Below are 41,507 nucleotides of genomic sequence, written 5' to 3'. Positions count from 1 at the left end.
ATTTAAAACAAAACACAAAAAAAAAGGGCAGTGATAAAATCACTGCCCTTTTTAAATATAAAATTCTTTATACTAGCTTAAAACCGCTTTAACCTTATCTGCTGCTTCTTGAAATTGAACCGCAGACTGAACCGCTAAACCAGAATTATCAATAATTTCTTTTGCTAATTCGGCATTAGTCCCTTGCAAACGAACAATAATAGGAACTTTAATAGCATCTCCCATATTGGTATAGGCAGCTACAATACCCTCTGCCACTCTATCACAACGAACAATACCTCCAAAGATATTAATCAATATACATTTAACTTCTGGGTCTTTTAATATGATTCTAAAAGCCTCTTCTACTCTTTTAGCATCTGCAGTACCACCAACATCTAAGAAATTAGCAGGTTCTCCACCAGCCATTTTAATTAAATCCATAGTAGCCATTGCCAAACCAGCACCATTTACCATACAACCAACGTTACCATCTAAATCTACATAATTAAGACCTAGAGCACTTGCCTCTACTTCAATAGCATTCTCTTCACGCAAATCGCGCATTTCAGCATATTGTTTTCTTCTATACAAAGCATTATCATCTATAGATACTTTAGCATCTACAGCCATAATCTTATCATCCGACGTTTTTAATACTGGGTTAATCTCAAACATACTAGAATCACTTTCTACATATGCCTTATATAAAGAAGCAACAAACTTTGTCATCTCTTTAAACGCTAAACCAGATAAGCCTAGATTAAAAGCAATCTTTCTAGCTTGGAAAGGCAATAAACCAGTTCCTGGATCAATTTCTTCTGTATAAATTAAATGCGGCGTGCTTTCTGCAACCTCTTCTATGTCCATACCACCTTCAGTAGAATACATAATCATGTTTCTTCCCGTACCACGGTTTAAAAGAACAGATATGTAAAATTCACTTGTTTCACTATCTCCAGGATAATAAACATCCTCACAAATTAAAACTTGATGTACTTTTTTCCCTTCTGCTGAAGTTTGCGGAGTAATAAGATTCATTCCTATTATATTCCCTGCAATTTCTTCTACTTCTTTTAAATTTTTCGCTAGCTTAACTCCGCCACCTTTACCACGACCACCTGCATGTACCTGAGCCTTAATTACATGCCATCCAGTACCAGTTTCCGCAGTTAGTTGTTTTGCAGCATCAACAGCTTCTTTTGCGTTATGAGCGACAACACCTCTTTGAATGCGTACGCCAAAACTTGCTAATATCTCTTTTCCTTGATATTCGTGAAGATTCATATATCTAGTTTCTTAATGTTTGGATGCAAAAATAGGAAACGAAAAGGATTTACCCTAATGAAAAAACAAAGCAACTTTCTTTTAAAAATTAAATCTCACCAAAATCTAATGGATCAAAATTCTTAAAGTGCCCATTTAATTCAATCGTTTTCTTTGTTCTTTCTACCTGCTTTAGAACTTCAATGGTACCCAATAAATGCTCTTTAATAAAAGCTAAACGCTCCTCCTCTTTAGGCATTTGCAAAAGTTGATACTCTTGCTTAAAAGAAAGACCAATTTTATGCGCAAGAATATAACTATTAAATTTATCCGTTTTTAATGGTTTAAAAGCTACATTCATAAAATTATAAAGCTCCTCAATCTTCTGTATCACTTCCTGCTTTAAATCTAAATTAGATACATAATCCAAATTTACAAGAGAAACGTTTCCACTAGGATACAACTTTCCCTCTGCTATAGATTGAAAATTATTCATAACAAAAACTTGCCTTGCAACACAAACAACATCCATCTCTCCTCCTTCATAACTATTCACTATTTCAACTAACTGTACCTCTACTCCGTAATTTACAACTCCATCTAAATAAACCGGTATACCAAAGGTAATTGCCTCTCTTCTACAATCTTCAATAAGTTGAATATACCTTTTTTCAAACACATGTAATGGAACGGTCTCTCCTGGGAAGAAAATAGATTGCAACGGAAACATTGGTAATATCATAGTGCTATTTTTAATTAAATATACCACCTAATCCATACCCCAACAAACCTATTTCCTTAAATAATTGTTATAAATAACACAATTTGTTGTATTTATTAATATTTCGTTAAGTTTTTTGTGCATCTTAAAATAGAACTCTAGATTTGTTTAAAATTATGACTAATTATGAAGCATTCGGACCTACTTAAAATCGTTAAGAAATTTGGCGACCCTGTTTATGTCTACGATTCTGAAAAAATTATTTTTCAATTTCAGAGACTAACAAAAGCATTTAGCGGAGTTAATAAACTAAAATTAAATTACGCTTGTAAAGCGCTATCTAATATTACCATATTAAAACTAATGAATAGTTTAGGAAGTGGCTTAGACACCGTTTCTATCCAGGAAGTAGAACTTGGCCTATTAGCTGGTTTTAAACCAGAATCTATTATCTATACACCAAATGGCGTTTCTTTAGAGGAGATTGAACAAGCTGCAAAGCTTGGCGTACGTATTAATATAGACAACTTATCTATACTAGAACAATTTGGCAGTAAGCATCCAAATATTCCTGTTTGTATCCGTATTAACCCACACGTAATGGCTGGAGGGAACTCTAATATTTCGGTAGGGCATATTGATTCTAAATTCGGAATAAGCATTCATCAAATTCCGCACTTATTGCGTATTGTAGAACTTACTAAAATGAATATTAATGGTATTCACATGCATACGGGTAGCGATATTTTAGATATCGATGTTTTCCTTTATGCTTCGGAAATACTTTTTGATACTGCTAAGAATTTTAAAAATTTAGATTTCATCGATTTCGGTAGTGGATTTAAAGTTCCATACAAAGATGGTGACATAGAAACCAACATAGAAGAACTAGGAAAAAAATTAAGTACTCGCTTTAATGAATTCTGTAAAGAGTATGGCAAAGAATTAACTTTAGCTTTTGAGCCTGGTAAATATTTAGTAAGTGAAGCTGGTTCTTTTTTAGCAAAAGTAAATGTGGTAAAACAAACCACTTCTACCGTATTTGCTAGCATTGACTCTGGATTTAACCATTTGATAAGACCAATGCTTTATGGGGCTTACCACCAAATAGAAAATGTTTCTAATCCTGAAGGAAGAGAAAGGTACTATTCCGTTGTTGGCTATATCTGTGAAACAGACACTTTCGCTAGCAATAGAAGAATAAGCGAAATATCTGAAGGGGATATTCTTTGTTTTAAAAATGCCGGAGCCTATTGTTTTACGATGGCTAGTAATTATAATTCTAGATTTAGACCGCCAGAAGTATTATGGCATAATGGAAAAGCAATACTTATAAGAGAAAGAGAAACTTTTGAGGATTTAATTAAAAACCAAGTGGATGTAAAAAATATATTTTCGCAGCCAACAGAAAAGAAAAAATTAACCCCTCAAGAGTAACTAAATAACAGAACAAGGTCTAAACACATAAACACATGTTTAGACCTTGTTCTGTTACAACCTGCCTTAAAATTACATCTAAGCTCAGAAGCAACTCTTAACTAATTCTCACTTTTATAGAAGTACCTTTTCCTTTTTCCTAAATGAATACGGATATAAAACGAAATATTTAATTAATAAATTCGTTAGTTTTGTAATAGATATTGGACTAATAGCAAAAAACAGCTCATGAATTTAAAAGTTACAAATAAATATATTTACTTAGTATTACTAAGTTTCATTACACTCACCTCTTCTGCCCAGGAAGTAAACTGGTTAACTTGGGACCAAGCTACCAAACTTATAGAAACAGAAAAGAATCCAAAAAAGATATTTGTAGACATATACACAGATTGGTGTGGATGGTGTAAAAAAATGGATAAAGATACTTTCCAAAACGCTGAAGTAGCTGCTTACATGGCTGAAAATTATTATATGATTAAATTAGATGGCGAAGGAAAAGAAGCAATCGAATTTAAAGGAAAAACTTTTAATTTTGTCCCAAGTGGACGTAACGGCTACCATGAACTTGCTGCTGCTTTAATGCAAGGAAAAATGAGCTACCCAACCACTGTATTCTTAGATGAAAAAATGAATATGCTTTCCCCTGTTCCTGGATATCAAAAACCAAAGCCTTTCTTAAAAATAGCAAAGTATTTTGGAGAAAATATTCATAAAGATAAAGATTGGAAAGCATACGAAGGCGAAGAAGGAAAATAAAAAAAACTAGAATAAGTCATAAAAAAAAGAAGCTGTCTAAAAAGGCAGCTTCTTTTTTTTATGACTTTAAACACATCCTTATCTACTATAATTAGGAGATTCTTTGGTTATGGTAACATCATGCGGATGACTTTCATTAATACCACTAGCTGTTATTTTTACAAATCGACCTGTGTTTTGTAATGTTTCCACATCCTTGGAACCACAATACCCCATACCTGCACGCAACCCACCTACAAATTGATGGATACTTTCAAACAACTCTCCTTTGTAAGGCACACGTCCTACAATACCTTCTGGCACTAATTTTTTAATATCATCTTCAACATCCTGAAAATAGCGGTCTTTACTACCTTGCTTCATAGCCTCTACAGAACCCATACCACGGTACGACTTAAATTTTCTTCCTTCGTATATAATAGTTTCTCCTGGAGATTCTTTTGTTCCTGCTAATAAGGACCCTAGCATTACCGTATCTGCCCCAGCTGCAATTGCTTTAGGAATATCTCCTGTATAACGAATACCTCCATCGGCAATAACAGGAACCCCACTTCCTTTTATAGCTGCAGCAACCTCTAACACTGCTGAAAATTGAGGAAAACCTACTCCTGCAACTACACGTGTCGTACAAATAGAACCTGGGCCTATACCTACTTTAACTGCATCTGCACCGGCTTCTACTAAATATTTAGCTGCCTCTCCTGTAGCTATATTACCAACGATTACCTCTAATTTTGGGAATTTCTTTTTTACATTTTTCAAAGCTGTAACTACTCCTTGCGTGTGGCCATGAGCTGTATCTATAACAACTGCGTCTACCCCAGCTGCTACTAAGGCTTCCGCCCTTTCTACAACATCACCAGTAACACCTAAAGCAGCAGCAACGCGCAACCTACCATATTGATCCTTATTTGCTGTTGGCTTCTGTGTTAATTTCGTAATATCTCTAAAGGTTATTAAACCAATTAATTTATTATTTTTATCTACTACAGGTAGTTTTTCGATCTTGCTGGCTTGCAAAATATCTTCTGCTTGCTCTAAAGACGTACCTACCGCAGCAGTAACCAAATTCTCCGTAGTCATTACTTCTGAAATTGGTCTGTCATTATTTTTTTCGAAACGTAAATCTCTGTTCGTTACGATACCTATTAATATTCCTGCATCATCCACAATAGGAATTCCTCCAATACTATATTCTTTCATGTTAGCCTTAGCGTCTCTTACTAAAGCTTCTTTAGGTAAAGTAACAGGATCCATTATCATACCACTTTCTGCTCTCTTAACCTTACGAACTTTTAGCGCTTGTTGCTCTATAGTCATATTTTTATGTAGCACGCCAATACCTCCTTCTCTAGCCATGGCAATAGCCATACGAGATTCTGTAACGGTATCCATAGCTGCGGACACAATAGGAACATTAATAGTAATATTACGGGTAAATCTTGCTTTTATAGATACTTCTCGTGGAAGAACTTCGGAATAAGCAGGAACTAAGAGTACGTCATCATAAGTAAGACCTTCTCCAACAATTTTATCAAGATGTGCTTGCATGGCAATTAAGGATTAATTGCGTGCAAATATAGGTGTTTTTTTTGGTAAAGTATTTACGCTTGGCCTCTGGACTTATAAAACAATTGAAAAAATACCATAAGCGAAGAAAACACAAAAGTAAGTGTCATTAGTAGGCCAGAAAATATTACTACAAATTTCATCCAGTGAATTCCTGCCCAAAGGAAATAAATTCCTCCAAAAGTTAATACAACAGATAGAAAAGGCTCTACCGTTAAAAATAATTTTAACTTTTTGGGTGCCTTTGTTATCCAAACTAAACCTCCTAATAAGAAGAAAATAAAGGACATAGATAAAATATGCGTGTGTACTATAGTCAACATCTGCCGTTCACTTTTTTTAAATTTCATCACTTCTGCATTTTCATCTTCTTCATTACCTTGGTAATTTTCTTGTATTCCAGCTGGTGTTCCTTCGCTTGTTTCGTTAACAAACAACAAGCCTGTGTAAAAACCTACGGAAAGAATGATAACAAATGCACCTATAAAGACTTTTATTTCTTTAGGCAATAACAACAAAAGACCATTATAATTCATTACAGCATCTTATTTTTTTTAAGAACCTTTATTGTTTGCAGCAAATCATCTATTGCATTGGTCATGGAGCGTACGGAAATAGTTGCTCCAGAAATTCCATCAATATTAGTCTCGTAATTCACCCTATCTTCTCCTGTTTTTCCTAAAAATTGTTTTAACCATCTTTTACTACCAATTTCTCCTCCATATTCCTCTCTATAAATGAGAACCTTAGAATGAATAATTTCTAGATTGGCATTAAAAACAATAAGATAATCAAACATTGCCGTTTTACTTGCTGCTTTATCTACAAAAACATACCCTAAAATACCAGAATTAGATTTTACTTTAAAAAAATTATCTGTAGTTATTTTCGACGGAAGTTTAACCATTAAGGTTTCGGGCACTTGCACAGGCTCTTTAGTAAATTCTTCTACACTAAAAATATGTTTCACTTCTTTTTGAACCTTCTTCTCTACGTTTTTAGGTAACCCAAAACTCGAGAACAAAAAAACAAATCCTAAAAGTAGAATACTAACTTTTTTAACTAACATAAGTGCAAATGTATTTAATTAGTTTAGGTCTTAAAAACCAATATAATAATTAACCGACAAAAACTCTTCCGTTTTTTAATCGGAAGAGTTTTTAAAATTTCACTCTCACTAGCACATTTAATACCTCGTGAGCTTACTTAATAACATTAAAACCAAACTCCGATACCAAAATTAAGTCTATTCTTAACACCATCGTTACCTCCAGATTCATTAGATCTAAATTGATAATCGCCTTTTACCACAACACCAGGCGCTATATGATAAGATAATCCCGTGGTAACATCTGTTCTATCGTATGCTTCATTTTTTGCTAAACTCCCAGCTGTATCTGCATGTGTATCATACATTTCATAGCGAGCAAAAGCAAATAATTTTTGTTCTTTATCTCTAGGTAATAAATTATAGCCACCTTCAATATACCATCCTTGCAATGCACTACCTAAATCTTTTCCTGTTAGATTATTATATGCTTCTGTGTCTGAAAGTGAAGCATGAATAAATTGCCCTCTTGCTGTAAATCTTTGATACGCATAACGAGCATCAAAACCCAACATAGCTATACCGATATTTGCTCCATCAATTTCTTCTACATCATCCGCTGCCTGTGTTTTTCCAAAATAAGTAGAAAAGCCTAATCGTAATCCAGGAATACCATAATAGTCAATTTTTGTTGCAAATGTTGGTGAATCAACAGTTGACTTAATACTTTTTTGACGACCACTTCTTAGTCCATTAGAACCTTTTAAAAACCCAGAAACACCACCTTCACCATCTGCCGTTGTAGATTTAAAACCGTTAAAAACATAGGCTTGGTATCCTAAAGAAAGGCTGTTTAAACGACCACTTACTCCAACACCCATTTCTCTCCAAGTAGTAGGGACTATTACGTTGTCTACTGCTGGTCTTTCTGTTCCATTATACGTAGTAGGCTCATGATATTCATTAATAATACCCATTGGCACTAACATTAAACCACCTCTTAAATTAACATTGTCTGCTACATTATAATTTACAAATGCTTGTTCTACAAAAACTTCTTCCACATGTTCTAATTCTATTTCTGTAAAAAATTGGGTTTTGTCGTTAAACCTATACCCTAATAATAAAACCAAACGCTGTACATCTAACTCACCATTATCGCCTTCTGGTTGGTTATAAAGCATTTCCCCATAAGCTCCGATAGTAACCTGAGAGCCATGTACACCCGATAATAATCTTTGTGCGGAATTCAATTGTTTTTGAGGATCCATTGTAATGGAATCTATAGCTGTTTGCCCAAATGTTACTTGGGAAATAACTATTACTAATAAAAGAAAAATACGTTTCATTTTAAATCTATATTTATTTAGACTGGTTACAAATAATATTATTATTGAAATGCAAAAATAATCCCAAAAATGGAATACACAACATTTATTTGTAATAAATCTAAATAAACTTAAGGCAAGTAAATATAATACAACTCAAAAAAAACTAAAAATCAATCTATTATATTTAATGATAGGCTTTAAAAAGTTCGCTTGCTTTATTATAAGCAGCTTCAAATACCATCCAGTTAACACCAGTATCTACTTTTTCTGCAGTAAAGTAAGATAACATATGCTCCGTTGGCATATTCCCTGTAAGCTCATCTTTAGCCATAGGACAACCACCAAATCCCTGTACAGCACCATCAAACCGCCTACACCCTGCTTTATATGCCGCATTCACCTTTTCGTGCCATTTTGTTGGCGTTGTATGTAAATGCGCTCCAAATTCTATCTGCGGGTATTTAGGTATTAGATTAGAAAAAAGATAATCGATTGTTTCTGCATCCGAAGAACCTACAGTATCAGACAGCGATAAAATTTTAACTCCCATATTGGACAATTTCTCCGTCCATTCCCCAACAATATCCACATTCCAAGGGTCTCCATACGGGTTACCAAATCCCATGCTAATATAGGTTACCACCTCTTTATTGGCTTTGTCTGCAATATGTAGTATTTCTTGTAACGTCTCTACGGATTGGGCAATAGTCTTGTGGGTATTTCGCATTTGAAAATTCTCCGAAATAGAAAAAGGATAACCTAAGTATTGTATTTCTTTGTGCTTAGATGCTTCCAAAGCACCCCTTACATTTGCTACAATAGAAAGCAACTTACTAGAGGTTGTAGACAAATCTAGCTCACCTAAAACCTCTGCTGTATCTACCATTTGCGGAATCGCCTTAGGGGAAACAAAACTTCCAAAATCAATAGTATCAAAACCGCAATTCAATAAAGACTGAATATATTTCACCTTTTTTTCCGTTGGAATAAAAGTTTTAATGCCTTGCATAGCATCTCTAGGACATTCGACTATTTTTACAGACTTAGACATTTATAAATTTAAGGTGTATAAAATTACCACTATTTATCTGAAAACAATAAATAGATTGCTATGGCTATAAAAACTACTATTTGTAACCATTTTAAAACCACTCCAACAGATTCTTTTTTAGTAACATAACCAGAAATAGTTCCTGAAAGAAAAGCTAAAACACTAAATATTACCCCTGACACCAACATAAAAAGCCCTCCCAGAACATAGAATTGCACCACGGTACTCCAAGTAGAACTGAATAAAAACCCAGGAAAAAAGGCTAGAAAAAAGATAGTCACCTTCGGGTTTAACACATTCATTATAAATCCTTGCTTAAAAAGTTGAAATACCGTTTTTTTAGGCACTCCATTTGCAGACAAGCTAATTTTTGAATCATTTATATATACTTGATATGCTAAATACAAGAGATACAAAGCACCAAAAAGCTTGATAACAAAAAATAAGCTATCATTATCTTTTATAATAGCAGAAACCCCAAAAGCAAGTAATGTAGTATGCACCAAACACCCCGAAATAAGACCAGCTACTGTTGCTAACCCATATTTTTTTCCATTTGTAATACTCTGCATTAATACATAAATATTATCCGGTCCAGGCGATATAGCCAAGACAGAAGTTGCAGCAACAAAACCTAACAAAATATCTATATTCAATTCTTAAAACTTTACGCTGAAAATACGAATTCAATTAAACTTAATCCCCTTTTTTATAACTTACATAAAAAATAAATAGAAACTTTTCCAAACAGCCACTACTCTTATTATCCTTAGCACATTTATCCTAAGTTAGTTTATTATCCTTCAGAGAAAACTCATTGACCAGTATATAAACCAATACACAAACCCAGACAGAGACTATTTATAAGACATGTTGTTCTTTTTAAATTTAAGGAAGATACAGATTGAAGAAATTAAAAATGCTTTTAATGCCTTACCAAGGAAAATTAAAGAAACAGACTCTTACGAATAGGGAATTAACAATAGCTCAGAAGTTTTAAACAAAAGGCTTTCCATTATTTTTTCGTAACATTTAGTAAAGTACCTCAGGGCAATCCCAAGAGACATTCGCAGAAAAACAACCTTAAAATTTCGAGGCAAGCCTCGGAGCATTTAAATCTCGATTATCGAGTAAAGAAGATAGAGAAATCTACCTACCACATGCAGATAAAGAGTTTTTCGAACTCTTTTAGCTCCTTTATTTGGAGGATGTCTTAGTTTTAGCTTATTGAAATAATAAACACTAAACTACAAACCTTTCTCTAGTATAGCTTTATTAATTTGCTTTACTAACGCAGGACCTTCATATATAAAACCTGTCCATAGCTGAATTAAATCGGCTCCCGCTTCTATTTTTTCAATAGCATCTTCAGCGGAATGTATACCTCCTACTCCTATAATAGGGAATGCCTTATTACTTTTCTCTGCTAAGAAACGTATTACCTCTGTACTTCTTTTAGTTAAAGGCTTACCACTTAGTCCTCCTTTTTCTTCGGTATCTACTAAATCAGATTTTAAATTCTCTCTTTCTATAGTGGTATTAGTTGCTATTATCCCATCAATCTTTGTTATCGCAACAATATCAATGATATCTAATAATTGCGCGTCTGTAAGATCCGGAGCTATTTTTAAAAGGATAGGCTTATTTACCCCATTTCTTTTCTTAGTATATTTTTCGTTCTGAGTTTTTAACTCCTTTAACAATGCCGTAAGGGGTTCTCTATCTTGTAATTCTCTTAATCCTGGTGTATTGGGAGAACTAACATTAACTACAAAGTAATCTACATAATCAAAAAGAGCATCAAAACAAAGTAAATAATCCTTTATAGCATCTTCATTTGGCGTTACTTTATTTTTACCTATATTTCCGCCAATAAGTACTTTATGTTCTTTTTTTAATTGTTCAACTGCTTCAAAAACACCCTTATTATTAAACCCCATTCGGTTAATAATTGCTTTATCGGCTTTTAACCTAAACAATCTTTTTTTAGGATTCCCATCTTGCGGTTTTGGTGTTAGTGTTCCTATTTCTACAAAACCAAAACCAAAATTTGCAAGTTCATTATATAAAGCTGCATTTTTATCAAAACCAGCAGCAAGACCAACTGGATTATCAAATTTTAATCCAAAAACTTCTCTTTCTAATCGTTTATCTTTTATTAAAAACAAAGATCTATATATACCTCCTAACCCAATTTTAGCAGTAAATTTTATCAATTTAAAACTTATATGGTGTACACGTTCTGGGTCTAATAAAAAAAATAGGGGACGAATTAGAATTTTATACATGGAATTGGAGAAATTTTACACAAAAATACAAACTCAATCTGAGTAATTTCGCTATATAAACCTCTTTTTTACACTAAGTTTTACATTTCTATTTTGGTGAAATACTATCGTTATATATTATTGGCTGTATAACTATTGGTTTTCTAATAGCTTCCTTACACAACTGTAAATATCTGTTATATTGTTTTTCGTTAAAAATCTCCAAAAACTCTTTATCTGTAGCCTTAGAAAGACCCACTAAATTTTGCTCTAACACCGTGTACTTCTTCCCCAGGCTTGTTAATTCATCAGGTGTACTTTGCGGATGCTTCTCTAAGACTTTCTCCATTTCATCTTGCAGAGTTTTAGCCTTAATAATATATTCCCCTTGTAAAGCCTGTAACTTTGCTACCTGGTTAGCATTTAACTGAAATACGGAAGTCATAACCTCCGCATTTCCCCCTCCGATATTTAAAGTACAATCCTGAGACTTTGCACAAAAAGAAGTTAAAAACAAAACAACAACAGCACTATATTTTATAATTTTCATCCCATTTATTTTATATAAAAATGTATTTAGCCTACAATATACATTTGTTCCGACAGGCTTATCTTACGCCAGCCTTTGAAAAAACATCTTTGAATGTTCTTTTAAGCTAATACAAAATTATAATTTATACACTATAAACCCTATTTTTGAATAAAAAATTATAAGAATGCAGCAGCTTATCGACCGCTTTTTAGGTTATGTTAAAATTGACACCCAAAGTAACCCAGAATCTAACACCACTCCAAGTACTGAAAAACAATGGAATTTGGCTTTAGAATTGGTTTCTGAATTAAAAAGCATAGGCCTAGAAGATGTTACTATAGATAACCATGCCTATATTATGGCTACTTTACCTAGTAATATAGATAAACCCGTGCCAACCATAGGTTTTATTGCACATTTTGATACTACACCCGATTTCTCCGGATTCAATGTTAATCCGCAAATTATAAAAAATTACGACGGAAAGGATATTGTATTAAACGCAGAAAGAAATATAATTCTTTCTCCTGATTATTTTGAAGACTTATTACTTTACAAAGGTCAAACTTTAATTACTACAGACGGCACAACTCTTTTAGGTGCTGATGATAAAGCCGGAATTGCAGAAATTATTACAGCAATGGAATACCTTATTAAGCATCCAGAAATTAAACATGGAAAAATAAGAATTGCATTTACTCCGGATGAAGAAATCGGCAGAGGTGCTCATAAATTTGATGTAGAAAAATTTGGTGCGCAATGGGCTTACACCATGGACGGAAGCCAAATTGGAGAATTAGAATATGAAAATTTTAATGCAGCAGGAGCCAAAGTAATTATAAAAGGTAAAAGTGTGCATCCTGGATATGCTAAAGGCAAAATGGTAAACGCTATTAATATTGCCAATGAATTTATGTCCATTTTACCGATGGAGGAAACACCAGAACACACTACAGGAAGGGAAGGTTTTTTTCACGTACACCATATGCAAGGTGAAATTGAACATGCACAATTTGAATTGATTATCCGCGATCATGACCGAGAAAAATTTGAAGAAAGAAAAGTATTAGTTACCAAAATAACCGAAAAATTAAATTCTATTCACGGGGATTGTATTTCTATTGAAATTAAAGATCAATATTATAACATGCGGGAAAAAGTAGAACCCGTTATGTATATCGTAGAAATTGCAAAAAGAGCAATGGAATCTATTGGTATAAAACCTATAATTAAACCAATTCGCGGAGGAACGGATGGTTCTCAACTTAGTTATATGGGGTTACCATGCCCTAATATTTTTGCTGGCGGGCATAATTTTCATGGAAAATACGAATATATTCCTGCTCAAAGCATGGTACAAGCAGTTGGTGTTATCGTAAAAATTTGCGAAATTACTGCTGATAAAGCTTAAAATTATGGAGATTTTCGAAAAATCAGAAACCTATTTTTCCGAAGAACATCCATTTAAAACAAAAAATCAGGAATTACGTAATATATTTTTAACAACTAGTTTAGAAAAAACTTTTAAATGGAGTCTACCTACCTATACCTTAAACCATAAAAATGTTTTAGCTCTTGGTAAGTTTAAAAATCATTATGAAATCTGGTTCTTTAATGGCGTATTTTTAAGTGACCCAAATAAGGTTCTTCTCAATGCACAAGAAGAAAAAACAAAAGCAATGCAACAATGGAGATTTACTGTAAAAGACACTATAAATCTAGATATCCTATTAGCATATAGTGAAGAAGCTATAGCTAACAAAAAAAAGGTTAAAACTTGCCTATATAAAAAAGCCCTCCTTTACTTTAAAAACTCCCGCATTACTAACAGATGCGTTAAAAAAAACAAAACGCAACAAGTTCTCCACACCTTACCACCTTACAAACAAAAAGAGTACATGGAGTATATTGCTAGCACAAAACAAGAAAAAACTAAAACATCTAGACTAGAAAAAATAATCCCTTTAATAAAAAAAAGGCATAGGATTAAACGATAAATACCGTAATTGCTAATCCTAAAATTAAGCAAGAACAACTACATGAACATAAAATACTTCTATTTAATCCTTTTTACCCTATTCATTTTTTCCTGCAAAGAAAAGAATAGTACCAGCACTACAAATAATAACTACTGCCAAAACATAAAAAGAGATAGTTCTATGTCTCTTTCTTCTGCTTTAGAAGAGATACAACCTCTAATGAAAAAAAAGACAGGAGTTTATGTTTTAGAAGACGGAGGCACAGCAATGGTAACCAGAGCCTGGTTGTGCGAATATGCTGAAAAAAGTATAGACATTCAATACTTTATTTTTTCCACAGATAATATTGGCTTAATTGCCTGTGATTATTTGGTACGCGCAGCAGACCGCGGAGTAAAAGTTCGTCTACTCATAGATGATATTATGGTAGATGCAGGTTTTAATGACATCCTCACTTTAGATTCTCATAAAAATATTGAAATTAAAATCTATAATCCTGGTGTTAATTTGGGCAAGAATCTTTTTCAGAAAATAGGAAAGTTTGCCAGTGATTTTCGTTCTGCTAACCAAAGAATGCATAACAAAACATTTATAGTAGATAACCAAGTAGTTATTTCTGGAGGCAGAAATATTGCCGATGAATATTTTGATTATGATCATACCTATAATTTTAGAGACCGTGATGTCCTTTTACTTGGCAAAGAAACCAAAAAAGTAAATGCTTCTTTTAAGACCTTTTGGGAAAGCACCCTAAGTATCTCTGCAACAAAATTGGTAACAGAATTACCTAACAACCTAACCGATAAAAATCGTTTTTCTAAACTACATGAATATGCTTGTAATCCAGAAAATTTTTGGCCGCAAGTACGTTCTAAAATTGAAAATCTACCGCAAACGTTTGCTGACTTAAAAAATTCGGGGAATTTAGTATGGACAGATTCCGTTTCTTTTGTTTCTGATTTTCCTGGAAAAAATGATGGTGAGAGTGGTCTTGGAGGTGGTGGAATTACGACAAGTAAACTTATAAAACTGGTAAAAAATGCCAAGCACACGATAAACATCCAGACTCCATATTTAATAACATCTGATCTTAGTAAAAATCTTTTTAGAGAAGCTATTAAACGTGGTGTAAAAGTAAGAGTCCTTACTAATAGCCTGGCTTCTACAGATAATGTAGAAGCGTTTAGCAGTTACCAAACCGACCGTAAAAAATTATTACAAACAGGAATCCGTATTTTTGAATTTAGACCAGATGCCAAGGAACGGTTAAAAATAATGACTGGCGATTTACAAAAAGAGCTAGATTACAAGCCTATTTTTGGTTTACATGCCAAGTCTATGGTTGTAGATGGCAAAACTACCGTAATTGGCACCTTTAATTTAGACCCAAGAAGCGCAAATTTAAACACAGAGTGCATTTCTATTATCCACTCTAAAAAGATAGCCGACAATGTTTTAAAAGGTATGGAAGAAGAGTTTAAACCAGAAAATTCTTGGGAGATCACGATGAATTTTAACCCTGACTCCAAAGTAAGTGCATATAAGAGGGTTAAGACATGGACTAGAAAAGTTCTTCCTAAAGATATTTTATAAATTATTCTAAACAAAAAAGCACCGACATGTGTCAGTGCTTTTTTTGTTTTACTCTTATAGACTTCTATTTCTTTTCTATAGCCGGAGTATTTAATTTTTTACTCATTTCTAAAGAAATTGCAGAACGATCGAATTTTAATTTCCCTGCCATAGTTTCTATAACAACCGAAGAATCTTTATCGTTTAAGTCAACTACCTTACCGTGTAATCCACTTCTTGTAACGATACGATCTCCTTTTTTTAATTCTGCTGCAAATTTACGCTCATCTTTCTGCTTTTTCATTTGCGGTCGTATCATAAAAAAATATGCTACAACAAAAATTAAAATCATTGGAAGAAACTGTCCTATATCACCCATGGGTATGTATTTAAATATTAATTATTCTTAATGCGCGGTTGGACCAATTGGTGCACCGTCTTTAGGGTTTACAAATGCCTTAATACGTAAAATTTCTGATTTTTTCTCCGTATTTGCTGTAACTGTAATTGTTTTAGTTATTTGGTTTTGACCAGCTCCATTGAACTTCACAACCATTTTACCAGATTCTCCTGGAGCAATTGGAGTATTCTTTGGATATTCTGGTATTGTACACCCACAGCTACTTTTTGCATCTGTTAATATTAACGGACCAGTACCTGTATTTGTAAAAGTAAAAACTGTTTCTTGTGGTGCACCCTGTATAATGGACCCAAAATCGTGCTCCGATTTATCGAAAGACATAATTGGCAAAGCTTTTGCTGCCTCGTCTCTTTCAGCTGCAATTGCTACATTTTCAGATTTAATTTTACTAGATGCTTTCTCTTTACATGAAATAAATGCAACTACAGAAAACAAAGCTACCATTAGAACTACTTTTTTCATTGTTTTTGTTTTTTTTATTTGAGTCAAAATTAGAAAATTATTTTATAACAGACCTCTACCCATTTTATTAAGTTTCCCTGTTTCTTTATACTCCTTTGTAAGTTTATCTAAAATACCATTAATAAAAATGCTACTTTTTGGTGTAGAATATTCTTTTGCGATTTCTAGATATTCATTAATTGTAACTTTCTCTGGAATGGAAGGAAAGTTTAATAATTCGCAAATAGCCATTTTAAGCAAAATAGAATCTATCCCAGCAATACGGTCTTTATCCCAATTTGGTGTTTTACCTTCTATCTCTTTTTCTAAAACATCATTGGTCAACAAAGTTTTTGTTAATAATTTTTGAGCATACTGCATATCCTCATCATCTTTAACCAAATTAGGCAAGAAAAAAGATTCGTTAGAATTCTCTTTAACTTTCTTAAAATGTTTTAATAAATAGGTGTTTACAATAGGGATATCATCTACCCAAGTAAGCTTATCATCTTCAAAATAATCGTAAATTTTATCATTTGGAGCAATAATCTCTTTAAATAAACCTAGTATTAATTCTTTATCTTTTTCATAAGAATTTTCACTTGTGTGCATGTACTTTAAATACATATCACTCTCCAAAATATCTTTGTAAATTAATTTTACGTATTCCTCATTTAAATACCAATTATTTAATTTACGAAGCTCTAATTCCTCTTTTAGCTGGGAATTATTAACCAATTGTTGTAGCACTTTGTTCGCTACAAATCTCTCTTTAAACGGTAAATTATCGCTGGCATTAGCTAAATATTTCTTGGAAGAAAGATTTAATTGATTTTCAGCCATCTGATGAATTTCTATCCAAAGGCTTAAAAGTAATAGGTACAAACTGTACATATCCTCTATACTTACGTCTAGAAATTTTTTCTGTTTTTCTAAAGAGTCGTCTTTAGATTGAATCAAGGCATAAATGCATTGCATTACTTTTACCCTAATATGTCTTCGTGTAAGCATGTTAAAAGAACTTAATAATAAATAGGTTAAACTTTGAGCGTGTAAAAGTAAGCATCTATTTTAAATTGCAGACATAACATTTCTAATTATCTTATGTATTTTATAACATTTGTTTAGAATGCAAAAAGTTATCTTTGGCTGATTGTAAACCAAAACCTAGATATCTCGGTTCCTTTTGCCAATGAAAGAATTAAAACATTTAAATAAATATTTTAAGAAATACTCAAAAAAACTCTTGGTAGGTATTGTCATTACTATCGCTGCAAGAGTTTTTCAACTAGTTTTACCAAGTTATGTAAATAAATCTATATCTGCTTATGATGATTTTACAGCTAATTTAATTAATGCCGAAAAAGCAGAATCCCTTTTATTAGAGTACATTTTTATTATTATTGGGGCGGCATTACTTTCTGGTTTTTTTACTTTTTTAATGAGACAAACTATTATTAATATATCTAGGTACATTGAGTTTGATCTTAAAAATGAAATTTTTGATCACTATCAATTATTAAGTCTAAATTTTTACAAACAAAACAGAACGGGCGATTTAATGAACCGTATTAGTGAAGATGTAAACCAAGTACGCATGTATAGTGGACCAGCTATAATGTACGGAATACAAACCCTAACTCTCTTTACTTGCCTTATACCTTTAATGTTCATTAAAGCTCCTACATTGGCAATGTATACTTTAATTCCGCTACCTATATTATCTGTTTTAATATATCAGATTAGTAAGGTTATTCATAAGCGTAGTACTATTGTACAAACCTATCTATCTACCTTATCGACTTTTACACAAGAAATATTCTCAGGTGTTTCTGTAATTAAAGCGTATTCTCTGGAGCTACAAACCAATGCAGATTTGGAAGTTCTTGCAGGCGAAGGAAAAGAAAAAAGCATGAATCTTGCCAAGGTTAATGCTTGGTTTTTTCCTCTTATGATCCTTCTTATAGGTATAAGTAATCTATTCGTTATATATATAGGCGGCAAGCAATATATTAATGGGGAAATTAGTTTAGGATTAATAGCTGAATTTATTTTATATGTAAACATGCTTACCTGGCCAGTTGCCATTGTTGGTTGGCTAACTTCTATTATTCAACGTGCAGAGGCATCGCAAAAAAGAATAAATGAGTTTCTAGAAGAAAAACCTTCTATTAAAAACTCTGTAGAAACCCAAACCCCTATACTTGGTAAAATCGAGTTTAAAAACGTAAGTTTTACATATGAGGACACCAATATTACGGCTTTAAAAAACATCTCTTTCACTATAGAAAATGGCGAAACTGTTGCTATTATAGGAAAAACGGGCTCAGGGAAATCTACAATTTTAGATTTAATAGCAAGACTATATGATGTTTCTTCTGGAGAAATATTAGTAGACAACAAACCTATTAAAAAATTAAACCTAAATAGCTTACGTAAAGATATTGGAGCAGTTCCGCAGGATGCCTTTCTTTTTTCAGACACCATTAAAAACAACATTAAATTTGGGGAAGACCAAGCCACAGATGAAGACGTAATTACTGTTGCTAAAAATGCCGTTGTACACAAAAATATTATTGACTTTACCAATGGCTATGAAACAATATTAGGCGAAAGAGGAATTACATTAAGTGGTGGACAAAAACAAAGAGTTTCTATAGCTAGAGCGTTACTTAAAAAACCAAGTATCTATCTATTTGATGATTGCTTATCTGCTGTAGACACAGAGACGGAAGAAGAAATATTGAACAATCTTAAAAAAGCATCGCAAAACAAAACCACTCTTATAGTAAGTCATAGAGTATCCTCTGCAAAAAATGCTTCTAAAATCTTAGTTTTAGAAGACGGACAACTTATTCAAGAAGGTACTCATGAAAAGCTAAATAGCACCGAAGGTTACTATAAAGAACTATACAGCAATCAACTTTCAGAGAAAAAAAGTTAAAAAATAAGTTGTTAGCTTCGCTTTTTTTTTTCATTTTTATAGAATAATTATCTTATTAAAATAATTTAGACACTAGACCAAATGGCGGATAGAGATTTAATGGATCAGGAAGAAATACACTCCAAAGTATTAAGAGCTGGACGAAGAACTTATTTTTTTGATGTTAGAAGCACCAAAGCAGGAGATTACTATTTAACTATTACCGAGAGTAAAAAATTTACTCATGATGATGGAACTTTTCATTACAAAAAGCACAAAATCTACTTATACAAAGAAGATTTTACTGCTTTTAAAGAAAATGTAGAAGAAATGATGGACTTCATTATAAACGAAAAAGGATTGGAAGTTATCTCTGAAAGACACCAGAAAGACTTTAAAAAAGAAGAGGAAGTAAGTAGCATTCAAGAGCCTACTTCTCCTGAAAATTTTACAGACGTAAGTTTTGATGATATTTAAACAAAAAATATCTCGACAATAAATGAAACGGCTCTTTGATATCAAAGAGCCGTTTTTTATTTTTATAGATGACTAATTGAAAAAACACAAATGAAAAAAATCAACATTTTAGTATTCTTACTAGTAACTTTTGCAAGTTACGCACAAGATTCCCTAGACCTAAGTTATTATCTCCCACAAGAAATAAGCTATAACAAAAACATTCCCACCCCAAAAGAGGTTATTGGACATGAAGTTGGAGAATGGCACGTTACCCATGATAAGCTTGTATTTTACATGCAAACCTTGGCAAAAGCGAGTAACCGTATCAGTATAGAAAATAGAGGCTCTACTTTTGAAGGGCGACCAATTCTTCTATTAACCATTACTTCTCCCAAAAATCATCAGAGTTTAGAAAAAATACAACAAGAGCATATTGCTTTAACAGAAGCAGGTTCCGACAAGACATCTACCGAAAATATGCCCTTAGTGGTTTACCAAGGTTTTTCTATTCATGGTAATGAACCTAGTGGTTCCAATGCAGGTTTGGCTTATGCCTATTATTTAGCAGCAGCAGAAGGTCCAGAAATTGATGAATTATTAAACAATTTGGTAATTCTAATGGATCCTTCTTATAATCCTGATGGCTTACAACGTTTTGCTTATTGGGCAAACACAAATAAAAGTCGAAATGTAATAACAGATAATAACGACCGAGAGTTTCGAGAAGTATGGCCTGGGGGCCGAACCAATCATTATTGGTTCGACATGAACAGAGACTGGCTTCCGGTACAACTACCAGAGAGCAGAGCACGTATAGAGAGTTTTCACCAATGGTTACCAAATATTCTTACGGATCACCACGAAATGGGTACCAACTCTACTTTCTTTTTTCAGCCAGGAGAACCTACAAGAGTTCACCCATTAACACCAAAATTAAATCAAGAATTAACTGCCGAAATTGGTACCTATCACGCCAAAGCACTAGACAAAATAGGTTCTCTATATTATTCCGAGGAAAATTACGATGATTATTACTATGGCAAAGGTTCTACCTTCCCAGATGCAAATGGCGGAATAGGCATTTTGTTTGAACAAGGTAGCTCTAGAGGGCACGCCCAGAGTAGCGAAAATGGCATACTAACCTTCCCTTTTACAATTCGCAACCAATTTACAACTGCATGCTCCACTATTGAAGCTGCTAAAAATATGCGCGTTAAAATCCTAAATTACCAAAAGACTTTCTACAAAAACACTCGTACTGATGCTTTAAAGAGTAAAACAAAAGCTATTGTTTTTGGAGACTCTAAGGATGCTGCAAAAACTTGGCATTTAGCAGAAATACTGCAACGCCAAAAAATTAAATTTCACCAACTAAAAAAGGACGTTACTATTAACGGTAAATCTTACAAGCAAGGGAATAGCTACGTGGTACCGATGAATCAAAAAAACAATAAGCTTATTAAAGCCATGTTTGAGAAGCGAACCACATTTAGCGATAGCTTGTTCTACGATATTTCTGCTTGGACTTTTCCTTTAGCTTTTAATGTAGACTATGCCGAAATAAATACACTATCTAATGCAGGAACAGAAGTAACCAAACTAAATCCTTTAAACGGTACTGTTAGCAACAAAAGTAACTATGCCTATTTATTTGAATGGAATGAATATTATACTCCCAAAGCATTACATCAAATAACAGAAAAAGGAATAAGAGCTAAAGTTGCTAAATCCCCTTTTACCGTAGAAGGAAAAACATATGACTACGGAACAATAATGGTTCCTGTACAGAACCAAACTCTAAATCCTAACGCCTTACATGCTTTTTTACAAAAAGTAGCAGCAAATAGCTATGTAACAATTACGGGTGTTAAAACTGGACTTACCAAAGGAATTGACCTTGGCAGCAATGATTTTGACCCTATTAAAAAACAAAAAGTGGCAATCCTTGTAGGGAACGGTATCCGTTCTTATGATGCTGGTGAAATTTGGCATTTGTTCGACACTCGTTATAATATACCTATTACCAAAATAGATACCGAATATTTTTCTTCGGTAGACCTTAGTGGTTATACGGATATTATTTTACCTAGCATGAGCTCTTGGGGAATAAACCCAATAAATAAAAAATATGCAGACAAGCTAAAAGAATGGGTCAAAGATGGAGGTACATTAATTGGCTACAGAGATGTTGCAAAATGGTTAAATAAAAATGAAATCATTAAACTTAACTTTAAAAGTGATACTCTAGTTGCTAAAAATATTACTTTTAATCAAAAAGGCGATTTTTTTGGAGCTCAAGTAACCGGTGGAGCCATTTTCCAAACCAATTTAGACCGCTCTCATCCCATAAATTTTGGCTATAAAAACAAGCAACTAGCCATGTTTAGAAACACAAATACCTTTATTAAACCAGATAAGGAAAGTTACAATAACCCAATACTATATACCAACACCCCTTTATTAAGCGGTTATATTTCTAAAGAAAAATTAGAATTAGTTAAAGACTCCGCTCCTTTCCAAGTAAAAAGATTAGGAAAAGGACGTGTTATTGTTTTTACAGACAATACCAATTTTAGAGCCTTTTGGTATGGTACCAATAAGTTATTAATGAATGCTATTTTCTTTGGTCAAATAATGTAGCCATTTTCTAAATAAAAAAATCCCTCTTTAAGATTATCGATAATCTTAAAGAGGGATTTTTTTATTTTGTACTATCCCAGTTTTACATATATATAGTTATACATAAAAATAATACCCACTAAGGCTAAGGCACTGTACCAATCCCCAAAAAAACCTATAAAAAAGAGCAACAAACCATAATACAGTGGGTAAATAAGCAACCCAAAAACAAACCTAAACGTTCCTATAAATTCCGCTTCAGGCACTTTAGGTTTTATTAACTTTTTCCACAATATAATTACAGGTAGATTTAATAAATTAAACAACCCTCTCAGTAGATTTAAAGAATTTTTTTTATACTTTTTTTCTACATCCAAACTTTTCTCTTGTAGTAATGCACCCACCCTTTGATTTGCCTCATCGGGATTTAAAAAATTTATTTTTTCTGTTTCTAATTTAGAAATGATGTGCTCATAATCTTCCTCTTCATCTATATGTATTGTTAACAATTTAAGACGTACAGAAACCGTATTTTTTATTTTAGAAATTGAACTCGGTAAGTCCTCCTTATTATACCAGTCTTTTAACTGGATAGGTTTTCCATAATAAATAGCTGCTTTATCTGGAAAATGAATTGCCTCTTTATAATTGACTCCAACGGGCACAATATATATATCTAGCTTTGGTTTTTTTTCTAATGCCGCAAACAAAACTCTTGTAAAGCCCTTACTTAGAGGTCTTACTCTACGCACAAGGCTATGGTTTGCCTCTGGGAACATAAGTACAGCTTCATTGGTACACAACAAATTTGCACACGTATTAAAAACAGCTTCATTATTCTTTAGAGAATCCCTACCATCTCGCATTCGATACACAGGAATCATTTTAAAAGAATAAAATAATCTTTTTAAAATAGGATTTACAAACACATCTGAACGAGTTAAAAAATAGGGTTTTCTAGTACAATTTGTTCCAATCAACAAGGCATCTACAAGTGCGTTTTGATGGTTAGGCAAAAACAACACTGGTTTATTTTTAGGTATATTCTCTAACCCATAAATCTTACTTTTCTTTAGAAACAGATGAAGACCCATTTTTATGCAAAACCTAAAAAAATTATATCCTATCTCTTTCAAATGAGCTCCTCTTTTTTTATAGTTTTTTTACTCCAAAAACCAGCTAATATTAATCCAGACACCAAATGCCAAACACCCCAAAATGCCGCTAGTAAAGCCATACCTCCTAATCCATCAAAAAAGGTAAAAATCAATAATAACCCTAAACCAGAATTCTGAATACCCGTTTCTATAGTAATAGATTTTGTGTTTGCTGTACTTAAACCAAAAATACGTGCCAAGGAAAAACCAGTAATGAATGCGAATAAATTATGCAAAATAACAATCCAAAATACATAGAAAATGTACTCCACAAAAATGTCTCTATTATTAGATAAAGCAATAAAAATTAAGGCAATAAAAAATAACAAGGAAACTACTTTTAGAATTTTAGCCATTTTCAAAGCAATAGTAGGCCACATTTTATTTACCCACATTCCTAGAATTAATGGCACACCTAGTAATAGAGATACTAGTTTTATCATCTCTAAAGGAGAAATCGCAACCTCTTCTAAAATAATAGAAGTTGGCTCATACAAAGTACCCCAAAATTGTAAATTTAAAGGTGTCATTACTATCGCTAGTAGCGTTGCTATTGCTGTTAAACTAACCGATAATGCAGAATTCCCTTTAGCTAAATGGGTAATAAAGTTAGACACATTACCTCCTGGGCATGCTGCCACCATAAACATACCTAAAGCTATACTTGGTATTGGCTTCGTAATATATATGAGTAAAAAAGTTATGGCTGGTAAAACAATAAATTGACTAAAAACCCCTACTAAAATAGGTTTAGGCTTCTTAAAGAGTTGCCTAAAATCGGATATTGAAATTTCTAAGGCTATACCAAACATTATTAGAGCCAAAGCACAATTCATAGCCCAAAGAGCTTGCGAATCAAAATTTATATGTACGGTATCTATCGTAGGGTTTATCAAAAAAATTATGAGATTTTAAGTCCGTTAGCTACTATATTTGTTGGCTGTAAAAGAATAACATCTTCCCCTTCTACTGCCCCCAAGATAAGGCATTCACTCATAAAATTTGCAATTTGTTTCTTTGGAAAATTAACCACAGCTGTAACTTGCAACCCTAATAAATCCTCTTTACCATATTTTTTTGTTATTTGAGCCGATGTTTTTCTAATACCAATTTCTCCTCCAAAATTTACTTCTAATTTATAAGAAGGATTTCTAGCTTCTGGAAAATCATCCACCTTTACAACAGTGCCTACACGCATATCTATTTTAGAAAAATCCTCCCAACTAATTAAATCTTTCATTTTTTTAAGTAATTTCATTAAACAAACTTCTATTCATACACTAAAACACTATTCAATATATAATTACATTATTCTTAATTTAATAATAACCCAAGAATAGTAAATATCTTTTGAATTTAAAAATTGCTAGATTATATAGCAAAAAATTATTAAAATACTTTTAACTTTATCCTCTCATTATTCCCTTGACAAAATGGCTAATACTCCAAGTAACATGCTGCCATTAGGCACAGAAGCTCCAGATTTTAATTTACTAAACACTATTTCTGATAAGACAGAAAACCTTTCTCATTGCAAGGGTAAAGAAGGTACTGTAATATTATTCATTTGCAACCATTGTCCTTTTGTTATTCATATAAATTCAGAAATTGTAAAGATGGCAAAGGAATATCAAAAAAAAGGAATTCAATTTATTGCTATCTCTAGCAATGATGCTGTTAAATACCCGCAAGATGCGCCACATTTAATGAAAAAACTTGCGGCAACGGAGAATTACTCTTTTCCTTATTTATATGATGAAACTCAAAAAATAGCCAAAGCTTATAATGCAGCTTGCACTCCAGATATTTACCTTTTTAATCGGGAATTAAAACTAGTATACCGAGGGCAAATAGATGACTCTAGACCAGGGAATAAAATTCCCGTAACGGGAATAGACTTAAGAAATGCTATGAATAATTTATTAGAAGAAAAACCTATTTCTCCTAAACAAAAACCAAGTATTGGTTGTAATATTAAATGGGTCTAATAAAGATTTCTTCTAAAAAATATTACCACCCCTCTCTTTGTATTAACCTTTTTATATGGGTATAATGGTGCTTACTATGCCAAGCATATTTCCCAATATTTTCTAAAATAGTAACTTCAACATTTCCTTCAGGATGCAAATAACTTTTCTTTAAATCATCTGGAGACAATCCTTTTAATAAATATACTAATTTGGCATGCAACGCACTTACATAGTACAAAGACAAATGAATGGGTGCTGTCTTTGCATCTGACAATTGACTCCAATCTTTTTCTTCGTACGCCTTAATTAGTGGCTTATCTTCTGTTAATGCCCACTTAAAACGAGTGTAACTATGATGGTGACTATCTGCTATATGATGAATTAACTGCCTAACTGTCCAGCCATGTTTACGATAAGGAGTATCTAGCTGCTCTTCAGAAAAATCTTTAACCAATTCAATTAAATCTGTGGGTAAATTTTCTAATTGAGAAATCCATTCTTCCAATACCTCTTCGGAAACTGTTTCTGGAAATTTAAAATGACCTATGGGATACTGTAGCTGTTTTATATTGTCTTCCATACGCTAAAGATAGAAAGTTCTTTATACCAAAAAAATAGATTCCTATTTATTATGAAATATAAAATTAAAGCAAATTTTAATACAGTTTTAACTTCATTTTTCTATTAATAATTATTAATCTACTAATTTTATAGGATAATTTTTTAAACCTTAAATAAAATAAAAATGGCAACACTTAGATTAGGAGATATAGCTCCAGATTTTACAGTAGATAGTTCCATGGGGAGCATTAATTTATATAACTATTTAGGCGATTCTTGGGGAATCTTGTTTTCGCATCCGGCAGATTTTACTCCAGTGTGTACTACAGAATTAGGAACAGCATCTAACTTTAAAGGAGAGTTTGACAAGCGTAATGTAAAGATGTTAGCATTAAGCGTAGATGGAGCAGAGTCTCATAGAGAATGGATTAAGGATATTAATGAAGTTCAAAAAACCTCTGTTAATTTTCCAATTCTTGCGGATGAAGATAGAAAAGTATCTGACTTATATGACATGATTCACCCTAACGCAGACAGTACTTTAACAGTACGTTCTGTGTTTATTATTGCTCCTGACAAAACCATAAAACTTACTTTAACATACCCAGCATCTACAGGACGTAATTTCTACGAATTGTTACGAGTAATAGATTCTTTACAATTAACAGCCAACCATAAAGTTGCTACTCCTGCGAATTGGAAAAATGGTGAAGATGTAGTCGTTAGCCCTGCTATACCAACACCAGAGGCTATTAAAATGTTTGATAAAGGCGTTAACGAAATAAAACCATATTTACGAATGACACCTGACCCTACAGCGTAATTAAACAATTCTATTGTTGCAAAAGCCTCCTCTTATACGGGAGGTTTTTTTTGAACTATTTTTCTTTAAAAAACATAACTAATTAATAATGAAAACTTAAAAGCAAAACAATGCTTAAAAATTAAAATTCACAAAAGAGTTTAACACTTATTTTACATGAATAAAAAGACAACTATACATTCCACTAAATAAAATAAAACCAAAATAATTTTGTTTTTAAATACAGTTAACTTAAAGATAACCTACTAAAAATCTTACAATTAATAATTTATTAATTATATTTGTACTTTAATAATTATTTAATTTTTAGTATTATGAGTAAAGGAACAGTAAAATTCTTCAACGATTCCAAAGGATATGGTTTCATCACTGAAGATGGTTCAAACGAAGATCATTTTGTACACATTTCTGGCTTAATCGATGAAGTTCGTGAAGGTGATGTTGTAGAATTTGAACTACAACAGGGTAAAAAAGGATTAAACGCCGTTAATGTGAAAGTTGTTGACTAGGTAACGTATTTAACTTTTTTATAGTAAAAGCCCAGACTCATGTCTGGGCTTTTCTTTGTTCGAATATTTATTAAAAACTAAAATACGTAAGCTTTTTACTACTTTTTAGTAAATTTGTAAAATAAATACGCAACCTTTTGAGTTTTATTTATCTAACCATAAACAAGAAAAGTTCCCCAACTGAACTAAACCTATATTATGATAACCTTTTTTGGTATTTTATTTGTTTTACTTTTTGTAAATGTGGTACTATTATTTTTTAGTGTAGGTAAGGCTAAAAAATAATTTGCATTTTACAAAGTTATGGTAGGGTTTTCTCCTTATACAGTTGTTCTACATACAAACAGCTGTTAGCGTAGCATCCCTAAAACATTAACCTATGACTACTTTCTTTAGCATACTATCGATTCTACTTTTACTAAACTTTATTCTTTTTATCATAAGTTTCAAAAATCAAAAGTAAAAGATATTTTTTGTCATTTACTTTCATAAAAAAAGGTGTTTTTTCAATTGGAAAAAACACCTTTTTTTAATATTGTAAAAATTCTTTTACTATCCTACACCCATTAACTCTACGTCGAAAATTAATGTCGCATCTGGAGGTATAACTCCGCCTGCGCCTGCGCTACCGTATGCTAAATTAGATGGTATAACAAAACGAGCTTTATCTCCAACTTTTAACAAAGCAATACCTTCATCCCATCCTGGAATTACTTGCCCTACTCCTAATTGAAAATCTATTGGTTCGTTACGCTTATAAGAAGAATCGAAAACTTGACCGCTTAATAGAGAACCTTCATAATGCACCGATACTTTTTTACCGCTTTCTGCTTGGGCTCCAGAACCATTCTGAATCATTTTATAACGTAATCCGCTTTCTGTTTCATCAAAACCAGCAGCAACTTTATCTAATTCCGCTGCTTGGCGTGCTTTTTCCGCTGCCATTCTTTCCTCTCCTGAACTTGCAAAAGTTTTAAAAGCCTGTAATGCATCCCAAGCCTCTGCCTCTGCTCCTACACGAACAATATCTAAACTATCAATTGTATCTCCTTGCGCAACAGCGTCTACTACTTCTTGACCTACTGCTACGTGTCCAAAAACAGTGTGCTTATTATCTAACCAAGGCGTAGCAATATGTGTGATAAAAAATTGTGAGCCATTAGTTCCTGGCCCTGCATTAGCCATAGATAATACACCTGGCTCTGCGTGTTGTAATTCTGGATGAAATTCATCATCGAATTTATAACCTGCATCTCCGGTACCTGTGCCTAAAGGACAACCAGCTTGTACCATAAAATCAGGGATTACTCTGTGAAAACTTAAACCATTATAATATGGTTCTCCTGCAGCTTTGACAGTATTTTCCATTTTTCCTTCTGCTAAAGCAACAAAGTTACCAACAGTCCCTGGAGTTTTATCATGTGTGAGTTTTACTAGAATCTCACCTTTTGTAGTATTGAATTTTGCGTAAATGCCGTCTTGCATAATGCTATTTTTAAATGAGCGGCAAAGATACTAATTTTTAGATTTCTTTACTACTACTCCTTTTCCTAAAGTATATCTAAACCCAAGGATTAAAACTCTATAATTTTTAAAATTGTTATCCTTTAATTTTAGGAGGCATTTTTACACCATAGGTATCGAAAAGATATACCAGGCTAGCCATAGTTGCAGCTCCCAATTGTAACTCTCTTTGGTTTACATGCTCAAAAGTATCATTTTCCGCATGGTGATGGTCAAAATACCTCTGTGAATCTGGCCTTAAACCAGCAAGAACCATTTCATCATTCTTTAACGGACCTATATCTGCTCCACTTCCTCCTTTTACAAACATATGAATAAGGTAAGGTTCAAATAATTTTTCCCAACTTTGTACTTGCTTAAAATTAGCATCGGAACAATCAAAAGAAAAACCTCTTGGTGTAAAACCTCCTGCATCACTCTCTAATGCAAAAACATGATTTTCTTTTTTATTTTTAGCCACTTCAGCATATTTATTACCACCACGCAGTCCGTTTTCTTCATTCATAAATAAGACTACTCTTATGGTTCGTTTTGGCTTATACCCAGTTGCTTTAAACAAACGAAGAACTTCCATACTCTGCACAACACCTGCCCCATCATCGTGGGAACCATCTCCTAAATCCCATGAATCTAGATGACCTCCAACCACCATAACTTCATCTGGATACGTAGTTCCTTTTATTTCACCTATAACATTGTAAGATTTTACATCTTCAAACTGTTTACAATTTTGTTTAAAATAGAATTTAATTTCAGGATTAAGCTTTAAGGTGGTACTTAGCAATTCGGCTCCATTTGTACTTATAGCTGCTGCTGGTATTCTTTCATTAACAGGAATTTCGCCATAACCCATAGAACCTGTATGTGGAAAATCATCTAATCGTAAATTCACAGAACGTACAATTACTCCTAGCGCTCCATATTTACCTGCTTCTGCCGCACCAGAATAGCGCTGATCTACACAACCGGAATAGGACTGAAATGTACTTATTAAAGTAGCTTCCATTGGCCTATTAAAAAAAACTATTTTTCCTTGAATCTTTTCTTTTCCCAGAGTCTTTAAATCCTCTATTCCTTGCACTTCTATTATACTTGCTTTAATTCCTTTTTGCGGTGTTGCAACAGAACCACCTAATGCACAAATTGGAACATTTGTTGTGTAACCAGGTGAAGTTTCAAAATAAGCAAACTCTGGAGTTCCGCGCACCCATTTAGGGACCATTACTGATTGTAACCAAACTCTATCCAAGCCTAAAGAATCTAGCTCTGCTTTAGTATATTCCACTGCTTGTTGTGCTTGTAAAGAGCCCGATAATCTACCTCCTATTTGGTTGGATAAGTAGTTAAGCCAATCGTACCCTTGTCCTTTAGTTAAAGCAGCATCATAAATGCTTTTTATTTGTTTCTCATCCGCATCTTGTGCACCTGCTATAGCAACAGTTAATAGTAGAGCGCAAAAAAGTATTTTTATTTTATTCATTATCTAGTTCCTTTTGGTAAGTGTCTAAATTAGACATTATTTTATCATCTAACTCTGGCTCTACCACATCTTTGTATTTTTTTAACTCTTCTAGTAAAATATTAGCAACAATTACTCTTGCCGCTTTTTTATTATCTGCAGGTATTACAAACCAAGGTGCATGTTTTTTACTTGTTTCATTAATTGCCTCCTCGTAGTAGTTTTGATATCTATCCCAGAGTTTACGCTCTTTTAAATCGCCCGGAGAAAATTTCCAATGTTTCTCTTTTATAGCTAATCTTCTCAATAATCTAAGACGTTGTTCTTCTTTAGAAAGGTTAAGAAAAAATTTAAAAATGATAGTGCCATTTTCTGCTAACGTTCTTTCAAAATCATTTATTTGCTTAAAACGTTTATCCCAAAATTCCTGATTAATATCTTTAACCGAATGAATACCTGGTATATTCTCTCCCATAATATATTCTGGATGCACTCTAGTGACCAAAACATTTTCATAATGCGTGCGATTAAATACTCCAAATTTACCTTTAGCTGGTAACACTATATAATGACGCCACAAATAATTATGACTTAACTCTAATTCTGTTGGCACTTTAAAACTATGCACTTCTACACCACTAACATTAAAATCTTTAAAGACTTCTCGGATTAAACTATCTTTACCTGAGGTATCCATTCCTTGTAAACAAATAAGCACACTATATTTATCGTGAGCATAAAAAACATCTTGAAGCCCTCCTAAGGTTCTGCTAATTTCTTTCAATGTTTTTTTTAATTCCTTATCAGACTTATCTAAATTTTCAACAGTAGACCTATTCTTAAGAGTAAAAGGTTTCTTAGCTATATACGTTTCTGGTGCTATTTTATTCATACTAAAAAAAATATTTTATTTTGTTTAAAGGTATTAAATGTTAAAAGAAATGCCCCTTTATCTAGTAATAACTTCTCCTTAACAAGCTCATCGAAATAAACCTGCATTCTATCGAATAACTACTAATAATGACGTAAGTATATGTAGTTTTACCACGTAGATAAACCCAAATTTTACATTATTAAATTTTCAGCTATGAAGTATTTTTACTTTATTATTATTGCATTATCCTTTGCCTTGTTTTCTTCTTTTAAGTCTATTAAACCATGCGAGTATGCAGGTTCTAACATTGGTTTTGTAAAAGCACAAACACAAAAAGCTATTAGCGAGAATGACATTAATATTTCTAGATATTATACATACAAAGCCATAAGAGCAATTGAGAACAATAAAGAGCAATTGAATAGTTGTGGTTGCGATTATGCCGCTACTAGTATGGCAGACAGCTTTAAAGACTTAGTTCTTTCGACTAAAGCAAACACATTAAGAAGCGCTCGAATTTTATTGAACCGTTCTTTAGAAAAAACTATTGGTAGTTTAGAAGCTTTAGAAAAACATGAGTTACATGATAGTAACTATGCTAGTGATGTCTTAGCTATAAATACTTTGGAAGTTAACAATGAAAAAAAAACTAATAAAGCTGGTCTAAAGGGCATTTATTTACAACAAAAAATTGATTCTACTTTGATTAAATACGAAGAATCTTTAAGTAAAATTGTACAAAGTGTAAATTGTAAAGATGCATTAAACTATGCCACACAAATCTATGAACATTGTGAACAAGAATTACTAAAGCCAAACTTATCTGAGGGTAAAAAATACTATAACTTACGCACCAAAAAAATTACGGCACAAGCTATAGAGCAACTTAACAATTGTAAGTAACAAAACTACTTACTAGCAAATAGTTTTACATCTTCCTCTGTAACTTCTGTTCCTCCTAAAATAATTAAACGTTCTACGACATTACGTAGTTCTCTAATATTACCTGTCCAGTCATAACTTTTTAAAAGAGCTATCGCTTTATTTGAAAAAGTTTTTGAAGAGATACCTTGCTCCGAAGTTATCTTTTTAGAAAAGTGCTCTATTAATAAAGGAATATCATTTCGTCTATCATTTAAAGCTGGTACTTTTATTAGAATTACGGCTAATCTATGATACAAATCTTCCCGGAAATTACCTTCTGCTATTTCCTTTTTTAAATCTTTATTAGTTGCTGCTAATACTCTAACATCCACTTTTATATCTTTATCTGTGCCTACTCTAGATATTTTACTTTCCTGCAAAGCTCTAAGAACTTTTGCCTGAGCAGAGAGACTCATATCTCCTATTTCATCTAAAAAAATAGTCCCCTTATTTGCTGCTTCAAACTTACCCGCTCTATCTTTTACAGCAGAGGTAAAAGCGCCCTTAACATGCCCAAACAATTCACTTTCTATTAATTCTGATGGTATTGCTGCGCAGTTTACTTCTATAAAAGCCCCTGTACTACGAGGGCTTTTTTCATGCAACCAATGTGCCACTAACTCTTTCCCTGTACCGTTAGAACCTGTAATTAATACGCGTGCATCTGTTGGAGCTACTTTTTCTATCATTTCTTTTATAGTAGCTATTTCACTACTATCCCCAATCATCTCGTAATTTTTACTTACCTTTTTCTTTAGTTTTTTATTTTCTACCACTAATTGTTTACGATCTAACGCATTGCGAACCGTAGTAAGCAAACGGTTTAAATCTGGTGGTTTAGAAATGTAATCGAAGGCTCCTAACCGCATTGTATTAACAGCTGTATCTAAATCTCCATGTCCAGAAATCATAATAAAAGGAATTTCTGGCTTTATTTTTCTTGCTGCTTCTAAAACCTCAACACCATCCATTTTAGGCATTTTAATATCGCATAGCACTAAGTCATAGTCCTTATTTTTAATGGTTTCAATTCCGCGTAAACCATCTTCTGCCTCTTCCACAGTATAAGTGTCATTCTCTTCTGAAAGTATCTTTACTAATACTCTTCTAATGGAAGCTTCATCCTCTATTACTAATATTCTTGACATATGCTTTATTTAAATTCCTATTCTTACTCCTGTTCTAAAATACAATCCAGGTTTATTATTTAAAGTAAAAATACTGTTCCTATCCGTATCTCTTAACGATCCATTTTGTATTATACTATGTCCACCCATTAAATAAAACGAAACATCTTTAGTAAATTTATATTGATATCCTAAAGTAATTAAAAAGGAGGTAGAAGATACATCCGTGGACGTACTATTATCTGCCAACAAAATATCATTCTGAATATTTACATAATAGCCATCTAATATTAATTCTGTTTGAAAAAAATGGTCCTTTTTGGTTATATATTTTAATCCTGTTTTTGGCACCCCTAAAGTGTACGACCAGTTTTTATGAAATCTTTTTTCATAGTATATTACAGGTAACGGAACTCGTATTGGCGAAGAGCTATTGTAAGACAACCCCAATACCAAACGAAAAGGCTTCTCTATGTTTTTCTTGTCCTGAAAAATACCAACAGTTGCATTTATTTTAAAAGCTCTTTCATCAAACTCATCCGTAAAATTGGAAGCCCATCTTGGCGTTACTAACCCTATAAGGCGCCATTCTTCGTTCCATTTATAGACATATCCCAAATTAAAATCTACAACATAAAATTTTGCTAAAGCTTCTTGTGCTCCTTCGGTAAGAGTCGATGGTATTTCGTAATCATACTGGTTATACTCTCCACCTATCACTAAAATATCGTCCTTAAAAATTTTTATTGGCACATTCACTACCAATTTTATCCTAGACGTTTTTACATCCAAATCGTTTTTAGGCATTACCATATATTCTGCTCTAAAAACATCTGGCGTTTGACTTAATCCAATGGTCAATACAAAAAACAAAACAATAAAATTCCATCCTCTAAACATACCAAACTTTATTTCCTTTTAAAACTATATTTTATTTCTTCCTATTATATGCACATCTCTTTGTGGAAAAGGAATACTTACATTATTCTCTCTAAATTTAGCATCAATACCATACCTTACTTCACTCTTTAAAATAGGGTCTATAAAACTATCTTTAATATAAAAATTAACAGAAAACAATAAGGCACTATCCCCGAAATCCTCGAACAAAACAAAAGGTTTTGGGTTCTTTAAAATGTTTTTTTGTTCTACAACTACTTCTAACAACAAAGCAGTTACCAATTTTACATCGCTACCATAAGCCACTCCTACAGTCACCGTTTCTCTTGTTGTTTTATGGTTTTGTGTATAATTGTATATGCTATCCGTTAAAAACTTATGATTGGGTATTACAATTACTTTATCATCCCTTGTCAACGCTCTTGTGGTTCGTAATCTAATTTCAAAAACACGTCCCACTTTATTTTCAACTTCAATAATATCTCCTACATGTAAAGATTGGTCCAATATTATTAATATTCCAGAAAGTATATCTTGAAACAAATATTGCAATGCAAAACCAAGACCAACAAACAATGCCGCAGAAGCGGTTAACAGTACGGTTAAATTTATTCCGGAAGAATGCAAAATAGATAACACTACAAGTATGTAAAATAGATACTTTAGGAACCCAAAAATACTTACGAATTTATTTTTATCTTCTTCTGGTAATTTTGCAGCTACGACTCTATGAATAATTTTAAGTAAATAGGTGACAATAATTATTGCTATGATTATTACCAAGAATGTACTTAAGGTTACATGCCCACTATCGCTTGAATAAATTTCTATAGACAAGAAATTCTTTATAGTTCCAAAAAAATTTTGCAGTTTATCCATACTAATATTTTAGCCATTTATACAACTCTTTGTATGTAGGCTTTTTACCATACATTAAAATACCTACACGATAAATTTTTGCTGCTATCCATACAATTCCAATAAAAGTTACTATTAATAATACGATAGAGGTTATCAATTGCCATAGGGGAACACCACCGTCACCAACACCTCCTGGTAATCTCATTAACATAACTATTGGTGAAGTTAAGGGGAATATAGAAAACCCTACAGCTATTGGTCCATGTGGGTTACTAAAAACAGAAAAGAACCCAACATAAATTGCTAGCATTAAGGGCATTATTATTGGAAAAATAAACTGTTGTGTATCGGTTTCATTATCTACAGCTGCGCCTATAGCTGCATATATAGAGCTATAAATTAAATACCCTAACATAAAATAAATTAGAAAAAAGACAATTAATAATAACCAAGGAATATCTAATATCTCTTGCGCATATATTTGCATGCTATGATCTGGAGTAGGAACTTCTGGGTTTATACTTGCTACCAAATCAGCTCCATTACTTAATGCAGATAATTCAATATCTAAAACAGAAAAAGCAATTAGCATTAATAAGCCTCCCGAAATTACCCAAATGACAAATTGTGTAATACCTGCCAAAGAAGTTCCTATTATTTTCCCTAACATTAATTGAAAGGGTTTTACAGAAGAAATAATTACTTCGATAATTCTGCTAGTTTTTTCCTCAATTACACTCCGCATTACAAATCCTCCGTAAATAATAATAAACATCATTATTAAATACCCAAAAGCCCCACCAATAAATGCTTTTATCTCATTTACCCCTTTAACATTTTCTTTACCATTAAACGCTGCTATATTAATCTCAAAAGCAGCATCCATATCAGCGTATTCCTTAGCTGTAACTCCAAGATTCTGCAATCTACGTTGCCTTAACCGTTCTTGAAAAACTAATTCCAAACGGTCTACTAAAGTTGTACTAGGGGAATCTTTACTATAAAAAAAAGTATGCGCAGTAACTTTTTCTAAATCAGTTTCATTAGGTATATAAAGCAACCCAGAGTACCCCATATGCATGGTTGAATCTTTAGCCTCTTCTAATGTAATATTATTATAATGAACAAATGCAGTACCCTCGGTAGTTAAGAATTCATTAGAAAAATAATCGCTCTCATTAAGTAAGGCTATTACACGCTTTTCGCTATCATTTACTTTCGTTAAATATGCAATTAAAACGACCATACCAACCATAAGTATAGGACTTAAAAAAGTCATAACAACAAACGACTTATTGCGTACTTTAGCTAGGTATTCCCTTTTTATTATCAACGAAAGTTTACTCATCTACACCATTACTTTGTATTGTTCTTATAAAAATTTCATTTGCAGAAGGAATTGTTTCTACAAAATTATTCAGGTTTCCTTTAGAGGCCAAATACGTAAGTATTTCTCCTGAATCTGTTTCTGGTAGTTGAATTTTAAAATTCAACTGTTGATCATTCTTATTAATTTCTGAAGATATAATTTGAAACTTTTGAGATAATTCTCCTAACAAAGCTTCCTCGCTTACTGTATTTATACCAACATTAAAAATATTGTTTTTATATGCTTTTTTAATATCAGACAACTTACCGTCTAATATTTTTTCGGACTCATGTATTAATGCAATATGCTCACATAACTCTTCTACAGATTCCATTCTATGTGTAGAAAAAATAATAGATGCGCCTTTTTCTTTTAGATTTAAAATCTCTTCTTTAATTATATTTGCGTTTATAGGGTCAAAGCCGCTAAAAGGTTCATCAAAAATAAGCAACTTTGGTTCGTGCAAGACGGTTACTATGAATTGAATTTTTTGAGCCATTCCTTTAGACAGCTCTTGTATTTTCTTATTCCACCAATCTCCGATTTCAAAACGATCAAACCAATATTTTAGTCGTTTTTTAGCCTCTGCTTTACTTAAGCCTTTTAGTTGAGCTAGATACAACGCTTGCTCCCCAACCTTCATACTCTTGTATAGTCCTCTTTCCTCTGGCAAGTAACCAATTTGAGCAATATGCTCTGGCATTAATTCTTTTCCATCAAAAAAAACACTCCCCGAATCTGGATAGGTAATTTGATTAATTATACGAATTAGTGTTGTTTTCCCTGCTCCATTAGGACCAAGTAATCCATAAATACTATTTTTCGGAATTTCTAAGGAAACCTTATTTAGAGCAATATGTTTTCCAAAATGTTTGGTAACCTCTTTAGTAACCAAAATATTATTCATGTAGGGCTTTTTACCAAAGATATAGAAATGCTTTAAAAGCATTTCTTTTTTAGGAAACTTTAAGACCTTTTTTTTAGATTTATTACTTCAATTTTAATTTAAAAAAAGAAACCCACCCTTAAAACAAATCAAGGATGGGAAAAAAATTGCTATGAAAAAGAAATTAATATTGAGAAAATCAATATTATCTCAAATATACGTTTTTATTTAATACTTAATAAAACGCAGTTATGAGAACATATCCTTCACTTTTTCGAAGAAAGATTTATCAGATTTTTCAGGTTTAGGCTCAAAATTATCATTGCCCCTCATACGCTCAAAAAATTCTCTTTGCTCTTTGTTTAATTCTTTAGGAGTCCAAACATTTACATGTACTAAAAGATCACCACTACCATATCCATTAATACTAGATATACCTTTACCTCGTAGACGTAAAATTTTACCCGATTGAATACCCGATTCTAGTTTTATACGCACCTGCCCTCCTACGGAATCAATTTCCTTAGAAGTTCCTAAAACAGCCTCTGAGATACTTACATACAAATCGTAATGTAAATTATCTCCTTCTCTTTTTAGAGTTGCATGGTCTTCTGTTTCTATGGCAACTAATAAGTCTCCAGAAACACCATTACCTGGTGCCTCATTACCTTTTCCTGGGACTTTTAACTGCATTCCTTCCTCTACACCTGCTGGGATATTTATAGATACTGTTTCTTCTTCTACTTTTAATCCTTGTGCATCTGCATCACTAGGACGTTTATCTATTATCTGTCCGCTACCCCCGCAAGAACTACATGCTGCAGAAGTTTGCATTCTTCCTAAAATAGTATTCTGTATTTTAGTTACTTGTCCACGTCCACCGCAAGTACCACAAGTTTTATATGTTACTCCTGATGCTTGTTTTTTTCTACGGACTTTTACTTTTTTCTCTACCCCGTTAGCAATTTCCTCCAAGGTTAGTTTTACACGAATTCTTAGATTACTTCCTTTAACCCTGCGCTGACCACCGCCACCGCCAAAGCCACCGCCAAAACCGCCGCCGCCAAATATGTCTCCAAACTGACTAAAGATATCATCCATGTTCATACCTCCGCCGAAGCCACCACCACCTCCTGCGCCGCCTTCAAAAGCTGCGTGCCCAAACTGGTCGTATCTTGCTTTTTTATCTGCGTTACTTAAAACCTCATAAGCTTCTGCCGATTTCTTAAATAATTCTTCCGCTTTTGCATCTCCAGGGTTTTTATCTGGATGGTGTTGAACAGCTTTTTTTCGGTATGCTTTTTTTATTTCAGTAGCTGTAGCATTCTTACTAATACCTAATATGTCATAATAATCTTCCTTCATACCTAGTTTTTAGTTACCCACAACCACTTTAGGGTGGCGTATTATTTTATCTCCAAGAGTAAAACCTTTTTCTATTACGTCTATAATTTTACCCTTTAATTTTTTATTAGGAGCTGGTATCTGCGTAATAGCCTCATGCATATCTGCATCAAAAGCATCACCTTGCTTTACTTCCATTGCATTTAAGCCTTTAGATTTAAGCGTTTCTCTTAGCTTCCCATTAATTAGCTCTACCCCTTTAAAAGCTTCTTTATCATCTGATTTAGATAACTCATTTAAGGCTCTTTCAAAATCATCAAGTACTGGCAACAAAGAAACCAAAACTTCCTGACCTGCTGTTTTAAACAAATCCATTCTTTCTTTTGAAGTTCTTTTTTTATAGTTTTCAAACTCGGCAAAAAGACGTAAAAATTTATCCTTCTCTTTTACCAAATCTTCTTTTAATTGGTCCTCAGGAGATACTTCTTCTTGTTCCACAGAAGCCTCTTCATTCTCAACCGTATTTTCTTGTGCTTCAGAAACAGAATTATCCAACTCTTCTTCTTTATTTTTATCACTCATTTTTTAAGTCACTTTTTATTTACCAAATTTGAAGTGGCAAAAGTACTGCCAAATCTTTAAAAATGTCAAAATGTCACACAACTTTATAAAAATAGAAGTTTACATGTAGATTTTGAATGATTTTTTTTGCAGAACAAAGTATTAAGAAAGAAATTCCTTAGTGTGTTTTGTAGTATTTGTAGAATCCATAGAGGCACTTTCACATATCCGTTCTACAGCCAAACATACATTTGGAAAGAAAAAAACAAAACCTTCTTCTTCTATTTTTTTACTACTAACCCGCTGACTAACAAACAAAAGGTAAGACATTCTACCTAAGATTAATCGCATTACTATCTCTGGAATATTAGGTAAAAATAAAGGCCGTTGTAATGCTTTTGCTATTTCTCCTACTAATTTGGAATTAGATACTGGGTTAGGACCTACCCCATTAAAAATTCCTGCCAATTTATTTTCACTCACAAACAAAAACATCCTTGCCAAATCCTTAACATGAATCCAAGATTGCCATTGTAATCCAGTACCAAAAGCTGCTCCAAAATAATTTTCGATTGGCTTCATTAATTTCGGCAGTGCGCCTCCTTTTTGGGATAATACTAATCCTATTCTTATTTTGGCAACTGGAAAATCGAAGATATTAAAAGCATCCGTTTCCTGCTCCCAAGCATGTACTATTTCTCCTAAAAAACTAGAGTCAATTTCTTTTTCGTCCTCTAGATAATAATTAGATAGGGAGTTTGGATAGACACCAATAGCAGAAGCTGAAATAAAAGAATTTACGCTACTACTATCTACTGTTTGCAACCCTTTTCGAAGTGTTGCAAGAGAATTAATTCTGCTATCTAAAATTTGTTTTTTATTTCTTGAAGTCCATCTAGTAGCAATAGAACTACCTGCTAAATTTATAATAGCCGTGACGCCTAAGAAACAATTAGTATCTATCTCCCCTTTAGAGGGGTTCCAATAAAAGCCTTGATATTCTTTTGCATTCTCTAACTTAGCCCTAGAAGTAGTTAAATAATGGACTTCAATATTCTTAGAAAGACACTGTGCTACAATCTCTCTCCCAACTAATCCTGTGGCGCCTGTAATGAGAACTTTCATAAACCAAAGATATAGGTTTTTATCCCTAAAAGATGTAGTTTTAAAACGCTTTTAACAGTAGCTATTAATCCTTTATTAGAAAACACATAATCCTCTTCTATATTTTAACTTTTCACCACCCTACACCTTACTCTTATACCCTCTTAACATCTCTCTTTTTCCTGGAGGCCCAGGAAGTCTTTCTACAATAAAACCAACTGCTTGCATAGCCCTACGTACACTTCCTTTTGCAGAATAAGTAACCAAATACGCGTCCTCTTTTAGGGCTTTAAACATAATTTTAAAAATCTCTTCTGTCCATAGCTCTGGCTGCACACGGGCTCCAAAAGCATCAAAATAAATTAAATCAAAAGCATTGCTATCTTGTATTTGACTAAAATCTTTTTGCTCTTTCACAAGCTTAAAATCTTCTGTTATCTCATTTATACTCCCCCACTCTACAGCATGCATTTTATCAAAAACACTTGTATATGTCTCTGCTTTTAATTCCGATAAGTAATTTAACGAATTTAGCTCTTCCGAAGACACAGGATAAGCCTCTACTCCTTTATAACCGATTGTTAAATTATTTTTTTCTGCCTCTATACATGTAATTAAAGCATTTAAACCTGTTCCAAAACCTATTTCCAAAATAGATATTGAAGTATTGGAAAATAATGAAAGACCATGCTTAATAAAAACATGATATGCCTCTTGTATTGCCCCGTGTTTAGAATGGTATTGTTCGTTCCACTCTGGTATATGAATGGTTTTAGATCCATCCGCTGTAATAATTATTTCTCTTTTCAAACTATTTTTTTAACAACACCCCTTCTGCGGTAAAACCGTACGTCTTTTTCGTTTTTGTAATCTTAGCAATATCCTCTTCTGACTCCCCTGCATCTTTTGCATAATGCTGTTGGTCGGCAATACTCATTTCTTCTACAAAAGCAAGACCACTTACCACAACCTCTTTCTCTTCTATATCTTTAGGCATAAAAAAACCGTAGTCCTTAAAGCGAACCATAGCTTCTTGATTATCCCCTAAGCTTAATTTCATCCAACATCCCTTTGCATTACAAACATCGGTAACCGTTGCTATAAATTTTATTCTTGTAGTATCTGCTACCGTCATTTTTTGATATTTGTCTAACATCATATTAGATGAAACTATTTTTTT

42 protein-coding genes are annotated in these 41,507 nt (G+C 32.9%); 12 read left to right on the top strand and 30 right to left on the bottom strand.

Annotated features, from left to right (window positions below; translation table 11 throughout):
- Window positions 1–72: 72 nt before the first annotated feature.
- Together sucC and QZZ51_RS05390 are read right to left on the bottom strand one after the other, a co-directional pair.
- Window positions 73–1,266 (bottom strand): ADP-forming succinate--CoA ligase subunit beta, encoded by a 1,194-nt coding sequence (sucC, locus tag QZZ51_RS05395; protein WP_291866977.1) that lies wholly within the window; start codon window positions 1,264–1,266, stop codon window positions 73–75.
- 88 nt (window positions 1,267–1,354) lie between these two features.
- Window positions 1,355–1,987: an LON peptidase substrate-binding domain-containing protein gene (locus tag QZZ51_RS05390; RefSeq protein ID WP_291866974.1), complete on the bottom strand. Its 633-nt coding sequence runs from the start codon at window positions 1,985–1,987 to the stop codon at window positions 1,355–1,357.
- Between the two features lie 165 nt (window positions 1,988–2,152).
- Here QZZ51_RS05390 and lysA point away from each other — a divergent pair, with 165 nt between their 5' ends.
- Both lysA and QZZ51_RS05380 read left to right on the top strand, forming a co-directional pair.
- Window positions 2,153–3,403, top strand: coding sequence for a diaminopimelate decarboxylase (lysA, locus tag QZZ51_RS05385; protein ID WP_291866971.1), 1,251 nt, complete (start codon window positions 2,153–2,155; stop codon window positions 3,401–3,403).
- 228 nt (window positions 3,404–3,631) lie between these two features.
- On the top strand, window positions 3,632–4,162 hold the full coding sequence (locus QZZ51_RS05380; protein ID WP_291866968.1) for a DUF255 domain-containing protein: 531 nt from the start codon (window positions 3,632–3,634) through the stop codon (window positions 4,160–4,162).
- 78 nt (window positions 4,163–4,240) lie between these two features.
- Here QZZ51_RS05380 and guaB read toward each other — a convergent pair whose 3' ends face one another.
- The 8 genes from guaB to QZZ51_RS05340 all read right to left on the bottom strand — a co-directional run bounded on the left by guaB (window position 4,241) and on the right by QZZ51_RS05340 (window position 11,978).
- Window positions 4,241–5,713, bottom strand: coding sequence for an IMP dehydrogenase (gene guaB / locus QZZ51_RS05375; RefSeq protein WP_291866965.1), 1,473 nt, complete (start codon window positions 5,711–5,713; stop codon window positions 4,241–4,243).
- A gap of 53 nt (window positions 5,714–5,766) precedes the next feature.
- The gene (locus QZZ51_RS05370) at window positions 5,767–6,267 is read right to left on the bottom strand and encodes a hypothetical protein (RefSeq protein ID WP_291866962.1); all 501 of its coding nucleotides are present in this window, start codon (window positions 6,265–6,267) and stop codon (window positions 5,767–5,769) included.
- On the bottom strand, window positions 6,267–6,800 hold the full coding sequence (locus QZZ51_RS05365; protein WP_291866960.1) for an FMN-binding protein: 534 nt from the start codon (window positions 6,798–6,800) through the stop codon (window positions 6,267–6,269). Before QZZ51_RS05365 ends, QZZ51_RS05370 begins: the two co-directional genes overlap by 1 nt.
- Before the next feature lie 146 nt (window positions 6,801–6,946).
- Window positions 6,947–8,128 carry a hypothetical protein gene (locus QZZ51_RS05360; protein WP_291866958.1) on the bottom strand — a complete coding sequence of 394 codons (1,182 nt, stop codon included), beginning with the start codon at window positions 8,126–8,128 and terminating at the stop codon, window positions 6,947–6,949.
- 166 nt (window positions 8,129–8,294) lie between these two features.
- Window positions 8,295–9,161, bottom strand: a complete 867-nt coding sequence (locus QZZ51_RS05355; RefSeq protein WP_291866955.1) for a hydroxymethylglutaryl-CoA lyase — start codon at window positions 9,159–9,161, stop codon at window positions 8,295–8,297.
- 29 nt (window positions 9,162–9,190) lie between these two features.
- On the bottom strand, window positions 9,191–9,817 hold the full coding sequence (locus QZZ51_RS05350) for a LysE family translocator (RefSeq protein WP_291866952.1): 627 nt from the start codon (window positions 9,815–9,817) through the stop codon (window positions 9,191–9,193).
- A 591-nt stretch (window positions 9,818–10,408) separates the two neighbouring features.
- Entirely contained in the window at window positions 10,409–11,449 is a 1,041-nt protein-coding gene (locus tag QZZ51_RS05345) for a quinone-dependent dihydroorotate dehydrogenase (protein WP_291866950.1), read from the bottom strand.
- 88 nt (window positions 11,450–11,537) lie between these two features.
- Complete coding sequence (locus QZZ51_RS05340; RefSeq protein WP_291866947.1) at window positions 11,538–11,978, bottom strand: hypothetical protein; 441 nt, start codon at window positions 11,976–11,978, stop codon at window positions 11,538–11,540.
- 166 nt (window positions 11,979–12,144) lie between these two features.
- On the opposite strand from QZZ51_RS05340, the gene pepT reads away from it, so the two are divergent.
- Genes pepT through QZZ51_RS05325 form a run of 3 tightly spaced genes read left to right on the top strand, consistent with a single transcriptional unit; the run spans window position 12,145 to window position 15,532 of the window.
- The gene (gene pepT, locus QZZ51_RS05335) at window positions 12,145–13,371 is read left to right on the top strand and encodes a peptidase T (RefSeq protein WP_291866945.1); all 1,227 of its coding nucleotides are present in this window, start codon (window positions 12,145–12,147) and stop codon (window positions 13,369–13,371) included.
- A gap of 4 nt (window positions 13,372–13,375) precedes the next feature.
- Entirely contained in the window at window positions 13,376–13,957 is a 582-nt protein-coding gene (locus QZZ51_RS05330) for a DUF1801 domain-containing protein (protein ID WP_291866943.1), read from the top strand.
- A 42-nt stretch (window positions 13,958–13,999) separates the two neighbouring features.
- Complete coding sequence (locus QZZ51_RS05325; RefSeq protein ID WP_291866941.1) at window positions 14,000–15,532, top strand: phospholipase D family protein; 1,533 nt, start codon at window positions 14,000–14,002, stop codon at window positions 15,530–15,532.
- A gap of 64 nt (window positions 15,533–15,596) precedes the next feature.
- Here the strand turns inward: QZZ51_RS05325 and yajC are convergent, their stop codons facing one another.
- Genes yajC through nusB form a run of 3 tightly spaced genes read right to left on the bottom strand, consistent with a single transcriptional unit; the run spans window position 15,597 to window position 17,384 of the window.
- Window positions 15,597–15,890, bottom strand: a complete 294-nt coding sequence (yajC, locus tag QZZ51_RS05320) for a preprotein translocase subunit YajC (RefSeq protein ID WP_291866938.1) — start codon at window positions 15,888–15,890, stop codon at window positions 15,597–15,599.
- A 27-nt stretch (window positions 15,891–15,917) separates the two neighbouring features.
- On the bottom strand, window positions 15,918–16,394 hold the full coding sequence (locus QZZ51_RS05315) for a DUF1573 domain-containing protein (protein WP_291866935.1): 477 nt from the start codon (window positions 16,392–16,394) through the stop codon (window positions 15,918–15,920).
- Between the two features lie 42 nt (window positions 16,395–16,436).
- On the bottom strand, window positions 16,437–17,384 hold the full coding sequence (nusB, locus tag QZZ51_RS05310; protein WP_291866932.1) for a transcription antitermination factor NusB: 948 nt from the start codon (window positions 17,382–17,384) through the stop codon (window positions 16,437–16,439).
- 181 nt (window positions 17,385–17,565) lie between these two features.
- Between nusB and QZZ51_RS05305 the strand changes: the two genes are divergently transcribed.
- The 3 genes from QZZ51_RS05305 to QZZ51_RS05295 all read left to right on the top strand — a co-directional run bounded on the left by QZZ51_RS05305 (window position 17,566) and on the right by QZZ51_RS05295 (window position 22,395).
- The gene (locus tag QZZ51_RS05305) at window positions 17,566–19,317 is read left to right on the top strand and encodes an ABC transporter ATP-binding protein (RefSeq protein WP_291866929.1); all 1,752 of its coding nucleotides are present in this window, start codon (window positions 17,566–17,568) and stop codon (window positions 19,315–19,317) included.
- 81 nt (window positions 19,318–19,398) lie between these two features.
- Window positions 19,399–19,773 (top strand): PUR family DNA/RNA-binding protein, encoded by a 375-nt coding sequence (locus QZZ51_RS05300; protein ID WP_291866925.1) that lies wholly within the window; start codon window positions 19,399–19,401, stop codon window positions 19,771–19,773.
- Between the two features lie 90 nt (window positions 19,774–19,863).
- Complete coding sequence (locus QZZ51_RS05295) at window positions 19,864–22,395, top strand: M14 family zinc carboxypeptidase (RefSeq protein ID WP_291866922.1); 2,532 nt, start codon at window positions 19,864–19,866, stop codon at window positions 22,393–22,395.
- A 71-nt stretch (window positions 22,396–22,466) separates the two neighbouring features.
- Here QZZ51_RS05295 and QZZ51_RS05290 read toward each other — a convergent pair whose 3' ends face one another.
- The 3 genes from QZZ51_RS05290 to QZZ51_RS05280 are packed head-to-tail and all read right to left on the bottom strand — an operon-like array spanning window position 22,467 to window position 24,771.
- The gene (locus QZZ51_RS05290) at window positions 22,467–23,468 is read right to left on the bottom strand and encodes a lysophospholipid acyltransferase family protein (RefSeq protein ID WP_291866919.1); all 1,002 of its coding nucleotides are present in this window, start codon (window positions 23,466–23,468) and stop codon (window positions 22,467–22,469) included.
- A 38-nt stretch (window positions 23,469–23,506) separates the two neighbouring features.
- Window positions 23,507–24,427 (bottom strand): bile acid:sodium symporter family protein, encoded by a 921-nt coding sequence (locus tag QZZ51_RS05285; RefSeq protein ID WP_291866917.1) that lies wholly within the window; start codon window positions 24,425–24,427, stop codon window positions 23,507–23,509.
- A 5-nt stretch (window positions 24,428–24,432) separates the two neighbouring features.
- Window positions 24,433–24,771 (bottom strand): tRNA-binding protein, encoded by a 339-nt coding sequence (locus QZZ51_RS05280; RefSeq protein WP_291866915.1) that lies wholly within the window; start codon window positions 24,769–24,771, stop codon window positions 24,433–24,435.
- Window positions 24,772–24,964: 193 nt separating this feature from the next.
- Here QZZ51_RS05280 and QZZ51_RS05275 point away from each other — a divergent pair, with 193 nt between their 5' ends.
- Entirely contained in the window at window positions 24,965–25,519 is a 555-nt protein-coding gene (locus QZZ51_RS05275) for a thioredoxin family protein (RefSeq protein WP_291866913.1), read from the top strand.
- Between the two features lie 22 nt (window positions 25,520–25,541).
- On the opposite strand, the gene QZZ51_RS05270 is transcribed toward QZZ51_RS05275, so the two are convergent.
- Window positions 25,542–26,081, bottom strand: coding sequence for a YfiT family bacillithiol transferase (locus QZZ51_RS05270; protein ID WP_291866910.1), 540 nt, complete (start codon window positions 26,079–26,081; stop codon window positions 25,542–25,544).
- 165 nt (window positions 26,082–26,246) lie between these two features.
- Between QZZ51_RS05270 and QZZ51_RS05265 the strand changes: the two genes are divergently transcribed.
- Together QZZ51_RS05265 and QZZ51_RS05260 are read left to right on the top strand one after the other, a co-directional pair.
- Entirely contained in the window at window positions 26,247–26,885 is a 639-nt protein-coding gene (locus tag QZZ51_RS05265) for a peroxiredoxin (RefSeq protein WP_291866907.1), read from the top strand.
- A 314-nt stretch (window positions 26,886–27,199) separates the two neighbouring features.
- Window positions 27,200–27,394 (top strand): cold-shock protein, encoded by a 195-nt coding sequence (locus tag QZZ51_RS05260; RefSeq protein ID WP_013304911.1) that lies wholly within the window; start codon window positions 27,200–27,202, stop codon window positions 27,392–27,394.
- Window positions 27,395–27,946: 552 nt separating this feature from the next.
- On the opposite strand, the gene QZZ51_RS05255 is transcribed toward QZZ51_RS05260, so the two are convergent.
- The 3 genes from QZZ51_RS05255 to QZZ51_RS05245 form a co-directional block, all read right to left on the bottom strand.
- The gene (locus QZZ51_RS05255; protein ID WP_291866891.1) at window positions 27,947–28,879 is read right to left on the bottom strand and encodes a peptidylprolyl isomerase; all 933 of its coding nucleotides are present in this window, start codon (window positions 28,877–28,879) and stop codon (window positions 27,947–27,949) included.
- Window positions 28,880–28,994: 115 nt separating this feature from the next.
- A complete protein-coding gene (locus tag QZZ51_RS05250; RefSeq protein WP_291866889.1) occupies window positions 28,995–30,398 on the bottom strand; it encodes a M20/M25/M40 family metallo-hydrolase in 1,404 nt (467 codons plus the stop codon).
- The gene (locus QZZ51_RS05245; RefSeq protein ID WP_291866886.1) at window positions 30,391–31,269 is read right to left on the bottom strand and encodes a PPK2 family polyphosphate kinase; all 879 of its coding nucleotides are present in this window, start codon (window positions 31,267–31,269) and stop codon (window positions 30,391–30,393) included. The genes QZZ51_RS05250 and QZZ51_RS05245 overlap by 8 nt, the downstream gene beginning before the upstream one ends.
- Window positions 31,270–31,464: 195 nt before the next feature.
- Between QZZ51_RS05245 and QZZ51_RS05240 the strand changes: the two genes are divergently transcribed.
- Window positions 31,465–32,154: a hypothetical protein gene (locus tag QZZ51_RS05240; protein ID WP_291866884.1), complete on the top strand. Its 690-nt coding sequence runs from the start codon at window positions 31,465–31,467 to the stop codon at window positions 32,152–32,154.
- 5 nt (window positions 32,155–32,159) lie between these two features.
- Here the strand turns inward: QZZ51_RS05240 and QZZ51_RS05235 are convergent, their stop codons facing one another.
- The 10 genes from QZZ51_RS05235 to QZZ51_RS05190 all read right to left on the bottom strand — a co-directional run.
- Entirely contained in the window at window positions 32,160–33,323 is a 1,164-nt protein-coding gene (locus tag QZZ51_RS05235) for a sigma-54 dependent transcriptional regulator (RefSeq protein WP_291866881.1), read from the bottom strand.
- Between the two features lie 9 nt (window positions 33,324–33,332).
- Window positions 33,333–34,202: a DUF6268 family outer membrane beta-barrel protein gene (locus QZZ51_RS05230; protein WP_291866878.1), complete on the bottom strand. Its 870-nt coding sequence runs from the start codon at window positions 34,200–34,202 to the stop codon at window positions 33,333–33,335.
- Window positions 34,203–34,226: 24 nt separating this feature from the next.
- On the bottom strand, window positions 34,227–35,081 hold the full coding sequence (locus QZZ51_RS05225) for a mechanosensitive ion channel domain-containing protein (protein WP_291866876.1): 855 nt from the start codon (window positions 35,079–35,081) through the stop codon (window positions 34,227–34,229).
- A gap of 1 nt (window position 35,082) precedes the next feature.
- Complete coding sequence (locus QZZ51_RS05220) at window positions 35,083–36,411, bottom strand: ABC transporter permease (RefSeq protein WP_291866874.1); 1,329 nt, start codon at window positions 36,409–36,411, stop codon at window positions 35,083–35,085.
- The gene (locus QZZ51_RS05215) at window positions 36,404–37,339 is read right to left on the bottom strand and encodes an ATP-binding cassette domain-containing protein (protein ID WP_291866871.1); all 936 of its coding nucleotides are present in this window, start codon (window positions 37,337–37,339) and stop codon (window positions 36,404–36,406) included. The genes QZZ51_RS05220 and QZZ51_RS05215 overlap by 8 nt, the downstream gene beginning before the upstream one ends.
- 228 nt (window positions 37,340–37,567) lie before the next feature.
- A complete protein-coding gene (dnaJ, locus tag QZZ51_RS05210; RefSeq protein WP_291866868.1) occupies window positions 37,568–38,683 on the bottom strand; it encodes a molecular chaperone DnaJ in 1,116 nt (371 codons plus the stop codon).
- 9 nt (window positions 38,684–38,692) lie between these two features.
- Window positions 38,693–39,244 (bottom strand): nucleotide exchange factor GrpE, encoded by a 552-nt coding sequence (locus QZZ51_RS05205; protein ID WP_291866864.1) that lies wholly within the window; start codon window positions 39,242–39,244, stop codon window positions 38,693–38,695.
- Between the two features lie 141 nt (window positions 39,245–39,385).
- A complete protein-coding gene (locus tag QZZ51_RS05200; RefSeq protein ID WP_291866862.1) occupies window positions 39,386–40,348 on the bottom strand; it encodes a TIGR01777 family oxidoreductase in 963 nt (320 codons plus the stop codon).
- Between the two features lie 120 nt (window positions 40,349–40,468).
- Window positions 40,469–41,137: a tRNA (5-methylaminomethyl-2-thiouridine)(34)-methyltransferase MnmD gene (gene mnmD / locus QZZ51_RS05195; RefSeq protein ID WP_291866860.1), complete on the bottom strand. Its 669-nt coding sequence runs from the start codon at window positions 41,135–41,137 to the stop codon at window positions 40,469–40,471.
- A 1-nt stretch (window position 41,138) separates the two neighbouring features.
- A partial coding sequence (locus QZZ51_RS05190) for a DUF4920 domain-containing protein (protein WP_291866858.1) occupies window positions 41,139–41,507 on the bottom strand: 369 nt, incomplete at its 5' end.

It is taken from the genome of Maribacter sp. (assembly GCF_016744255.1).
Lineage (GTDB): Bacteria > Bacteroidota > Bacteroidia > Flavobacteriales > Flavobacteriaceae > Maribacter_B.
The sequence above is the reverse complement of the archived record's forward strand: the minus strand, read 5'-3'. Positions and strand labels throughout refer to the sequence as shown.

Bases quoted from the DNA above. Each gene is read 5' to 3' on its own strand.
- QZZ51_RS05240 (WP_291866884.1), top strand. From the start codon at position 31,465: ATGAAGTATTTTTACTTTATTATTATTGCATTATCCTTTGCCTTGTTT.
- QZZ51_RS05380 (WP_291866968.1), top strand. From the start codon at position 3,632: ATGAATTTAAAAGTTACAAATAAATATATTTACTTAGTATTACTAAGT.
- QZZ51_RS05315 (WP_291866935.1), bottom strand. From the start codon at position 16,394: ATGAAAAAAGTAGTTCTAATGGTAGCTTTGTTTTCTGTAGTTGCATTT.
- QZZ51_RS05275 (WP_291866913.1), top strand. From the start codon at position 24,965: ATGGCTAATACTCCAAGTAACATGCTGCCATTAGGCACAGAAGCTCCA.
- QZZ51_RS05280 (WP_291866915.1), bottom strand. From the start codon at position 24,771: ATGAAAGATTTAATTAGTTGGGAGGATTTTTCTAAAATAGATATGCGT.
- QZZ51_RS05255 (WP_291866891.1), bottom strand. From the start codon at position 28,879: ATGCAAGACGGCATTTACGCAAAATTCAATACTACAAAAGGTGAGATT.
- sucC (WP_291866977.1), bottom strand. From the start codon at position 1,266: ATGAATCTTCACGAATATCAAGGAAAAGAGATATTAGCAAGTTTTGGC.
- QZZ51_RS05225 (WP_291866876.1), bottom strand. From the start codon at position 35,081: ATGGATAAACTGCAAAATTTTTTTGGAACTATAAAGAATTTCTTGTCT.
- QZZ51_RS05290 (WP_291866919.1), bottom strand. From the start codon at position 23,468: ATGGGTCTTCATCTGTTTCTAAAGAAAAGTAAGATTTATGGGTTAGAG.
- nusB (WP_291866932.1), bottom strand. From the start codon at position 17,384: ATGCTTACACGAAGACATATTAGGGTAAAAGTAATGCAATGCATTTAT.
- pepT (WP_291866945.1), top strand. From the start codon at position 12,145: ATGCAGCAGCTTATCGACCGCTTTTTAGGTTATGTTAAAATTGACACC.
- yajC (WP_291866938.1), bottom strand. From the start codon at position 15,890: ATGGGTGATATAGGACAGTTTCTTCCAATGATTTTAATTTTTGTTGTA.
- QZZ51_RS05265 (WP_291866907.1), top strand. From the start codon at position 26,247: ATGGCAACACTTAGATTAGGAGATATAGCTCCAGATTTTACAGTAGAT.
- guaB (WP_291866965.1), bottom strand. From the start codon at position 5,713: ATGCAAGCACATCTTGATAAAATTGTTGGAGAAGGTCTTACTTATGAT.
- QZZ51_RS05300 (WP_291866925.1), top strand. From the start codon at position 19,399: ATGGCGGATAGAGATTTAATGGATCAGGAAGAAATACACTCCAAAGTA.
- QZZ51_RS05370 (WP_291866962.1), bottom strand. From the start codon at position 6,267: ATGAATTATAATGGTCTTTTGTTGTTATTGCCTAAAGAAATAAAAGTC.
- QZZ51_RS05235 (WP_291866881.1), bottom strand. From the start codon at position 33,323: ATGTCAAGAATATTAGTAATAGAGGATGAAGCTTCCATTAGAAGAGTA.
- QZZ51_RS05365 (WP_291866960.1), bottom strand. From the start codon at position 6,800: ATGTTAGTTAAAAAAGTTAGTATTCTACTTTTAGGATTTGTTTTTTTG.
- QZZ51_RS05295 (WP_291866922.1), top strand. From the start codon at position 19,864: ATGAAAAAAATCAACATTTTAGTATTCTTACTAGTAACTTTTGCAAGT.
- QZZ51_RS05345 (WP_291866950.1), bottom strand. From the start codon at position 11,449: ATGTATAAAATTCTAATTCGTCCCCTATTTTTTTTATTAGACCCAGAA.
- QZZ51_RS05340 (WP_291866947.1), bottom strand. From the start codon at position 11,978: ATGAAAATTATAAAATATAGTGCTGTTGTTGTTTTGTTTTTAACTTCT.
- QZZ51_RS05355 (WP_291866955.1), bottom strand. From the start codon at position 9,161: ATGTCTAAGTCTGTAAAAATAGTCGAATGTCCTAGAGATGCTATGCAA.
- QZZ51_RS05205 (WP_291866864.1), bottom strand. From the start codon at position 39,244: ATGAGTGATAAAAATAAAGAAGAAGAGTTGGATAATTCTGTTTCTGAA.
- QZZ51_RS05215 (WP_291866871.1), bottom strand. From the start codon at position 37,339: ATGAATAATATTTTGGTTACTAAAGAGGTTACCAAACATTTTGGAAAA.
- QZZ51_RS05245 (WP_291866886.1), bottom strand. From the start codon at position 31,269: ATGAATAAAATAGCACCAGAAACGTATATAGCTAAGAAACCTTTTACT.
- QZZ51_RS05270 (WP_291866910.1), bottom strand. From the start codon at position 26,081: ATGGAAGACAATATAAAACAGCTACAGTATCCCATAGGTCATTTTAAA.
- QZZ51_RS05330 (WP_291866943.1), top strand. From the start codon at position 13,376: ATGGAGATTTTCGAAAAATCAGAAACCTATTTTTCCGAAGAACATCCA.
- QZZ51_RS05325 (WP_291866941.1), top strand. From the start codon at position 14,000: ATGAACATAAAATACTTCTATTTAATCCTTTTTACCCTATTCATTTTT.
- QZZ51_RS05220 (WP_291866874.1), bottom strand. From the start codon at position 36,411: ATGAGTAAACTTTCGTTGATAATAAAAAGGGAATACCTAGCTAAAGTA.
- QZZ51_RS05360 (WP_291866958.1), bottom strand. From the start codon at position 8,128: ATGAAACGTATTTTTCTTTTATTAGTAATAGTTATTTCCCAAGTAACA.
- QZZ51_RS05260 (WP_013304911.1), top strand. From the start codon at position 27,200: ATGAGTAAAGGAACAGTAAAATTCTTCAACGATTCCAAAGGATATGGT.
- QZZ51_RS05200 (WP_291866862.1), bottom strand. From the start codon at position 40,348: ATGAAAGTTCTCATTACAGGCGCCACAGGATTAGTTGGGAGAGAGATT.
- QZZ51_RS05250 (WP_291866889.1), bottom strand. From the start codon at position 30,398: ATGAATAAAATAAAAATACTTTTTTGCGCTCTACTATTAACTGTTGCT.
- dnaJ (WP_291866868.1), bottom strand. From the start codon at position 38,683: ATGAAGGAAGATTATTATGACATATTAGGTATTAGTAAGAATGCTACA.
- QZZ51_RS05305 (WP_291866929.1), top strand. From the start codon at position 17,566: ATGAAAGAATTAAAACATTTAAATAAATATTTTAAGAAATACTCAAAA.
- QZZ51_RS05390 (WP_291866974.1), bottom strand. From the start codon at position 1,987: ATGATATTACCAATGTTTCCGTTGCAATCTATTTTCTTCCCAGGAGAG.
- lysA (WP_291866971.1), top strand. From the start codon at position 2,153: ATGAAGCATTCGGACCTACTTAAAATCGTTAAGAAATTTGGCGACCCT.
- QZZ51_RS05230 (WP_291866878.1), bottom strand. From the start codon at position 34,202: ATGTTTAGAGGATGGAATTTTATTGTTTTGTTTTTTGTATTGACCATT.